65 protein-coding genes and 1 tRNA gene (1 of these 66 only partly in view) are annotated in these 53,739 nt (G+C 62.7%); 15 read left to right on the forward strand and 51 right to left on the reverse strand.

Going from position 1 to position 53,739, the window contains the following annotated elements:
• Positions 1–239 precede the first annotated feature (239 nt).
• From CMO10_RS07720 to CMO10_RS07760, 9 genes are all read right to left on the reverse strand, one after another.
• Positions 240–470: a DUF6127 family protein gene (locus CMO10_RS07720; protein WP_297020426.1), complete on the reverse strand. Its 231-nt coding sequence runs from the start codon at positions 468–470 to the stop codon at positions 240–242.
• A gap of 83 nt (positions 471–553) precedes the next feature.
• On the reverse strand, positions 554–2,923 hold the full coding sequence (locus tag CMO10_RS07725; RefSeq protein ID WP_008889360.1) for a host specificity factor TipJ family phage tail protein: 2,370 nt from the start codon (positions 2,921–2,923) through the stop codon (positions 554–556).
• Positions 2,923–3,324 (reverse strand): NlpC/P60 family protein, encoded by a 402-nt coding sequence (locus CMO10_RS07730; RefSeq protein ID WP_008889361.1) that lies wholly within the window; start codon positions 3,322–3,324, stop codon positions 2,923–2,925. Before CMO10_RS07730 ends, CMO10_RS07725 begins: the two co-directional genes overlap by 1 nt.
• Positions 3,324–3,866: a DUF1833 family protein gene (locus tag CMO10_RS07735; protein ID WP_008889362.1), complete on the reverse strand. Its 543-nt coding sequence runs from the start codon at positions 3,864–3,866 to the stop codon at positions 3,324–3,326. Before CMO10_RS07735 ends, CMO10_RS07730 begins: the two co-directional genes overlap by 1 nt.
• The gene (locus CMO10_RS07740; protein ID WP_114112938.1) at positions 3,859–4,278 is read right to left on the reverse strand and encodes a hypothetical protein; all 420 of its coding nucleotides are present in this window, start codon (positions 4,276–4,278) and stop codon (positions 3,859–3,861) included. The genes CMO10_RS07735 and CMO10_RS07740 overlap by 8 nt, the downstream gene beginning before the upstream one ends.
• Entirely contained in the window at positions 4,278–5,837 is a 1,560-nt protein-coding gene (locus tag CMO10_RS07745) for an RCC1 domain-containing protein (protein WP_008889365.1), read from the reverse strand. Before CMO10_RS07745 ends, CMO10_RS07740 begins: the two co-directional genes overlap by 1 nt.
• Positions 5,837–6,511 carry a hypothetical protein gene (locus CMO10_RS07750; RefSeq protein WP_008889366.1) on the reverse strand — a complete coding sequence of 225 codons (675 nt, stop codon included), beginning with the start codon at positions 6,509–6,511 and terminating at the stop codon, positions 5,837–5,839. The genes CMO10_RS07745 and CMO10_RS07750 overlap by 1 nt, the downstream gene beginning before the upstream one ends.
• 16 nt (positions 6,512–6,527) lie before the next feature.
• The gene (locus tag CMO10_RS07755; protein WP_008889367.1) at positions 6,528–6,986 is read right to left on the reverse strand and encodes a hypothetical protein; all 459 of its coding nucleotides are present in this window, start codon (positions 6,984–6,986) and stop codon (positions 6,528–6,530) included.
• 54 nt (positions 6,987–7,040) lie between these two features.
• Positions 7,041–7,526, reverse strand: a complete 486-nt coding sequence (locus CMO10_RS07760; RefSeq protein ID WP_008889368.1) for a hypothetical protein — start codon at positions 7,524–7,526, stop codon at positions 7,041–7,043.
• A gap of 100 nt (positions 7,527–7,626) precedes the next feature.
• Between CMO10_RS07760 and CMO10_RS19810 the strand changes: the two genes are divergently transcribed.
• On the forward strand, positions 7,627–7,992 hold the full coding sequence (locus tag CMO10_RS19810; protein WP_415674386.1) for a 4-fold beta flower protein: 366 nt from the start codon (positions 7,627–7,629) through the stop codon (positions 7,990–7,992).
• A gap of 40 nt (positions 7,993–8,032) precedes the next feature.
• Here CMO10_RS19810 and CMO10_RS07765 read toward each other — a convergent pair whose 3' ends face one another.
• The 8 genes from CMO10_RS07765 to CMO10_RS07800 are packed head-to-tail and all read right to left on the reverse strand — an operon-like array spanning position 8,033 to position 14,036.
• Positions 8,033–10,579, reverse strand: a complete 2,547-nt coding sequence (locus tag CMO10_RS07765) for a phage tail tape measure C-terminal domain-containing protein (RefSeq protein ID WP_008889369.1) — start codon at positions 10,577–10,579, stop codon at positions 8,033–8,035.
• Positions 10,579–10,731 (reverse strand): DUF7697 family protein, encoded by a 153-nt coding sequence (locus tag CMO10_RS07770; protein ID WP_167549066.1) that lies wholly within the window; start codon positions 10,729–10,731, stop codon positions 10,579–10,581. The genes CMO10_RS07765 and CMO10_RS07770 overlap by 1 nt, the downstream gene beginning before the upstream one ends.
• Before the next feature lie 59 nt (positions 10,732–10,790).
• Positions 10,791–11,303: a hypothetical protein gene (locus CMO10_RS07775; RefSeq protein ID WP_008889371.1), complete on the reverse strand. Its 513-nt coding sequence runs from the start codon at positions 11,301–11,303 to the stop codon at positions 10,791–10,793.
• Positions 11,300–12,250 carry a phage tail tube protein gene (locus CMO10_RS07780; protein WP_008889372.1) on the reverse strand — a complete coding sequence of 317 codons (951 nt, stop codon included), beginning with the start codon at positions 12,248–12,250 and terminating at the stop codon, positions 11,300–11,302. The genes CMO10_RS07775 and CMO10_RS07780 overlap by 4 nt, the downstream gene beginning before the upstream one ends.
• Positions 12,251–12,277: 27 nt before the next feature.
• Positions 12,278–12,715, reverse strand: coding sequence for a hypothetical protein (locus CMO10_RS07785; RefSeq protein ID WP_008889373.1), 438 nt, complete (start codon positions 12,713–12,715; stop codon positions 12,278–12,280).
• A gap of 3 nt (positions 12,716–12,718) precedes the next feature.
• Positions 12,719–13,390: a DUF6441 family protein gene (locus CMO10_RS07790; RefSeq protein WP_008889374.1), complete on the reverse strand. Its 672-nt coding sequence runs from the start codon at positions 13,388–13,390 to the stop codon at positions 12,719–12,721.
• Positions 13,387–13,692: a head-tail joining protein gene (locus tag CMO10_RS07795; protein WP_202948992.1), complete on the reverse strand. Its 306-nt coding sequence runs from the start codon at positions 13,690–13,692 to the stop codon at positions 13,387–13,389. Before CMO10_RS07795 ends, CMO10_RS07790 begins: the two co-directional genes overlap by 4 nt.
• Positions 13,693–13,700: 8 nt before the next feature.
• Positions 13,701–14,036 carry a DUF2190 family protein gene (locus CMO10_RS07800; RefSeq protein ID WP_008889376.1) on the reverse strand — a complete coding sequence of 112 codons (336 nt, stop codon included), beginning with the start codon at positions 14,034–14,036 and terminating at the stop codon, positions 13,701–13,703.
• A 70-nt stretch (positions 14,037–14,106) separates the two neighbouring features.
• Here CMO10_RS07800 and CMO10_RS07805 point away from each other — a divergent pair, with 70 nt between their 5' ends.
• Together CMO10_RS07805 and CMO10_RS07810 are read left to right on the forward strand one after the other, a co-directional pair.
• Positions 14,107–14,346, forward strand: coding sequence for a ribbon-helix-helix domain-containing protein (locus CMO10_RS07805; RefSeq protein ID WP_040822905.1), 240 nt, complete (start codon positions 14,107–14,109; stop codon positions 14,344–14,346).
• A gap of 4 nt (positions 14,347–14,350) precedes the next feature.
• Positions 14,351–14,638: a type II toxin-antitoxin system RelE/ParE family toxin gene (locus CMO10_RS07810; protein ID WP_008889378.1), complete on the forward strand. Its 288-nt coding sequence runs from the start codon at positions 14,351–14,353 to the stop codon at positions 14,636–14,638.
• 3 nt (positions 14,639–14,641) lie between these two features.
• On the opposite strand, the gene CMO10_RS07815 is transcribed toward CMO10_RS07810, so the two are convergent.
• The 5 genes from CMO10_RS07815 to CMO10_RS07835 all read right to left on the reverse strand — a co-directional run bounded on the left by CMO10_RS07815 (position 14,642) and on the right by CMO10_RS07835 (position 20,971).
• Positions 14,642–16,675 (reverse strand): prohead protease/major capsid protein fusion protein, encoded by a 2,034-nt coding sequence (locus CMO10_RS07815; protein ID WP_008889379.1) that lies wholly within the window; start codon positions 16,673–16,675, stop codon positions 14,642–14,644.
• 13 nt (positions 16,676–16,688) lie between these two features.
• Positions 16,689–18,191, reverse strand: coding sequence for a phage portal protein (locus tag CMO10_RS07820; RefSeq protein WP_008889380.1), 1,503 nt, complete (start codon positions 18,189–18,191; stop codon positions 16,689–16,691).
• Positions 18,191–18,400, reverse strand: a complete 210-nt coding sequence (locus CMO10_RS07825) for a phage head-tail joining protein (RefSeq protein ID WP_008889381.1) — start codon at positions 18,398–18,400, stop codon at positions 18,191–18,193. Before CMO10_RS07825 ends, CMO10_RS07820 begins: the two co-directional genes overlap by 1 nt.
• Positions 18,401–18,507: 107 nt before the next feature.
• A complete protein-coding gene (locus tag CMO10_RS07830; RefSeq protein WP_008889382.1) occupies positions 18,508–20,448 on the reverse strand; it encodes a phage terminase large subunit family protein in 1,941 nt (646 codons plus the stop codon).
• On the reverse strand, positions 20,438–20,971 hold the full coding sequence (locus tag CMO10_RS07835) for a hypothetical protein (RefSeq protein ID WP_008889383.1): 534 nt from the start codon (positions 20,969–20,971) through the stop codon (positions 20,438–20,440). Before CMO10_RS07835 ends, CMO10_RS07830 begins: the two co-directional genes overlap by 11 nt.
• A 123-nt stretch (positions 20,972–21,094) precedes the next feature.
• Between CMO10_RS07835 and CMO10_RS07840 the strand changes: the two genes are divergently transcribed.
• From CMO10_RS07840 to CMO10_RS07850, 3 genes are all read left to right on the forward strand, one after another.
• The gene (locus tag CMO10_RS07840; protein WP_008889384.1) at positions 21,095–21,463 is read left to right on the forward strand and encodes a hypothetical protein; all 369 of its coding nucleotides are present in this window, start codon (positions 21,095–21,097) and stop codon (positions 21,461–21,463) included.
• A gap of 102 nt (positions 21,464–21,565) precedes the next feature.
• The gene (locus CMO10_RS07845) at positions 21,566–22,039 is read left to right on the forward strand and encodes a DUF3489 domain-containing protein (RefSeq protein WP_008889385.1); all 474 of its coding nucleotides are present in this window, start codon (positions 21,566–21,568) and stop codon (positions 22,037–22,039) included.
• 6 nt (positions 22,040–22,045) lie between these two features.
• Positions 22,046–22,249, forward strand: a complete 204-nt coding sequence (locus tag CMO10_RS07850; protein WP_008889386.1) for a hypothetical protein — start codon at positions 22,046–22,048, stop codon at positions 22,247–22,249.
• Between the two features lie 89 nt (positions 22,250–22,338).
• Here CMO10_RS07850 and CMO10_RS07855 read toward each other — a convergent pair whose 3' ends face one another.
• The 20 genes from CMO10_RS07855 to CMO10_RS07950 form a co-directional block, all read right to left on the reverse strand.
• Positions 22,339–23,001 (reverse strand): hypothetical protein, encoded by a 663-nt coding sequence (locus tag CMO10_RS07855; protein WP_008889387.1) that lies wholly within the window; start codon positions 22,999–23,001, stop codon positions 22,339–22,341.
• Between the two features lie 242 nt (positions 23,002–23,243).
• Positions 23,244–23,492 carry a DUF7220 family protein gene (locus CMO10_RS07860; protein ID WP_040822740.1) on the reverse strand — a complete coding sequence of 83 codons (249 nt, stop codon included), beginning with the start codon at positions 23,490–23,492 and terminating at the stop codon, positions 23,244–23,246.
• Positions 23,489–24,817, reverse strand: a complete 1,329-nt coding sequence (locus CMO10_RS07865; RefSeq protein ID WP_008889389.1) for a site-specific DNA-methyltransferase — start codon at positions 24,815–24,817, stop codon at positions 23,489–23,491. Before CMO10_RS07865 ends, CMO10_RS07860 begins: the two co-directional genes overlap by 4 nt.
• 317 nt (positions 24,818–25,134) lie before the next feature.
• A complete protein-coding gene (locus tag CMO10_RS07870; protein ID WP_008889390.1) occupies positions 25,135–25,572 on the reverse strand; it encodes a DUF6362 family protein in 438 nt (145 codons plus the stop codon).
• Positions 25,565–25,765 (reverse strand): hypothetical protein, encoded by a 201-nt coding sequence (locus CMO10_RS07875; RefSeq protein ID WP_008889391.1) that lies wholly within the window; start codon positions 25,763–25,765, stop codon positions 25,565–25,567. The genes CMO10_RS07870 and CMO10_RS07875 overlap by 8 nt, the downstream gene beginning before the upstream one ends.
• On the reverse strand, positions 25,762–26,277 hold the full coding sequence (locus tag CMO10_RS07880; protein WP_008889392.1) for a crossover junction endodeoxyribonuclease RuvC: 516 nt from the start codon (positions 26,275–26,277) through the stop codon (positions 25,762–25,764). Before CMO10_RS07880 ends, CMO10_RS07875 begins: the two co-directional genes overlap by 4 nt.
• Positions 26,278–26,618: 341 nt before the next feature.
• A complete protein-coding gene (locus CMO10_RS07885) occupies positions 26,619–28,814 on the reverse strand; it encodes an AAA family ATPase (RefSeq protein WP_008889393.1) in 2,196 nt (731 codons plus the stop codon).
• The gene (locus CMO10_RS07890; RefSeq protein WP_008889394.1) at positions 28,807–29,571 is read right to left on the reverse strand and encodes an isoleucyl-tRNA synthetase; all 765 of its coding nucleotides are present in this window, start codon (positions 29,569–29,571) and stop codon (positions 28,807–28,809) included. The genes CMO10_RS07885 and CMO10_RS07890 overlap by 8 nt, the downstream gene beginning before the upstream one ends.
• Positions 29,571–29,777: a DUF6511 domain-containing protein gene (locus CMO10_RS07895; protein ID WP_008889395.1), complete on the reverse strand. Its 207-nt coding sequence runs from the start codon at positions 29,775–29,777 to the stop codon at positions 29,571–29,573. Before CMO10_RS07895 ends, CMO10_RS07890 begins: the two co-directional genes overlap by 1 nt.
• Complete coding sequence (locus tag CMO10_RS07900; RefSeq protein WP_147250607.1) at positions 29,770–29,985, reverse strand: hypothetical protein; 216 nt, start codon at positions 29,983–29,985, stop codon at positions 29,770–29,772. The genes CMO10_RS07895 and CMO10_RS07900 overlap by 8 nt, the downstream gene beginning before the upstream one ends.
• Positions 29,982–31,661 (reverse strand): DEAD/DEAH box helicase, encoded by a 1,680-nt coding sequence (locus CMO10_RS07905; RefSeq protein WP_008889396.1) that lies wholly within the window; start codon positions 31,659–31,661, stop codon positions 29,982–29,984. Before CMO10_RS07905 ends, CMO10_RS07900 begins: the two co-directional genes overlap by 4 nt.
• A gap of 12 nt (positions 31,662–31,673) precedes the next feature.
• Positions 31,674–32,294: a hypothetical protein gene (locus CMO10_RS07910; protein ID WP_008889397.1), complete on the reverse strand. Its 621-nt coding sequence runs from the start codon at positions 32,292–32,294 to the stop codon at positions 31,674–31,676.
• 2 nt (positions 32,295–32,296) lie between these two features.
• Positions 32,297–33,178 carry an ATP-binding protein gene (locus CMO10_RS07915; protein WP_008889398.1) on the reverse strand — a complete coding sequence of 294 codons (882 nt, stop codon included), beginning with the start codon at positions 33,176–33,178 and terminating at the stop codon, positions 32,297–32,299.
• The gene (locus CMO10_RS07920) at positions 33,178–33,474 is read right to left on the reverse strand and encodes a hypothetical protein (protein ID WP_008889399.1); all 297 of its coding nucleotides are present in this window, start codon (positions 33,472–33,474) and stop codon (positions 33,178–33,180) included. The genes CMO10_RS07915 and CMO10_RS07920 overlap by 1 nt, the downstream gene beginning before the upstream one ends.
• Positions 33,471–33,962, reverse strand: a complete 492-nt coding sequence (locus CMO10_RS07925; protein WP_008889400.1) for a hypothetical protein — start codon at positions 33,960–33,962, stop codon at positions 33,471–33,473. The genes CMO10_RS07920 and CMO10_RS07925 overlap by 4 nt, the downstream gene beginning before the upstream one ends.
• A complete protein-coding gene (locus tag CMO10_RS07930) occupies positions 33,962–34,300 on the reverse strand; it encodes a hypothetical protein (RefSeq protein WP_040822915.1) in 339 nt (112 codons plus the stop codon). Before CMO10_RS07930 ends, CMO10_RS07925 begins: the two co-directional genes overlap by 1 nt.
• A gap of 146 nt (positions 34,301–34,446) precedes the next feature.
• Positions 34,447–34,644 (reverse strand): helix-turn-helix transcriptional regulator, encoded by a 198-nt coding sequence (locus CMO10_RS07935; protein ID WP_008889402.1) that lies wholly within the window; start codon positions 34,642–34,644, stop codon positions 34,447–34,449.
• A gap of 236 nt (positions 34,645–34,880) precedes the next feature.
• Positions 34,881–35,315 carry a hypothetical protein gene (locus tag CMO10_RS07940; protein WP_008889403.1) on the reverse strand — a complete coding sequence of 145 codons (435 nt, stop codon included), beginning with the start codon at positions 35,313–35,315 and terminating at the stop codon, positions 34,881–34,883.
• Entirely contained in the window at positions 35,315–36,625 is a 1,311-nt protein-coding gene (locus tag CMO10_RS07945) for a recombinase family protein (protein ID WP_008889404.1), read from the reverse strand. Before CMO10_RS07945 ends, CMO10_RS07940 begins: the two co-directional genes overlap by 1 nt.
• Positions 36,622–37,068, reverse strand: coding sequence for a DUF2924 domain-containing protein (locus CMO10_RS07950; RefSeq protein WP_008889405.1), 447 nt, complete (start codon positions 37,066–37,068; stop codon positions 36,622–36,624). The genes CMO10_RS07945 and CMO10_RS07950 overlap by 4 nt, the downstream gene beginning before the upstream one ends.
• Positions 37,069–37,620: 552 nt before the next feature.
• Between CMO10_RS07950 and CMO10_RS07955 the strand changes: the two genes are divergently transcribed.
• Positions 37,621–38,376 carry a hypothetical protein gene (locus tag CMO10_RS07955; RefSeq protein ID WP_008889406.1) on the forward strand — a complete coding sequence of 252 codons (756 nt, stop codon included), beginning with the start codon at positions 37,621–37,623 and terminating at the stop codon, positions 38,374–38,376.
• A gap of 58 nt (positions 38,377–38,434) precedes the next feature.
• Positions 38,435–40,213, forward strand: a complete 1,779-nt coding sequence (locus tag CMO10_RS07960; protein WP_008889407.1) for a 7-cyano-7-deazaguanine synthase — start codon at positions 38,435–38,437, stop codon at positions 40,211–40,213.
• A gap of 311 nt (positions 40,214–40,524) precedes the next feature.
• Here CMO10_RS07960 and CMO10_RS07965 read toward each other — a convergent pair.
• Positions 40,525–40,614, reverse strand: a tRNA-Ser gene (locus CMO10_RS07965).
• Positions 40,615–40,940: 326 nt separating this feature from the next.
• On the opposite strand from CMO10_RS07965, the gene rplU reads away from it, so the two are divergent.
• The 4 genes from rplU to proB all read left to right on the forward strand — a co-directional run bounded on the left by rplU (position 40,941) and on the right by proB (position 44,137).
• Positions 40,941–41,252 carry a 50S ribosomal protein L21 gene (gene rplU / locus CMO10_RS07970; protein WP_008889408.1) on the forward strand — a complete coding sequence of 104 codons (312 nt, stop codon included), beginning with the start codon at positions 40,941–40,943 and terminating at the stop codon, positions 41,250–41,252.
• A 35-nt stretch (positions 41,253–41,287) separates the two neighbouring features.
• Positions 41,288–41,548, forward strand: a complete 261-nt coding sequence (gene rpmA, locus CMO10_RS07975; RefSeq protein ID WP_008889409.1) for a 50S ribosomal protein L27 — start codon at positions 41,288–41,290, stop codon at positions 41,546–41,548.
• A gap of 430 nt (positions 41,549–41,978) precedes the next feature.
• On the forward strand, positions 41,979–43,016 hold the full coding sequence (gene obgE, locus CMO10_RS07980; protein WP_044827761.1) for a GTPase ObgE: 1,038 nt from the start codon (positions 41,979–41,981) through the stop codon (positions 43,014–43,016).
• The gene (gene proB, locus CMO10_RS07985) at positions 43,013–44,137 is read left to right on the forward strand and encodes a glutamate 5-kinase (protein ID WP_297020487.1); all 1,125 of its coding nucleotides are present in this window, start codon (positions 43,013–43,015) and stop codon (positions 44,135–44,137) included. The genes obgE and proB overlap by 4 nt, the downstream gene beginning before the upstream one ends.
• Positions 44,138–44,299: 162 nt before the next feature.
• Here proB and CMO10_RS07990 read toward each other — a convergent pair whose 3' ends face one another.
• The 3 genes from CMO10_RS07990 to phaR all read right to left on the reverse strand — a co-directional run bounded on the left by CMO10_RS07990 (position 44,300) and on the right by phaR (position 46,111).
• Positions 44,300–44,695 (reverse strand): helix-turn-helix domain-containing protein, encoded by a 396-nt coding sequence (locus tag CMO10_RS07990; RefSeq protein WP_044827763.1) that lies wholly within the window; start codon positions 44,693–44,695, stop codon positions 44,300–44,302.
• A gap of 166 nt (positions 44,696–44,861) precedes the next feature.
• Positions 44,862–45,218, reverse strand: a complete 357-nt coding sequence (locus tag CMO10_RS07995; RefSeq protein WP_297020492.1) for a hypothetical protein — start codon at positions 45,216–45,218, stop codon at positions 44,862–44,864.
• 275 nt (positions 45,219–45,493) lie between these two features.
• Positions 45,494–46,111, reverse strand: coding sequence for a polyhydroxyalkanoate synthesis repressor PhaR (phaR, locus tag CMO10_RS08000; RefSeq protein ID WP_297020495.1), 618 nt, complete (start codon positions 46,109–46,111; stop codon positions 45,494–45,496).
• A gap of 316 nt (positions 46,112–46,427) precedes the next feature.
• On the opposite strand from phaR, the gene CMO10_RS08005 reads away from it, so the two are divergent.
• The gene (locus CMO10_RS08005) at positions 46,428–47,213 is read left to right on the forward strand and encodes a hypothetical protein (protein ID WP_297020497.1); all 786 of its coding nucleotides are present in this window, start codon (positions 46,428–46,430) and stop codon (positions 47,211–47,213) included.
• Complete coding sequence (locus tag CMO10_RS08010; protein ID WP_297020500.1) at positions 47,104–48,297, forward strand: alpha/beta fold hydrolase; 1,194 nt, start codon at positions 47,104–47,106, stop codon at positions 48,295–48,297. Before CMO10_RS08005 ends, CMO10_RS08010 begins: the two co-directional genes overlap by 110 nt.
• Here CMO10_RS08010 and CMO10_RS08015 read toward each other — a convergent pair.
• The 5 genes from CMO10_RS08015 to CMO10_RS08035 all read right to left on the reverse strand — a co-directional run bounded on the left by CMO10_RS08015 (position 48,294) and on the right by CMO10_RS08035 (position 52,966).
• The gene (locus CMO10_RS08015) at positions 48,294–48,767 is read right to left on the reverse strand and encodes an arsenate reductase/protein-tyrosine-phosphatase family protein (RefSeq protein WP_297020504.1); all 474 of its coding nucleotides are present in this window, start codon (positions 48,765–48,767) and stop codon (positions 48,294–48,296) included. The two genes, CMO10_RS08010 and CMO10_RS08015, sit on opposite strands and share 4 nt — an antisense overlap.
• 12 nt (positions 48,768–48,779) lie before the next feature.
• Positions 48,780–49,508, reverse strand: a complete 729-nt coding sequence (locus CMO10_RS08020) for an amino acid ABC transporter ATP-binding protein (protein ID WP_363928334.1) — start codon at positions 49,506–49,508, stop codon at positions 48,780–48,782.
• 177 nt (positions 49,509–49,685) lie between these two features.
• A complete protein-coding gene (locus CMO10_RS08025; protein ID WP_297020508.1) occupies positions 49,686–50,726 on the reverse strand; it encodes a type 2 periplasmic-binding domain-containing protein in 1,041 nt (346 codons plus the stop codon).
• Positions 50,727–50,750: 24 nt separating this feature from the next.
• Complete coding sequence (locus tag CMO10_RS08030) at positions 50,751–51,827, reverse strand: amino acid ABC transporter permease (RefSeq protein WP_297020510.1); 1,077 nt, start codon at positions 51,825–51,827, stop codon at positions 50,751–50,753.
• A gap of 2 nt (positions 51,828–51,829) precedes the next feature.
• On the reverse strand, positions 51,830–52,966 hold the full coding sequence (locus CMO10_RS08035) for an ABC transporter permease subunit (RefSeq protein WP_297020513.1): 1,137 nt from the start codon (positions 52,964–52,966) through the stop codon (positions 51,830–51,832).
• A 304-nt stretch (positions 52,967–53,270) separates the two neighbouring features.
• Here CMO10_RS08035 and CMO10_RS08040 point away from each other — a divergent pair, with 304 nt between their 5' ends.
• A protein-coding gene (locus CMO10_RS08040; RefSeq protein WP_297020516.1) for a GntR family transcriptional regulator crosses the window boundary here: on the forward strand, positions 53,271–53,739 show its 5' portion. Its footprint extends 185 nt past the window's final position; 469 of the gene's 654 nt are visible here — the first part of the coding sequence; its start codon is at positions 53,271–53,273; its stop codon lies off the right edge, out of view.

Raw genomic sequence — 53,739 nt, forward strand, 5'->3', positions numbered from 1 at the left:
GATGAGGGGCTTGCCAAGCCGATCGCGCAGCGCCTGGAGCTTGTCGAGCGCATCTTCGTTGATCCGCAGGGAGCCGCTGCCTCGGCAGGCGATCTCGGCAGGCGAGAAGTTCTTCCAGCGCCACGAGTCCTCGGGCACATCGCGCCAGTGGTTGAAATAGCTCGTCGTCATCGGTGGTCTCCGGGCACAAAAAAGCCCGCCGGACGGCGGGCTGGTGGGTTGGGGCTCGTCGGGGCCAATTAGGGCCCATTGCCGAACAGCTTCAGCTTGATGGCGATGCCGGCCATTAGGGCGAGCAGGATTCCGGTGGTAATCAGCCGTACGCTGGTCTGGACGGCCGTGCGCTTGGCGAGCCTGAGGCTGCTCAGCAGGGAGCGCAGGTCGCGGATGTCGCCGGGCGCGTCCTCGTCGACCAAGCCGACATCGGCCAGCGCCCGCTTGGCCCCTCGCTCGGCCGCCAGTTCGAGCAATTGCTCGAACTCGGCCTAGGGCATGGCGACATACCCGTCCTTCGTCGAAGGGCAGTTCATGGTGGTCTCCAATCTGGATCTGATCAGGCGGCCAGGTCGGCCTCGTGAACGCGCGCGTCCTCGCCGACGGCGGTGATTTCCACCTGCTCGCCGCGCGGGCGAACGGCAATGACGCGGGCCTTGGCGCTCCAGGTTTCGCCGGGGCCGAAGGCGAAGTGGCTGCGCTCCTCGGCGGTGCCGGTATAGGGAGCGAAGCCCAGAGGATCGAGAACCCGGAGCGTCCGACCCTCGCCAACGACGGCCTCCACGTGGAACGGCCCGGCGGGACTGCCGTCACGACGGCGCAGCGCGATGTAGTGGTCCTGGCCCTCTACCCACTCCAAGGGCTCCGAGACCGACAGCAGTGCTTCCGTTTCGTCCCAGGCGACCACCTCCCCACCCTGGCCCCAGCGGGGCATGTCGTGGGTGACGGCGACCAGATCGCCGTAGGTGGGGATCAACCCGTCCAGTTCGGTGCGCCAGGAGACCAGTTTGCGCCGATAACGATTGTCGGCGGCCATGTAGAGCCCCTCGCGGGCGGCCTGGGCCTCGTCGGTGCAGCCGAACAGGGTCACCTTGGCGGGCTTTTCGGCGGCGCTGTCGGGCAGGCTTGCCGTGACTTCATCCGGCTTCCAGGCCCGGGCGTTGAAGAACTCGACGGTGACCGCGTCGGCGGTGTCCTCGCCCGGCATGATGTACTGGATCTTGAACGAGCCCTTGACGATGTTGCGCGGCCCGAACATCGCCACCGGCAAGGTCTGCGCCGCATCCCGAAACAGACGCACGATGCCCCCCTGGAGAACCGGCACGGCGCGACCGCAACGGGCGATCCGGGTCAGCGCCTCCCACACGGTCATGGCGCTGTCGAACACGCCGTCGAAGGTATCGCCCCGCCCGGTCCAGATCTGATCGAGGGCATAGAGCGCCAACAGATCGATCCGACCGTCCGCCAGACCGGCGCCGTAGGATGCTCGGCAGGCGTCGGCGAAGGCCCAGGCGATGGAACGGGTCGGCTGTGGTGCGGACCACCCTGTAATCGGCTCCCAAACCGGTAGCCGGCGGGTGACCACGCAGTTGATCATCCGCGAAGAGCGCTGGGACAGGTTGTCGGTGGCCCGCATTTTGACGGCAAGCAGGGTCACTCCTTGTGTCCCTGTCGCGGCTCCGCCGCTCCCCGCCTCTTGGCCGAAGTCGGGCGTGCCTTCCAGATAGGCGCGCAGCGCGCCCCAGCGCAGTTCATGCCCGGCCCTCGACGAGGTGTCGATGGCATCCAGCCGGATCATCCGGACCTCGTAGCGGCCCGGCGTGACGGCGTACTTGTAGCTGAGCCGCAGCGCGGTGTTGGTGGCCGCCGAATGGCTCTCGGTGCCGAGCGTCGTCCAGTCTCCGATGGCCTGACCGTCGTCGTCGACGGCCCTGGCCTGCACCTCCCACTGGGCGCTCCGGGTGTCGAGCCCGCCTGCGTCATTGGCGTAGTAGAGACCTCGAGCGAACACCACGTCGATGCCGATGTGCCCGGCCTGGGTCTCGACGGGATTGGCCGTGAAGGGTCCGACCCAATCGCCGCCATCGCCCGTGCTGCGCAATTCCTGACCCGCGACCTCGGGCGCCGTGACCACATCGGTCTCGAACAAGGTGACCGTGCCGCCAGGGCCGACGATCTCCGTTTCCACCTCCTCGAAGGCGGCGATGGGCGTGTCCTCGATGCGCACCTGTTCCAGGTCGTATTCGCCCTGGCCGATCACATGAAGCTGGAACAGATACTGCTCGTTGCCGGCAAACTCCTGATAGGGCTGGGTGGCAAGGTCGGGATAGATCAGGTGGCGGCCATAGAGCACCGGGATCGGCTGGCCGAGACGGGCCTCGTTGCCCTGGGCCGAGAGGGAATAGGTGGGACTTGGTGCCGGTGGCGCGCCGACCGATCCGAAACTGAGCGACGGCACCGAGGGCTTGGGCGCCGGCACCACGGCATTCATCAACGCCATGCCGGCGAGCGAGATGATCGCCCCACCGATGGCCTGCTGCAGGACACCCGCGCCGATGCCGAGCGCTGCCCCGGCGTTGGCTGAGATGCCCATGGCCGCGCCCAGCGGACCGCCGAGGGCGAACGAAGCCACCATGACGGCGATGGACAGCACGGTGCGCAGCGGATTCTTTCCGCCCCCACCGCCTCCGCCACCGCCTTGGGGCAGGGTCACGAACGCGACCACGTCACCGTCGGCGATGACCGTGGTGGTCCAGTCGGCGCGCAGAACGGCCCTGCCATTGTGCAGGCAGATGGTCGGGCGGTCGAATTCGCCAACACCCCTGTTATCGAGCCAGCCGCGCACCGTGGTCAGGCTCAGCACCGGGCACACTTCGCGGTCCCGATCCGGACAGAACGGGTTACGGACCATGGTCACGGCGGCGAGCATCAGTTTTCCCCGGTGAAACGGTAATAGCCTTCGATGCGCCAGCCGTTGGCCGCCAGCGCGGTCACGCCCTGGAACGCCACCCCGGCCTCCTGGGCGCAGTGCAGAACGCCGCCGCCGTCCACGTCCAGCCAGACGCCGACATGGATTGGATAGCGGGCCTGGCGGATGAGCACGCAGTCCCCCTCGGCGGGAGCATCAACCTGGATCCAGCGTTTCCGTTCCGGGTGGTCACGAAAATCTCGGGCAATACCCAGCAGGTCCTCGGGGTTGGCGATCACGGGCAAGGCTCGCCCGAAATGCCGCTCCTGAACCCAGCACACGAAGGCCCAACAATGAAACGAACCGGGGCCTTCCCCCGTGGCGGACCACGGCAGGCCGATGTAGGTTTCTGCCCAGTGCATTATCGCGTCAGTCCAGGAAAGCGCTTGGCGGTGTAGGTTTCGCCGGGGAAGGTCTTGTTGCCGATGTCGAGCATCCGCGCCCGCCCGGTGACCTGGAGCGCGTTGGCCTCCACCTCGGTCAGAACCAGGGTGATCGGCGGGTCCATCTGCGGCCCTTCCAGATCGGTGGAGAGATAGGGCCGATAGGTGATCTCGATCTTGTCCTGGGAGACGGCCGCTGCATCCAGATGGCGGACGATCTCTCGGCTCACGTTATCCAGCGTCACCGTGATCTCGGGGACCGGCGCGGTGTCGATGGGCGGCAGCGACAGATCGAAGGCGAGCGCCACGAAGGTCACCATCTCCCCGCCGTCGATCGGCGCCGAGGGCTCCAGTCGGGCGGTCAGGTCCCGGTGGTCCCGCACCACGCGGATGGCGGTGGGGTGGCCATCGCCATCCTCGAAGGCCGGATGGCGCAGTTCCAGGGTATGCAGGATCACGACGTCCGACGGCGCGGTGGCATAGGCTTCCTTGATCGCCTGGGACAGGGCCGGATCAGGCATTGGGATCGTCCAGCAGGGTCGGCTTGGGATGCGCGCGTTTGACGGCGAGCCAGCGGCCGATGACCTCGTTCATCTCGGCGGGCAAGGTCGTGCCGTTCATGCGCAGATGATTGAAGGCCTTGAGGATGGCGTCCAACTGCTCGCCGGTCGGCAGCGCCCGTTGGTATTCCGACGCCCGCTCCTCGCGCACGCGTTGGACCGGCACCGACTGGTCCAGGATGTGCTGGATTTCCGCTTCGCCATGATGCTGAAGGTCGATGCCTTCGGCTTGCTCTCCATAATCCAGGGACGTGACATGGGCGTAGTGACGCCCATCGACTTCACAAAGCCACTCGAATTCGCCGTCGATCCACTCCCCCGGTGGGAGAAAGTGCCAACCGTCCGGGCTTTCCACATAGCTGATAAAAGGCATCAGTGAATCTCCACCCGTTCCACGAAGGTCGGATAGCTGTTGGTCGCCTCCGTCCCCAGCTTGTTGCTGCTGTTGCGCCCGGCCGCCCACAGTTCTCCATTGTTCAGGAGCACGAACGCCCCCCATTCGGAGGTGTAGGCATGGGACACCACGTCCACCACCTTCCGACGGAGGGGATCGTCCGCATATTTTGGCCAGGGGCGGTACCAGCACACGGGTTTCTGCCAGTTGCTGCCACCGCTGTTCCCGAAGAAGTACCCAGCGTAATGGCCGCAGGTATATACCTCGCCATCCGTGCCCAGCATGATGGTGGTGTGCCGTTGGGTGGCCCCGTCGTAGGCGCCGCCCGTGGAGACCTTCTTCAACTGCACGCCCGAGGGAAGATTGATCTTGCCCATATACGCGTTGGACGTGGATCCGACACCCAATTGGCCATTGCCGTTGTATCCGCAGGCATAGCAGGCCCCGTCATCCGCGTTGAAATACGCCTGGGCGTATTCACCCGCGATCCACATGTCGGTGAACCCGCCGACGCCGGTGGGAAAGGCCAGTTGATTGAAGCCGCTCCAGTTGGAAGCGGAGGCGTTCAACTGATACTGCCCCCCGTACCCGGTCCCGAAGACACGGCCATCCTTCAGCAGAACATAAGTGCTGGCCCCACGGCTCGACCCGCCGAGTTGGACCTTCTTGATGGGGGAGTCGGCTGGAAGGCCAACGCAAGGCTTCAGGCGGTACTGGTTCCCGGTGGTCCCATCGCCCAGCTTGCCCCAGTTGTTCTGCCCGCAAGACCACAGCGTGCCGTCCGCGCGAAGGACAAAGACGGCTTGATAGTTGCCGTGCCCCGCGAAGATGCCGATGGCGTCGTCAACGGGCGAGCCCGTGTTGTCATGCAGTTGGACGGGCGTGTAGCAATTCGAGGTGTTGTTCTGCCCCAACTGGCCGTAGCCGTTATAGCCCCAGCCCCAAACCGTGCCGTCCTTGCACCGGACGTATAGGGTGTGCCCGGAGTTCGGATACCCCTTGGTGAGGTCGATTTCCACGACCTCGCGCCCCTTGATGCCGGATCGTGGACCAACATTGGTCCCTGTTATGCCTTGGGCATATCCATTTCCGGACGCATGACCTCGTCCCTGCTGTCCGTGGCCATTGTAACCCCAGACCGCCACGTCACCTTGGTCCGTCAGAACCATCGTGCAGTCATAGGCAGCGCGGATCGCCACGGGATCGCCGATCACCCCCCAGGTGGCGTTCTGATCGTGGCGCAGCAAGGCGACCTTTTTCGTGTCATGGACGCTGAAGCCAGTGTTTCCCTGCGCCAAGGTGTAGTTGTTGTGCGCGCCCGACATATGCAGCAGGCCATCCTTGGTGAGGAAGCAGTTGTGGTAATAGGTGATGTCGGAATTGGACCCGATGGTCTCCTGCCCGCCCGACAGGGTGGAATTCTGGAGCGTGACAACGAAATGCTGGTCAGGCTTCCCGTTGTTGAGCCCGACGGCAGCCCCCTGACCGCCCCGCCGTTCCACGCGCGGCAGGTCGGCGGTGATGGTGGAATTGCTCATCAGTAGTCACCGCCGAAGAAGGTGATGTGGACGTTGCCGGTCGCGACCGCGTTGGCATTGGCCGGAATGCGGGCCGCCAGCGGGGCGGTCAGCAACAGCCAGCGATCGCCCGTGAGATCGAGCCAGGGCAGCGTCTCGAGATCGAGACCGGCTGCGGACGGGTTGCCGTCGAACCCGGCGCGCGCGGGCACGGTCACGGCCCACAGGGGCCGCCACCGATAGGCGTCGATGAATACGCCCAGTTCCTGCGCGATGGCGTTGCCGGGGGTGTTCTGGACGTTGAGGACGTCGAAGATCCCGGAGCCCGGAGTCTGCTCGGCCGTTCCAGAAAGACGATAGTCGCCCCGATTGACGGTCGCCGCGTTCCACAGTGTCAGGACCTGGAGGTTTTCCGTGATAGGCCAGGACTGGTCGTCGACGCGGGTAACGGTGAAGGGATCCGTGGCCGGCGTGGCGCCGGGGACGATGTTCACCTCGATCCCGGAGAACACCACGTCATAGGTACCGAACTCCACCGTCACTTCCGTCTCACCGTCATTGCCGAGCGCCAAGGCATGGAGACGGGTGCCAGCGGCGCCTGGCGTGAAAATATCCTGCGCCGCGTTGCCGAGATCGGCGCGCAGAACGGTCGTGTCCTGGCGATAGCCGGACACGAAGATCGGTTGATTGGCCATGGGGTCCTCGTTCAGTTCAGATGAAGCCGCGGGCCAACGCCACCAGGGCGCCGGCGTGAACCTGCGGGGTCACGGAGATGGCGAGCCGCTCGTCGCCACCGGAATTGGCGATCGTGGCCTCCAGCCCCACCCCGGCCTCGATCTTCGAGGCCAAGCTGGCGGGAGCCGCATCTGTTTCCGAAACGGCCACGGTGCCGACGGCACCGAGTGCCGCATCCCGTGCATCGACGGCTTGATCGCGGGCCAGTTCGGCAGCGGCGCGGGACGCATCCGCGTCATCGACGGCCTGAGTGATCGTCGCCGTACTCGCCGCGACACTGGCCTCCACGTCGTCGATCGCCTTGGCGACAGACTTCACCGGGCCGCCTTCGGTCGAGACGGTGGTCTCGGCATCGCCGTGGACGATCTGATGCAGCAACAGGCTGTCGGCCGTCGCCTTGTCGGCGGCGGCCCGCAGGTCGGTCTCGATGGTCATGGGATACTCCAAGAGGCGAGGAGCACCGGAGGTGCGACAGGGACAAAAAAGGTGTTACCAGACGTGCGGTCCGGGCAGGGTCGCGTGGACCAGGGTGTGCAGCGCTTCGATGCTGACGCCGAGTCCCGTCATCTCTTCTTCCAGCAGGAGGTTCATCGCCCCTTCGGACAGCGTCGGACGCTCACGGATTTCCAGTTCGCTGGTCACTTCCCAGAGCACGCCGCCGCGCACACGGGCCTCGAACTGGCGGGTGAACCGGGCCTCGTGGGCGACCAGCCCGAGGCCGCCCAGCAAGTCGATCTCGAACCACGCGCCGCCCTCCTTGGCGTGCCAGCGGTACCAGGCCTCGAAGAGGGCGAACTGCTGGCGGCGAAACAGCCAGCGCACCGAGATCCGGCTCGGCATGCTCGTGAACCGCCGCCGTTGCCGCGCCGGTCCTGCCTCCATCTCGGTGCGCAGGATCGCCTCGCCCGGATGGACGCCGTAGCCCTCGATGGTGGGCAGTGGTAGGGTCGTGGGCCAGGAGATGGACGTACCCATGCGCTAGCGTTCCCAAGTACAATAATTATGGGTGGCAACTATGATTGGTTTTACCTAAACAGGTTTATGTGGACATTTCTTAAGGTAAGGAGGTTTGGTCGTGCACCCCCTGTTTGATAAGGATTGCGACCTTGTCGCTTGGATTGATCCTGGACATCATATTTTCAGTGTAGACATGGATTGGCTGGCATACATCTCGAACGGACATGCTTGGTCGGCCTCCACAGGCGATTGGTTAGGACCGGTGAAGGGACTGCTCTGCTTAGATCAATCGGGACATCCTGTGGCATGGAACCCGAAAGAGGGGGTTTCGGGCACGGCGAGACCTGCAAGACCCGCACGAGCCGCTAGGGCTGCCAAACCAGCGCGACCCGCCCGCCCGGCACGACCTGCAAGACCCGCTCGACCAGCGAGGCCTGCTGGAGGCTGGTCATCTTTGTCTTTCTTCGCATGGGTGGCGCAGTAGACTCATTTTTCTAACAGCCAAGTTTGTTTGCTGGCTTTCCTCACCGATAAGCTCCCGCCGCCGGATTAAGCCCGTAGCGGCGTTCCATGGTCGGAGCCAGGCCTTCGCCGCGACCGATATTGCGGGCGATCTGGCCCTCGATCTGCTCGACCACGATGTCGAGGCTCAAGCCGCCGTTGCCGTCCGAGCGCCACTGGGCGCGGGCCTCCGTGCCAGGGGCGCGATTATCGACATGGACATTCACCTGGACCTCGGGCCGTTGACCGAGTTCCGTGCCGAGCGCCCGCATCTGGCCTGGCGTGAACACGGTTTCGCCGCGCTGGGCGATGATCGGCACTTCGGCTCCGACCACGCCACCGCCGTGGAACCGGGGCGCGTTTTCAAACAGGACCGGTGAGACCGACCGGCTGGGCAAAACGTCTCCGCCGATCACGCCACCACCGTGAGCCACCTGGACCGGGCCGGGGGCCGGGAAATCGCCAATCATCTCCGAACCACCGCCGAACAGGCTGCCGGCGATAGAGCCTCCGATGGACGAGAAGATGCCCTCGAACAGCGACCTGAAGGGCTTGATCACCGCCATGCGATAGGCGGCGCGCAGAGCCTCCTCGGCGATGCTGTTGAACAGGTCGGACGCACTGACCTTGCCGGTGGTCGCCCACTGGACGAAGGCGTCTTCGCCGGCCTTGAGCGCCCGGGTGGTCGCCTGCTCGAACTGGGTCGCCGCGTCCGAGGATTCCCGCGCGTAGTCGCGAAGCGCTCGGACCACGCCCGCCGACCAGTCGTCGCTGGCGCGCAACATCCGGTCATAGGCCTGTTCCGAAGCGCGGGCGAAGGTTTCCTGGTTGATGGCGCCCGCCGCAAGGAGGGCGTTCAACTCTCGCACTTCATCGGCATAGGCCTGCTCGACCGTGCGCAATTGCTCGGTGAGGGACTTTCCCTTCTCACGCAGACGAGCGGCTTCCTCTTCCGCCTTGGTACGCGCCTCGATCGCTTGGCGTTCGTCGAACAAGGCGCCAGCCAAATCACGGACCTGCTGGCGCTGAGAGTCCGTGGCATCCGCTGACAGACGCCGCAGAGCCTGGGAGACGAAGCGTTCCTTGTCGGTCATCGCCAGTTCGTCACGCTCTGCGCGCAGGTTTTCGATGACGCGGGTGTTGGCTGCCTGGCGGCGCCTTGCCGCTTCCTCTTCCTGGGCCGCGAGACGGGCCAGCTTGGCGTCCCGCACGGCCGCCGCCCGGGCCATGATCTCACCCACCTGATCCAGGTTGCCGCCATCGGGCTTGATGAGCGTCTGCATCTCGGCGACAAGCTGTTGGTACTCGGCGCGGATGCGGTCCGCCCCCTCGTGGGTGGCCTCGAACAATTGGCGTTGCAGATCGGTCTCGATCTGGGCGATGCGCTGGGCCCGGTCCTGGGCGGCGCGAATATCGGCCTCGATGGTATCGGGTGTCGAAGCGCCGTCCGGCGCGTCCGGGACATCGGCATTGTCGTCGCGCTGCATCCAGGCGAGCTTGGCCGCCCATTGGCGGTACTGTTCGCCCCGCTCTTGCAAGCGGCGCTCGAGCGCGACCTTGCGCCCCCAGGCGATGGGATCGTCTGCGAACCCGATGTCTCCGATCTCTTTCAGTTCGCGGGCGATCTCCTGCAGTTCCTGGCGGCGCTCATCGACGATGCGCCGGGTGGCGCGTTCCGACAAGCCATCGAAGTTAAAATCGCCGGACAGAGCCAACTTGATCTGCTCGTAGGCGGTGGCGGCATCGGCCGCCAGATCGGCCAGGTTCGACGAGACGTCGGTGATGGCCGGGGCCAGATCCAGCATGGCGCGGGTCAGGTTGGCGGAGACCACCTTGCCCAAGGTATCCAACTGGCTGTGGGCCTCCTCGGCATTGCGGACCAGATCCTCCTCCAGCACGATGCCGAGGTCGCGGGCATGGCGACGGGTGGCTTCCAGCGCGTCCGCGCCGCCGACCAGCATGTTGACCATGGCCACGCCTTCGCTGTCGAACAGCTTGAAGGCGAGCCGCAGCCGTTCCGCCGGATCCTCGGTACGCTTGAAGGCCTCCGCCACGTCGTTCAGCAGATCCTCGGAACGGCGAATGTTGCCATGTTGATCGCGAAGCGCGATACCCATGTCGGTCAGCGCCTGTTTGGCCTCGCCGGTGCCCTTGGCCGCTTCCGCGACGCGCCGGGTGAAGCGCTGCAGGCCCATGTCCAGGGTCTGTTGTTGAACCCCCGCCAGTTGGGCGGCAAAGCGCAGTTCCTGAAGCGCCTCGACGCCCACACCCAGCTTGTCGGCGGTCTTGGCGATGGCATCGGCGGCCGAGATGGACCGGTCGATCAGGGTCGCCAAACCACCGACGGCGGCAGCCCCCGCCATCGCCCCGACCAGACTGCGCATGCCCAGGGTCAACTTGCGGGCACGGTCGGCCAGGCCGGTCAGCCCACGCGAGGCCTTACCGCCGGCACGGTCGATCTTCTTCAGCGACCGCTCGCCGCTGTCACCGACCGAGACCAGCTCGGCCTTGACCTTTCTACCGCCCTCGACGGCAAGACGGACAGCGTAGGTGTGCTTGGCTTTGGCCATCAATCGGCATCCTTGGAGTTCATCGCATCGACCAAGCCCGCCCCCGCCTCCTGGAGCAGTTCGGAGACAATGGCGAGGTCATGGCCTCGGGCTTCGGCGATGTTGAGGGCCACGCCCAGGTCAATGCCGAGCACATGGCCGGATGCAGCCAACCGCAGCTGCCCGAGGCATGCTTGCAGCACATCCCATGCCTGGTGCTCTTCGTCCGTGATCAGGGCGTACTTGCGTCGGGGGCACTGTTGGCCGCAGTCCGTTTCGCAGGCTTCGCAGTATCCCGGCCCTCCGCCCGGCTGGAAGTGCCAGCGGCAGAGAGCCCTGATCCGTTTTTTGCGGCGGTGAGCAGCACCTGTTTGAGCGTGAACTCATGAAAGAACCGCTCGCCGACGGGATAGAGAGCCATGACGGCGGCCACGTTCTCCGGCGTCACCGGCGGGTCGTCTTCGATGCCCGTCCAGGCGCTCACATGGCGGATCGCCAGTTCCTTGATCAGCAGGTCCTGGAACAGACCATCGCGTTCGGCATCGCTCGCCAGATCGGGGAGCCCGTCGGCGGACAGCCCCGCCTCGATCCGTTCCTTGAACTGCGCTTCCAGCCCCTCGACCCGACGCCGTGCGGCCGCCTGGGCCGCCGCCATGCCGGCGGTGGTGAGCGGCTTCACGGTGACCGTGATGCCGTAGGGAAGCTCGATGTCAAAGGGCTCGCTGGTTTGCTTCAGGGAGATCATGCGTATTCCGTCCCGTCCAGATCGTTGGTGAGGGTGACGTCGAGCATCCGCCCGGCGGTCTCATTGCGCGCGCCCTGGAAGTCGAAACTGGCCTGCACCCCGCCCGGCCCCTCGACGGCCAGCTTGGGCTTGGGCAGATAGACCTCGTGGGCAGCGAACGCGACCTTGGCGGTACCGACCGTGTACCCGAAGGTCAGGTCCACCGGCGTGCCGCCCGAGGCGAGGTCGATCAGGGTGGTATCGGCGAAGCGAACGTCGATGCGTCCGGTCAAGGCCGCCACCGTGGGATCGGCCCCGTCGATCTTGCCGTCAGAACGGATGGTCTCGATTTTCTCCAGGTTGTTGGAATAGGTGAGCGAGCCGCCGGTCAGATTGCCGATCGGATTACCGGCCCGGGTGATCGACCCCTGGAACTGACTGATCCTGGTAAACGCCAAGCTCGTCGGTACACCTCCTTGCGTGGCCGCCTTGCGGCTCTCGCCCTGGGCGATGACGCCAAGGGTCGCGGCGGCCGCGCCGGATCGCTGGAACTCCAGCGCGATGGAACCCAACACCACGCCGGTGTGCAGGAAAAACGCGGGCACCTGGGACATGCCGACCTCGACCGTGTAGCTCGGCAGGGCATCGTTTCCGGAGACGAACAGATGATCGAATGTGCCGTCCAGATTGTCCGTGGTGACCGGATCACCGAACAGGCCGGTGAGCCAGATCCCGAGGTAACGCGGGTCCATGGGCACGACGATCTCGCCCTCGTCGTTGATGACGTCCTGCAAGGGTGCCAGCGGATCGCGGCCTTGGCCGAGGACCGGATCGTCGATCAGGCCCTGCTCGGAACCCAGGGTGCAGCGATTGAAGGGCATGCGGATGTAGTCGCCACTGGCCGCCTGCCCGTAGGCGGTTTCCCGCTTGAGCAGCAGCGTGGCGCTCGAACCATAGGCTCGGGCCATGATGGGTTCTCCTGGTTTTCTGTAGATTCAGCCGAGGGCCGTGTCGGCCTCGAACTCAATGGCGACGATCAAAGTGCCGGCCTTGATGGCAGGCGCGCCGACAACAGCTTCGGTGTCGATCTCGGGCCGACCGTAGGTCATGCCGAAGGCCAGGCCGCCGAGGGTGGGGTCGGCATCGAGGATCGAACCGACCATCTGCAACAAGGCGTCGAAGGCCGCATCGCGGGATGTGGCGTCGCCGTCCTCGATGGTGATATCGATCTCGGCCTCCTGTCGGCAGTAGACGCCACCGAACCCGCCCAAGGCTTGCTCGGGCTCGCCCGGCGTGCCGTCACGCAGGATCAGCAATCCGCCGGTCGAGATCTTCTCGGGCACCACAGAATTGCGCTCGACGGTGGCGTCCGGGATGGTCTCGAGCCGGGTCTTGAGGGCATCGAGGATCTGCTCGGTCTTGGTCGCGGGCATGGGTCAGTCCTTACGGGTATGGCGGCCGATCAGACCCGGCACCCGCCCTGTCCAGGTTTCCGCCGCACGGCGAACGTCGAGCCGCTTCGGCATGCGGACCTGGGGCACCATCACGAACATCACCACCGTGGTGATGCCGGACTTCATGCGCCCGGTCTTGGTGAAAGCGCCGCCCTTGGCCCGGCGGCCGACCCGTCCGGTCTTGGCACTGATCCGCACCCCGTCCACCACCAGCAGCGACGGCGCGCCCCGCCGGTAGACGAACCGTAAGGGGCCGAAGCGATGCTCCGGGAACGTGGCCGGCGTGATCCGCTTGCCGCCCCCCGCCTCCGCGGGGACAGGCTTACCCCGCTTGGGCGCCGCTGCTGTCGGAATGGCGAGCCAGAACCCGCTCTTGCCACGGATCACCGCGCCCCGATCGAAGCTGCGCACGATATCGGGCGCCTTGGACCAGACGAGGCTCGCCGCGTCATGCCCCTTGTTGGGATAGGCGCGGGAACGCCAGGTCCGGGCCAGACGGGGGCCGAGCCCCGCCGTGATCACCTGGCGGCGCAGGCTGCCCTTGAGACCGTCGCCAGCGTCCTTGACCCCTTCAGCGACCGCCTTTTCGATCTGGCGCATCTCCGCCTTGAGATCGGCCTTCAGGGAACCGGCAATGGAAGCGGAAAATTTCACGAAGGTCTCACGTCCAGAGTCCAGATCAGCCGATCCGGATCGCGCCGCTCGGGCTCGCCCTGGATCACGTAGTCGACACCGTCCAGGGTCAGCCGATCGCCCGGACGGGGACCGGCGACCTCGGACGCCCGAACATCAAACACCGTGGTCTCGGTGTGGATGCGGGTCTCGCCGAAGCCGATGATCTCGTCCGGACGACGAGCAACAAGCCGAACGGACACCGCCTCGCCACCTGCCGGAACGTAGAGAGCGTCCCGCGCGATGGTGGGATCCCCGAACAGGGCATCGATGGCGGCATCCATTACGGACATCAGACGCTGCCGTTGAGCCGCACACGGCCGATGGTGTCGGTCGCGGTGCCTCCCACCGCTTCGATCGCCACGCCGATCAGGGTGTTTCCGGTCGCCGTCTTGGTGGCGACCTTGTTGGTGTCGTCCCAGTAGACCTTGTCGCCGACACTCCAGGCCTGCGAGGCCGCCTTGGTCAGGTCGAAGACACCGACAAGGCTGGTTTCCACCGCCTCACCGGCCAGCGCATCGCCACCGGCGACGCCGAACAGCGCGCCGACCAGCAGACCGCCGCCAGAAGTGACATCGTAGGGGGCCGCAAGGGTGATCGTGTTGCCGGGCTGAATGTAGTTTCGCATGGAATGGTCCTTTCGTGTGCTTGCGCTTGGTGCGAATATTTCCTACTTTTGGAGACAGGAGGATCCGGATATGACCGAGAAGATCAGCGTTTCCCTGACCGACGAGCACGCGCACCTGTTGCAGGAAGCGGTCAAAAGCGGCGACTACGCCTCCTCCAGCGAGGTGATCCGGGAAGCCTTGCGGGAATGGAAGACCCGCCGCCTTCTGGGCCAGATGTGGGACGAAGGCGTCGCCAGCGGCCCCGCCGAGCCCGGGTTGAGCATGAACGACATCAAGGCCGAGGCCCGCCGACGCAAAGGCCTCGCCTGACCCCATGGCGCGTGTCGTCTTCACGAACAAGGCCCGCGAGGACCTGATCGACATCTGGCTGCATGTCGCGGAGGACGACCCGGCGGCCGCCGACCGTGTTCTCGACCGACTGGACGAGGCCGCCAGCCATCTGGCCGATCACCCGGAGATGGGCGCGGCGCGCGACGACATTCGCCCGGGTCTGCGCTATCTGGTCAGCGGCTCCTACCTCCTGCTCTATCGGATCACCGATGCCGGGGTCGAGATCGTGAGAGCCGTGCATGGCCGCCGGGATCTGATCAGTCTGGTTTAGCGGTTACGCCCCAGGATTTTTATAGAGGCCGCGCCAGTCGATGGCCTTGGCGCCGAAGTCGAGGCGGCACTTGATCTCCACCCCGTCCACATCGAAGCCGTTGCGGGTTTCGATGTAGGCGCCCTGCTGGCCTTCCAGATAGGCATACTCGATGGTATCGATCTGGTTCGGGCTGGCCGCCAGGTACCAGGCGGTTTCGCTGACGGCGTCCAGACGCGGCTCGGAGATGGGCGAGAGCGTGCGGATCGACTGCGGCACCACCTTGGCGGTGTCGGCCGGCACCAGGTTCTGGGCCACCATCTGCTCGGCCTTCAACTCGAGAGAGGCCGGCACGATCAGGAAAGACGGGCGGATGTTGAGCACCGTCTTCTTGTCGAGGCCGGTCTGCTTGGCCATGGCCGCCCGGGCTGCGCCGACCGCATCGACACCGAGCGCCTTGCCGGTGCCGGCCAGGTTCTTGTGGTCGGCATGGAACAGGTTCTTGTTGTCGGCCATGGCCGGATTGGCGGTGATGATGTCCCAGACCACGTCGCTTTCAAGCTGAGCGATGGCGTTGCCGTACATGGCGGGGATCCGGGTAAAGGCGTCCAGATCGTCGTTGATGAGCACCTGACGGGTGATGGCGACCACCCGGCCATAGGTCTCGATGCGGTAGCTCTCCTTGGACTCGCCCAGCGTGCCCCGCTTGAACTCGCCGCTCTCGTCCACTTTCAGAAGCTGCGGCGCCTCGCCCAACTGCACCCGGTGCATGGCCTTGAAGTCGGTGGCCAGGACCTGGCGGCAGAACAGCGTGAAGGTGCGAGGATAGGCGTCGTAGGCCTGACGCAGGGTCTTGTTGGTGACCGCCGCCAGGATCTCCGGGAAGTCGGAGGTGGAATGGAGCGCCCGGGTCGCCACTTCGTCGCGCGAGAGGCCGCGCGTGTTGACGCCGGCGTCCGACAGGCTCTCGCGGGCCAGTTCCATCAGGGTCATGCCGCGATACTGGCGCGCGGCATCCTCCAGCGGGAACAGGGTCGGGCTGTAGCGATGCAGCAGCGCACTGGTCACCGCGTCCCGGCGGGTGACCCGTTCGTCGCGCCCGCCCAGCGGCACGGAGACCTGGGAGAAGGTCCGCGTCTCCTCGGACTTGGACGCCACTTGATCGAGGATCACCGTGCGGGCCTCGTCCAACGAGGTTCCCCGTTTCACGAGGTCGTCGGCAAAGCCGCGCTCCAGGTCCAGCTTGGACGCTAGGTCGTAGATGGTCGAGACCCGTTCGCGCTCGGCCTCGCGCGCCCGGCTGACCAGGGCTTCCGCGTCCGCCGTCCGGGACTGGGGCACGGCTTGGGGCTGGGCTTGGGTCTCGGCGGCATCGTCCGGGGTCTTCGGGGCTTCCTCGGAAATCGTTGCCTCGGTCACCTCGGCGGCATCGTTCTCACGGTTGTCTTCGTCATGCATTGTCTGGGTCCTCTTGCTGTAAGGGGGTTCGGCGCCGTCTCGATGCACGACGCATTCGTGGGTGCGGGGAGCATGGGGGTCGTGGATGGCGCGAAAGCCGGCGTCCGCGTCGGCGCCCACCGGCACGGCGGAAATCTCGAACGGCGTCCAGTCGACGGCCCGCCAGACTTCGCGCGCCCCTTCCGGCTTGTTCACCTCATAGCGGTGAACCTGATAGCCGATGGAGACCGCCCGGATGTGCCCGGCCTGGATGTCGCGCCAGATGGGCTCCACGTCATCGCGATCGGAGAAGCGAATGGTGGCGACACCCCGGCCCTGTTCGATGCGCGCGCTGCCCGGCACCACCGAGCCGATCACCGCGCTCAACTCTCCGGTCTCGTGAACCTTTAGAAACGGTGCGCCGGCGTTGAGGCGGTCGAGACGGACATGGTCCGCCTCCAGGCTCAGATCCTCGTCATAAGGCTCGCCGAAGAACGGCACGCGGCGCACCCGAGCGCCAGTGGACCAGACCACGTCGATGGTCCGGGCCTCGGCATCGGCGGAGTTCGGCGCAAGCTCCGCCGCCCGGCGCAAGGCCGGCAGTTCGATGGTGGTATCCATGAAATCCTCGAAATCAGTCGGAAGTGTCGATGTCGGTGGCGGCAAACGCGTCGGCCGCTTGCGCGCTGCCCGTCTTGGTCACCCGGCGCGGATCGGAATCGAGCACGATCCCGGCTTCATCCAACTTGGCGTTGGTGGCCGCGATCTCCGCCAGCACGGCGTCCGGGTTGCGACCCTGGCGGGCGATCGCCTCGGCCAGGGTCATGGTCCCGGAACGCACCGACAGCAGATCCGCCATGGCGTCCTTCAACGGATCCACGGCGTCGAACTTGGGCGGCGCCCATTCGACGGGCACGACCGGCTCGGGAATGCGCCCGGCCGCCCAGGCGGCCTGCGTGAACCAGTCCCACACCGGCTGGCACAGCATGGGAATGAACAACTGCCACTGCACGGCGTCGATCATGCGCCGAAACTCGACCAGCCCGGCGCGGATCGAGGAATAGTTCACCTGGGAAAGGTCCCCGGTGAGCAGTTCGTAAGGCACCCGGAAGCCGGCCGCGATGGTGTGCAGGCTGGCCCGCTTGTACTCGGCATAACCGCCGACGGCCGCCGGCTGGTTGAAGCGAATGTCCTTACCGCCTCGGGCATAGGCGATGAGACCCGGCTCGAACTGCTCGATCCGCTTGCCGTCGGCATCGACCACGGCGGGCGCGACGCCCTGCTGGGTTTCCTCGTCGCCGAACACGATGGCCGTGACACAGGCCTCGGTCTTCTTGCGCACGATCTCGGCGACCTCGTAGTCGTCGAGGTCGCGCAAACTGCGGATCACCGGCGCGCCCCAGGGGACGCCGCGCACCTGGACCCGCTGCTTCTCGTAGACATGGACGATGTCGCGGGCCGGGATGGGGTGGCTTTGCAGTCCCCCCTGCCAGGCGCCGAAGACATCGCCGGGGTGGCTTTCGTGAAGCCAATAGGCGGTGCGGCGACCGATGCCGTCGAACTCGACACCTTGCACCAAGCGTCCCTTGCCGCTGCCTTGGCCACTCTTGGTAGCATCCAAGAAGTCAGCCTCCAGGATCTGCACTTGCAGGGGAACGTCGAGACCGTCGCTCGGGCGGCGCAGACGTCGGCGCACCAGCACCTCACCGGCCTCGACCATCTCGCGACAGATCAGCGTCTGCAGGCCGTAGAAGTCCAACTGGCCGTCGGCATCGCATCGGCGGGACCACTGTTCCCACAGCGCGTTGACGGTCCGGTCGAGTTTTTCATCGCCGGACGTGGCGCGCGGCATGATCCCGGCGCCGATGATGTTGTTGACCAGCACCGACACCGCCTTGGCGGCATGCGGGTTGTTGCGCACCAGATCCCGCATGCGATCGCGCAGTAACGCCGACGCCATGGCCACCTCGGTATCCGCTGAGGTGCCCGGAGTCCGCCAGCCGTCGGTGCGGCGTCCCTTGGCAGCGCCATCGTAGCCGCGCGCCAGCCCATCGAAAGCCTGCCGCGCCAGCGCCCTGCGAGTGGCCGCCCTCGGCGCGACCGCCGCCAGGGCTCGATCGAACCAGCCCAGAGCCATCAGGAATTACCTCGCCGAAACCCGGCGAAGCCGGCCACCGGAAGCGGCTTGGTGGCAGCCGCCAGTTCCCGTTCGATGGTCCGGATGCGGCCCAGCAGGTCCTCGGCAGAGCCGTACTCGACGGTCTTGCCGTCGTAGCTGACACGCAGCGTGCCGCTGGCATAGGCGCGTTTCAGCGCCGCCAGTTCGGTTTCAGTGAATGACGACATTTATGAACTCACGGAGTTGTCTTGAGACGACCCAGGTCTGGCGTTATGCTGCGCTCAACACGCCCCTCACGCCTCTCAACGATGCGCACCAGAGGGGCCTTCTTTTTTCAAAACCAACCATCCCGCCGACCGAGCCAATCGGAGCGGCGTTTTTCCGACGACACGGGGGCCGGGCGGTTGATCATGCCGGCGGCTTCGACGCCACCATCGACCGCACCGAGTTGCTCCTCCAGATCGGTCCACTGACGATCAGACCAGCGATCGGCGCCGGCGATCCAGGCCGCCGCCCGGGCATAGACCCGGCAGTCCAGCGCTTCGTTGCGTTCGCGCAGCTTCTGCCATTCGAGACGGGCAAAGCCGCGTTTGGTCTTCACCGTCACCAATTGCTCGGCGACCAGCTGCTTGAGCCATTCGCTTTCGACCCAACTCGGCAGATGCACCGTGCCCGGCAGGCACGCGGCACCCTCCGCCTTTTCCTCGTCGGTCGGGCGTTGAAGCCTCAGGAAGCGATAGGTCTCGGACTTGAAGGTCGAGACCGCAATGGTCCAGAGCCTTGCACCACGGCGCAGTTTCTTGCCGCCATCGGTGGCGTCCACGAAGGTCGGCCCGGACACCGGGCTCGCCCGATTGAAGCCTTCGACGCCCTTCACCGGCGCCACCTGCCCGAACCCGACCCGGCGCGCCCAGGCGTATATGGCCGGGGCTTCGTAGCCGGTATCGATGGCCAGCTTGGCGATCCGCAAATGGGCGCCGCGCGCATGCGGCCAGGTCCGGTCCAGAAGCGCGTCGAGATCAGTCCAGGCATCAGGACGGTGCGGCCCGCCTTCGATCACGGTGTGCTCGATGAGCCAGCTTTCGAGTCCACGCCCCCAGGCCCAGACGTCCACTTCCAGGCGGTCCTTCTGGACATCGACCCCCGCGGTCAAGAACAGGCCCCCGGCGGGAACACTCCCCGCCGACCAGGTCTCGCGTTGGTCATAGAGCCGTTGCCAATCGGGCGCTTCACCGGTTTCGACCCAGGTCTCGCCGAGGTCCGTGTTCTTCACCGACTTGAGCGCCGCGTCATTGCCTTGGGCGGCCTCCCAATCGGCGGCGATGTCCGCCCAGCTTCGCCAGCCGATGGGGCTGTAGAGACTGGAGATGTGAAAGCCCGCCGTTTTCTCGCTGCCTTGTTCCGACGCGGCGGTTGCCCGCCACGTGCCTGCCTCCAGCATCCGCGTCTTGTGATGCTCCTGGATATGCCCCTCGCATTCGCCGCAAAGGTAGTGCGCCGTCTCGGGGCGTCCCTTGTCCCAGCGCAGGCGCTCGAACTCGAGCCACTGGAAATGCCCACAATGGGGACAGGGCACGAAATAACGCCGCTGGTCCGAGGCTTCGAACTCGCGCTCGATGCGCGACACGCCCTTGACCGTCGGCGTCGAGACGATGAACACCTTGCGCCGCGCGAAGGTCCGGGTCCGGGCTTCGGCCAGCGCCACCGGATCGCCTTCGCCGTCGATGTCGCCGGGGTACCCGTCGACCTCGTCCAGGAACAGATAACGCACCGGCATGGAGCGCAGGCCCACCGCCGAGTTGGCCCCGGTCATGGCCAGCACCCCGCCCTGGAACGCCTTGGTGAGCACCGTGTTGCCGGAATCCCGCGCGCGTGCCGGCTTGACCAGACTGGACAGCACCTCGCTGTCCTCGATCAGCGGATCGATGCGCTGGCGTGAATTGCGCTTGGCCATCTCCACCGTCGGCAGGACCGCCAGCATGGGACCGGGCGCATGATGGATGACGTAGCCGATCCAGTTGTTCCCCGTTTCCGTCGCGCCCACCTGCGCGCCCTTCATGAACACCACCCGCTCGTAGGGCGAGGACGGCGACAGGCAGTCCATGATCTCGCGCAGATACGGCGTGCGGGCCGTGCGCCAGGGACCGGGCTCCGCCGCGCCCTTGCCCGAGAGACGCCGGTGCTGGTCGGCCCATTCGGAAACCTTCAACAGCGGATCGGGACGCAGGCCCCGGTCGAACGCGGCGTCATGGATGGCGGCGGCGTCAGGAAGCACCGGTCAGGTCCTCGAGTGCTGCGCGGATCTCATTGGTCAGCATGGCATGCACCCGCGCGGCATCGGTCTCGGCCGCCAGCACGGCGGACAGACGTTCAGGGATATTCATCAGGGCATCGCGCACGACGCGGGCCTTGTTGAAAGCGGCGACCTTCACCTCGTCGGCATCGACGTACTTACCGGCCTCGACCCGCGCCTTGATCTCCAGGAGCTTGGCCTTCTCGACCTCGCTTTTGATCCGGGTCTTCAAGAGCAGGGTCGGCAGATCGCCACCGCCCGCACCACCTTGGGGCAGCGCGGGAAGATCGGTCGCCGGAACGGCCGGGTTCGGGGCCGGGTCGGACTTCGGCTTGGTGCTGCGCTCGGGCCGCGCCGGTTCACGGACCGCCGCCAGGGCGGCATCGGCCTGATCCGTGTCCACCTTGCGGTCCTTCAGCGCGATCACGCCCTTGGCCACCATCTGGCCGATGTACTGGCGCGAAACCCCACGCCGGCGCGCGTATTCGGCCTGACTGACAAGCATGTGCGTTCAACGTTCCCATGTCCGGGCCGCCCTCGAAAACTTGATCAATTACAATCTATTAGACTTGATGTTCTTCGCCCGTGGAGCCTGTATGGGATTACCAACGGACACGGAGACGACGCCATGAAAACCGAAACCATCCTGCCCACGCGAAACACCGACTGGGGCTTCTTCGGCACCATCACCCACCACGGCGACCCGCTTGAGGCCTGGCCGCTGGCCATGGCGCGGATCGGCCGCGCCACGGGCTGCCCGCACGACGCGGTGCGCGACTTCCTCGACAGCCGATATGGGCGGCATTTTGCGGACGACGTTGCCAACGGACTGGCGCGCAAGCTCACCATCGAGAGCGCCATCGACGCGGCGGTCGAGCGCTGGATGGGCTGGACCATCACCCGGCGCACGAGCCGCGAGACCGGCATCCCATCGGGGCTTCCCTATCTCACCGGGTTCGTCACCCACTGCGAGATCGAAGCCGAAGCCTTCGGCTGATGGACGGCTCCTCCCCGCCATCGCCCCGCGCGATCAGCGTCGGGGCTCGGGGTGGTAGAAGCCCCGCGATGGTCGCGGCGGCATCACTCGGAGGATAACCCCATGACCACCACCAGCGTCGCCATCGAGAAATTCACCGTCGCTCAGCTCGCGACCGCGATTTCCAGCATCACCGGAGAAACGGTCACCACCAAATCGTTCAACTACAAAAGCAAGGCGGTCGATCGCCTGAAGGCCTTGATCACCGAGCACCACCTTTCCAACCAGGACGTACTCCAGGCGGCTGGCATCGAGGCGATCACGCCGACCGGCGAAGCCATGTCCGGCATCGGGATCGGCGCAGGCGCCAAACCGCCAAAGACGAAGCGCAAGCCCCGCGACAGCAAACGGGCCAAGGTAATCGAAATGCTCAAGCGCGACGGCGGCGCGACCATCACTCAGATCACCGAGGTCACCGGCTGGCAGCCGCACACGGTGCGCGGTGCAATCAGCGGGGCGCTCAAGAAAAAGCTCGGGTACAACATCGTCTCGCGCAAGCTCGACACCGGCGAGCGGATCTATCGGATCGAGGCGTAACCAGCTATGCCAACCTTCCAAGTGATCATCACCCGCGACGTCACCGAGAGCACGGTCATCGAGGTCGATGCCGACACCATGGTGCAGGCTGAAGAGGCGGCATTCGAGAAGCTGGTGGCCAGCGACGATACCGAATGGCGTCTCGACGACGGTTCTTGGAACAAGGGCGACGCCTACGTCACCGCCGTCGACCCGATCGACGAAGCCTGACCATCTCTCCCGCCGGGGTCATCGCCAGATCCCGGCGGGAAAAGCGGACCTGGAATTCTTGAGCCCGCTATGTAGAGCCATAGGGGGCATCAGTCCATTTTCAACGGGCCAAACATGCCGCTTTCGACCATTGCCAGGTAGGCTCTTTTCATTGCAAGAGCCGTTTCTTGATCGACAAAAAGAGAAGATCTGCTGCCGTGCGGTTCACCTAAAAGATATGGGCGCATTACCTCCCATCTTTCAGCGCGGCTTGACCACCTCCAACACGGCAATTCCTGTTCGAGCATTAGGGGAACAGCGATTTTCTTCGGGATCAGCTTGCCGAGCGAAAGCGGTTCTGACCATTCACATTTTACGACGATTGGTTTGGCTCCATCTGCGTAGAACCGTACGTTCAACTCTTCGGCCGTGATGGTCGCGCAATGGTGGTTAATTCGCGATGCGGATTCAATTACATCTGCCACGCCCCCATACGGACAGGTGATAAACCCGTGCGCAAAATAACGAGTATGGTCCAGCCCCTTATACCCGGTTTGTGCATTCGGGATAGTCTCGGGATTACGTCCATCATGTTTGGATACAAGCGGGTGCCATGTTGGATAACTTTCAACGGCAGGCCCCAGTTCATCAACAAGGTCCAGCAGCGCTTCCTCGCTCTCGGACCTCACCTCTGGAGAAAACGTTACCGGAATGAGGTAATTCTTTGCTCTCTCAAATCCGCTAGACGCGGCCTCGTCTGCTCTGAATGCCATCGGCGCACACTCCAAATTTCACCACCATCACGAATATATGGAATTGCGCACAAAAAGTCAATATCGTGCGTCATAATTATATATTACGCACGAACACAAGGTAACATGAAACTCAGTGCTCCCTCCGATTAGCAAAGGACTCGCTCTCCTGGAGGCCGTCGGTGTTGGTCGGCTTTAGCGGCGGAGCGACCATTTCGGCCCGATCCTAAATTTACCTCTGGAGATATTTTCCACAGACGAGCTCATCGCCAGATCCCGGCGGCACTCGTCAGAGATCCACGCATCTGGATCGCCTCGAACAGGCGGCGGACCGCATACGAGCGAATGATGCTGATGCAGGTGAAGACAGCGCCGATGGCCAGATTGTCCGAGAGCGACACCGTGAGCCCGAACAGCGGGAACACCGCGATCTGTGTCGCCACGGCAACGCCGTAACCGATGCCCACGTTGGCCAGCGCTTCCACCAGCGACATGCGTCTCGACTGCCTCATCCGCGCGTCCTTTCCTCCTTGATCTCATCGAACGTCCGATCGTCCCCGTCGAGGACGGCGGTCTTGCCGGTCGCCTTCTGCCAACGCTCGACGGCCACGTCCACGTAGACGGGACTAATCTCCATGGCAAAGACCCGTCGGCCAACGGACTCGCCCGCCATGATCTGTGATCCCGACCCCGAGAACGGCTCATAGCACAGACCGCCCGGCTCCACATGCTGGCGCATCGGCGTCGCGAAACAGTCCAGCGGTTTCGGCGTCGGATGGTCGGGGCGTTCCTCGCCCGAGAGACCATGGATGTCCCAGACCGACGGCAGGAACTCGGCACCATCCGCCTTGGGCGGCATGTTGCCCTTGATCCAGCCCATCAGGCAGGGCTCGTGTTTCCAGAGATAGCGCGACCGGGTGAGGACGCCCTTCTCCTTGTTCCAGATGATCTGCTGATGCTGAAAGGCGCCCATCTCGGTCCAGACCTCTTCGAGCATGGCCTGGCGGCGGGAGGCATGCCAGCAGTACCAGGCGGCGTTGGGCTCGATCGCTTCCGCAATCGCCGCCTTGATGAAGCCGCGATAGAGGTCGGGGCCTTGCGAGGAATCGTCCCAGGTCACACCATAGGTGGCGGACCAGTCCTTGTTGCCGTCGGTTCCGCTGGTGTCACCCTTGGCGACCTTGGCCTTGCGCGCGCTGTTCTGCGGATGGTTGGTGCCATCGTAGTCGACCAGGTACGGCGGATCGGTGGCGAACAGGATGGCGCGCTCGCCGTTCATCAGGCGCTTCACGTCATCCGCGTTCGTGCTGTCGCCGCAGAGCAGACGATGATCGCCCAGCAGCCACAGGTCACCCGGACGACTGACCGGCTCGACCGGCGGCTCCGGGATGGTGTCCTCAGCAACGAAACCACCGGCTTGCTGTTCCCCATCCTCGCTCTCCAACAACCGGTCGATCTCCGACAGGTCGAAGCCGGTCAGGTCGAGGTCGAAGTCCTGGGCCTTGAGGTCCGCCAGTTCGAGACGCAGCAGTTCCTCGTCCCATCCGGCGTTCTCCGCGATCTTGTTGTCGGCGATGATCAGCGCCCGGCGTTGGGTCTCGGAGAGATGGCCGAGGCGGATCACCGGCACGTCGTCGAGACCGAGCTTGCGCGCCGCCATGAGACGGCCATGTCCGGCGATGACGCCACCGTCCTCGCCGATCAGGATCGGATTGACGAAACCGAACTCGGCGATGGACCCGGCGATCTGCGCGACCTGCCCCTCGTCGTGGGTGCGGGCGTTGCGCGCATAGGGGATCAATCGATCCACCGGAACGGTTTCGATCGTCAAGTCCATCTGTCAATCTGCCATGTGTCGGGAACGCTTGACGGACCGGCGGCGCAAACCCGCAGAAACCCTGGGGTTGGCGTCAATCCGTCAAGTCGGTGTCAAGTAAGTTGGCGGGCCTGTCGGTGGCGAAATCCCGCGCTGGCGCCTCCCGCATACGATATCCGCCAGGAAGGAACCAAGATATCAAATACTTAGCGGGCGACGACTACCGGGACCACGTGTCCCGCGCGCGCCTCTCGCGAGCATGGTTTGAATATAGCCCATCGAAGCCGAGCCTGTCTCACCGTCCGATGTCTCACGGAAAAATGTCTCACGAGGCGGTTTCATCTTGACAGCCGTGCCGCCCGGTCGACCACGAAGGACTGCGAGCGCTTCGCCGGGACGCGGCGACCGTCGAGCCGCAGGGCGATGACGCTGAGTCCGTACTGCCAGCGGCGATGGGCGGTGGCGCGACTGACGCCGAAGCGCCAGCAGATGGCCTTCCACGGCGCGCCCTCGGCTCGAGCCCAGAGGAGCTTGCCGTCCTCGGGTGCCAGGAAGCGGATCCAGGTCAGGGTTTCCTCCATGCGCGAGATGGCCGCCGCCGAGGGTGGGGGGCGCCGCATGGGCTGAGGGATCGCTCCGACCATGTCGGCGAAGTCGCGCGCCACCTCGGGCCAGACGTTAAAGAAGCCCTGGACCTTCTCCTCGGGCAACCGCTTGAGCACGTCGGCGGCCTCGACGAGACGGTCCTCGACCCGTTCCGGCGTCCAGTCAGCCATGGTGCACCTCCCGGCCGCCGTCGCGCCGGCCATAGAGCTTCTCGCCCAGTTGGCGGATCAGTTCGCGCTCGGGCCAGGTCAGGCGGTCATCCTCCACCGACACCGCGAGCAGACCCTGCTCGTGCCATCCATCGCGCTTGACCTGTTCGGGGTCGCGGCGTTCGCCGCCGTAGCCTTTCGGGAAACGCTTCATCGCGCACCTCCCCGGGTCTCCATGGCCCAGAGCAGCAGCGCGATGGCGTCGGCCTCGTTGTCGTCGGCGGGGGCATACCCCCGCGCCGTCACCGCCGCGATGACCGCGTCCTTGTTGGCGTTGCCCTTGCCAGTGACATGGCGCTTGATGGTGCCCACCGGCACGGCCTCATAGGGGATCGCATGGTGTTCGCACCAGGCGGTGACGTGAGCGAGGAAGCCGCCGTAGGCATGGGCGGCGTCGACCCCGGCATGGCGACGGACTTCCTCGACGAAAACGGCGTCCAGGTAGCCTGCCGCCTGCTTGATCTCTGTGAGCCAGCGCTTGAAGCGCAGGAAGCGCATGCCGCCACCCTGCCAGCGGTCGTTCTTGAACTCGGCGGTGCCACTGATGATCCGACCGTCCGGCCCATGCAGCGCCCATCCGGTCTTGGTGCCGAGATCGAGGGCAAGAATGACGGGGTGGTCCGGCGCCTGTTCGGCGAGAAATTCGATCAATGCGGGCTGGCTCATCATCGGGCTCCTTGGCAATCGGTTTTGGGAATGGGCTGGGAAGCAGCAACCCGACCATTGGTGGGAGGAGTGTGCGTTCCCGGGAACACTCCTCCCCCTATAGGGGGAGGTGGGAACGTGGAAATCGTTGAAATCATTACGTTTTTCCTTGGTTGGGAACGGATGGGAACGAGATTTTTGGGAAGCTGATTTATTCAATGGGTTCAATGACTTGATGCGGATTTGAGGGCACAAAATCTTGGGAATTCCCGTTGGGAAGCTGGGAACCGGGAACGGAAACCGCCCCCCATCCGCTTGGGCAGGAAGCTCTGGGAACGCTGGGAACGGAGCACGCATGGTCCTCACTCCCCGGTCTCGTGGGCGCCATGGACGAACCGCCCGACACCCCGCGCAAACGGCCCGGCCGGAACGTCCAGCCACTTGAGTTCCTTCGAGCCTTCGGCCATGCCCTTGACCAGGATGGGCGGCCGGCCGTTGAGCATCTCCTGGACCAGCCCCTCGATCTTGTTGCGCGCCATGTCGTGGAATACGACGGGCAAGCGGTGGCGCTGCTTGAACAGCCCCGTGCCGCCGGTATGGGTGTAGGGGTGACCGTCCTCGGCCGCACGGGCGATGGCTTCGACCAGGGCATCCATCAGGTCCTGCTCGGGCCGGCGGACGGCCCGCAGGCGTTCGGTCGCATCGACCAGCAGCCCGGTCGGCGCGCGCAGGAAGGTACGGATGGCCCGATCGGCCGGGCCGTTGGCCTTGACCACCGCGCCCTGGAAAACGGCGTTGCGGGCAAAGGGCTCTTCGAGCGCCTTAAAGATGTACCCCTGATGCTCCTCGGGCGCGGGCCAGAGCGCATAGACCATGCGCACCCCATCGACGATGGCGCTGGTGCCGCGCACGGCGTCACGGGCTTGCTCGACCGAGGCGATGGGCCGATTGCCCTGGGGCTTGCGCATGTGGTGGGCGACGATTACCGCCGCGCCGGTTTCGGTGGCGAGGCTCGCCAACAGGCCCGTCGCAAAACTGCCGGCAGCCGGATCGGAGGTGACGTCGGCATGGATGAAGGACGCCAGCGGGTCGAACACCACCAGCTTGAGATCGCGCAGCCTCATGATCTGATCGCGCACCATGCGGAACTGGGGCGTGATTTCGGGGCCGTCCTTGCCGGACACCACCAGCGGGATCGGCCCGCCCGCATTGGGCAGCGGCACGACGATCAGCCGTTCGGGTGCCTTGAGACGAAGCTCGTCCGGGTCCAGGCGCTGCAAGCGACGATGGACTTCCCCCTGGTCATCCTCGGCGGTGAAGATGACGGCGGTGCCGAACGCGCGCACCGGGCCACCGAAAGCCATCGGCTCAGGGCTGACCGAGACGGAACGCGCCTTGCCGGTCGCCACTGACAGCGCCAGGTCGAGGGTCATCATGCCCTTGCCGGTGTCGCCCATGGCGGCCAGGATCGAGACCATGCCCATGGGGAACGAGCCTTCGACCAGAAAACGCTGCTCGGGCGCATCGCCGGAATAGCGAGTGGCATGCCAGTCCGAAAGGTCGAGAGTGGCATTCTCCGAACGGAGGGTCTGGCGTTCGGTGGTGGCGATGAACTCGGCCACGTCCATGCCGTCGTCGACCGCGTCCGCCGCATCCCATTTCTCAAGCTTTTCGTCGGGCGGTAGCAGAACGGACACCGACCGGGCGCCAGCGGCCAACACGGCCTGTCCCGCCGCCATGGCGTACTGCCAACCGGGGCCGTCCTTGTCGGGCCAGATCAGCACCCGTTTGCCGTCGAGCGGCGACCAGTCGGTCTTCTCGATCGGCGCCTTGGCCCCGTTCATGGCCGTGGTGGCCGAGATGCCGGCATCGATGAGCGCCTGGGCGGCCTTCTCGCCTTCCACCAGAACCACCGGATCGGCGGCCTTGATGCCGGGTCGATTGTAGAGGGGGCGCGGCTCCGGGGCTTTGAGACGCCGGTTGACCACATCCCAGGGCCGGAACTGTTTGCCGCCGGGAGGGTCGTAACGATAGACGCAGGCGATCAGCCGACCGTCCTCGTCGTGATAGTCCCACTTGGCGGTGACCGGCCCGAGATCATCCGTCGGCGGCGCTTTGGCCTGTGCCGCGCGATCGTCGTGGAGTGTCCGGCTGCGGCCATCGAGCCATTCGCGGATGTCGTCCATGATGGCGGGGAAATCCGTGCGCGTATCCCGGCCGGAAACCGCAGCCCACAAGCCGATGATGTCGCCGCCCTCGCCGGTCGCGAAGTCGTGCCACATGCCGGCCTTGGGTCCGGCCAGTTCCACCGACAGGCTGTCGCCGCGATTGCCTTGGACGTCGCCGACCAGGAACTTGCCCCCCTGGAACGCACCGCCCGGCAGCAGGTAGGAAAGCACGCCCCGCAGGTTGACCAGCATCCGGGTCTTGATCTCCTCGGTGGTCTCCGCCCCATCCCAGGGTCGGCTATCGTCGAGGCGCTGGGGCTCGGCGTCGTTGAAGTCACGCCAACGCTCGAAGTCGATGACGTTGTCCTCGGTCGGCGGCGTATCAACCATGGTCCGACCTCCAGCAGCGATCCGACCAGGCGCAGAACCGGCATTCGTGGAAGTCGGCGGATTGGGCGATGCGGGGCAGCAACTCGCCCGCCTCGGTGGCGCGGATGATGCGCACCGCCTTGTCGCTCGCCGTCTGGGCCAGGCCGCCGTCGAACGGCACCAGTTCGTGATGCAGCTCGGCGGTGTCCTTGTTGATCGCCGTGAACAGCGCCGGGTTTTGGGAGATGCCCGGCACGCTTGCTTCCATGTAGGCCTGATAGGTGGCGATCTGGGCCGCATAGATCGGTTTCGAGACCGCCACACCCCGTTTGGCCGTATCCTTCCAGGACCTGTCGTTGAGCGACTTGCATTCCCAAAGCGCCGGGAACCCGGTCAGCACGGGACCGGCATTGATGATGCCGTCCACATGGCCGCGGATGCGCCCGTCGGCGACGGAGAAACCGAACTGCTCGCCGTCCGGGCGGTTGCCCTTGGTGGTGTAGAGATCGAACCCAGCCTTGCGCAGCCAGCCGATGGCCAGGTCCTCGAACACATGACCGGCGGCAAAGATGCGCAACGTCCGACCGTCGAAGTCGCTGCCATCGTCCTTCGGCGCGTCGGCATACTCGAACTGCAAGGCACGCTCGCAGGCCACGCCCAAACGGGATCCGCCGAGATAGTCCCGCGACGGCCTCGCGGCGTTCTCCGCCTCCAGGGCCTCGTCGATGAGCGCGTTGATCCGCTCGGCGACGGTTGCCGAGTGGTTGTAATCGAGCATCAGAAAGGGATCTCCGTGTCCTCGGCCTTGGCCGTCGCCAACATGGCGTCCTGAAAGCCACCGACGGCGACCTCGATCAGGGTGAGGACCTGCGCTTCGGTGAGGTCGACCAGCCGGATCTGCCAGCCGATCTCCTCCATGATTTCGGCGAGCGGCTTCATGGCGGCGCGGATCGCGGCCTGTTCCTGTTCGGTCAGATCAACCATGCCCCAGCGCTCCTTCGCCAAACGCGACCAGAAGCCTTGGCAACTCATGGAGCAGAACCAGACCGAGGGCCGGGGCCGTTTCGATGGCACCGGGTCGAACCAGCCAAAGCCACGGGCTGGACGTCGACAGACGGCACAGAACGCACCACGCGGATGCCAGAGGCGCAGACGGGTGGCGGCAGTGTCGGATGAAGAAGCCATGGATCATGCCGCCCTCCCAATGTCGGCCGCCGAAGCCACCAGATTGGTGATGGCGCCCTTGTTGAACTGGAAGGTGAGCAGCGCCGAAGCCTGATAGCGGGTCAGGCCGAAGTCCTGGCGGAACTGAGGTGGCAGATACTGAAGCTGGCGTTCCGTCGCCGGCTGGTTGAGCCAGGAGCGGGTCTTGTGCGCGCTCTCGTCGGTCTCGTTCTCGTTGAGCCAGTCATCGGCCGCCGCCAGGCAAACGGTGCGCTCGCCCACGGCCAGCAACCGCGCGCGCTGTCCTTTCGCCCCGCCGACGGCATGCCAGCGGCCATGAAGGAAGAAGATGCCGCCCCAGGCACTGAACCCATTGGCCACCAATGCCGCGTCGTCGCCGAAGAGATCGCACCAGCGGAAGCTGGAGCGCTTCAGGAGATCGATCTCCGACATCACGAAATCGGCAAGCGGCGTCGCCTCGCCGTCGCCCAAGCCGGCGGACTCCCACAGGTAGCCGCAGAGGGGGCATTCGCGGAGTGCCAACGGCACCTGAGCGGCGCACTCCGGGCAGTCCTTGGTCGGGGCCTCGCCGTCACCGGTCTTGCCGTCGAGATTGACGTCCTGCTCAAGGCAGCCGTGCAGCAGGGTCGAGGTGCCGAAGTCGAGAACGATGCAATCGGTCTTGACCACACCCGGAAACTCGCCTGGATCGACGGTGCGCAAGCCCCTCCCGACCATCTGGATCATGGTGGACTTGTAGGAACTGGGGCGCAGCAGCACGACGCAGCTGGTCGGCTGATGATCCCAGCCCTCGGTCAGCACCGCCACGTTGACGATGACCTGGGTGTCTCCCTTCTCAAAGGCACGCAGCACCGAGCGGCGTTCCGCCTCGCCCATGTCACCATGGACCATGCCGGCGGCCACGCCATCATCGCGGAAGGCCTCGGTGACGTTGCGGGCGTGATCGACCGTGGAACAGAACACCACGGTCTGCCGATCGCCCGCCTTCTCGCGCCAGTGGCGGATCACCGCTTCGGTGATCGGCGCCGTGTTCATGATCGCGTCGACCGCCTTCATGTCGAAGTCGTCGACGGTCTTGCGAACACTCTTCAGCGCCTCCTGCGCGCCGACATCGATGACGAAGGTGCGCGGCGGCACGAGATGGCCCGAGGCGATCAGTTCGCCGATGCTGATCTGGTCGGCGACGTTGGAGAAGACGGGCCGCAGCCCTCGTCTGTCACCCCGGTTGGGCGTCGCTGTGACGCCGAACACCCGGACATCCGGATTGCGGTCCCGCGCCTTGTCGATGATCCTGCGGTAGCTGTCGGCGGCCACATGGTGCGCCTCGTCGATCACCAGCAGATCGAGCGCCGGCAGGAGATCGAGGTTGGCGGACCGGGCCAGGGTCGGCACCATGGCGAAGGTCGTCCGCCCCCGCCAGGACTTGGTGCGGGAGTCGACAATCGACGTGCTGATCTTCGGATTGACCTTGGCGAACTTGAGCACGTTCTGCGCCGTCAGTTCATCGCGATGGGCGAGCACGGCCGCCTTGGCGTCGGTGCCCTCCAGCATCCGGCCGACCACGCCCGAAAGCATGATCGTCTTGCCGGCCCCGGTCGGCGCGACGCCCAGGGTGTTGCCGTGCTCATCGAGCGCATCCACGGCGCGCTCGACGAACACCTTCTGGCGGGGACGGAGAAGCATCGGCCCACCCTCCTACTGCGCCCAGGCCGGACGGCCAGGATTGGCGGCAGGCTGTGATGCGGGAGCAGCGGCTGCCGAGGCCGACGAAGCGGTCGGGGCGCCACCGGCCGGACGCCAGATTCCTCCGTTCTCCTGAAACGCCTTCCAGTCCTTGGTGTCCGGCGTGACGGCGAAGCGGATTTCGTTCTTGGCGTCGCCGTTGGCATCCTTGCCGACGTCGATCTTGGCCAGGAACTCGATGCCGTCCAGATCGGCGAAGCCATTGATCCGCCGCGCCGCCTGGGCCTGGGGGGAGTTGTCCTTGTCCGACAGTCCGCGCGCCGAGTTGAGGATGCCGCGCACGAAGGACCGGCCCATGTTGCCCCATTCGGGACCCTTCAGGCTCAACAGCCCGATCAGCGACCAGACCTTGCGCCGCGCATGGGCGCCTTCGAGGATGACGAACTCGGCATTCAGGTAGACCGAGCCGGTGGTCTCGTTGCGGGTCGCGTAGCCGCCCGTCCAACCCTGGGACGGATCGTCATAGCCGCCGGGCTTGAGGGTCATCCGCACGGGCACGATGGTGCCCTTGGGGATCAGATCAAAGGAGTTCTGGGACTCCGCATCGTTGTAGTCGTTCCACGCACCGGTCATGGTCAGGACGCTCCTTCATTGTCTTGGGGGTCGGGGGTGTCGGGGGTGTCGGCGGGGCGGTCGAAGACCAACCGCTCGCTCGCCGGTTTGACGGGACCGCCGATCTTTTCCATCAGGCGGCCGAGATGGGGTTCCTCGATCTGGTCGAGACGCCCGCTGCGATCCTTGGCGGGGAAGCCGAAGGGGTTCAGTGTCTGGCAAACGAAGGCCCGAAACGGCTCGCCGTCGCCCTGGCTGACTTCGGCCATGGTGATGACCTCATCGACGATGCCGGGCAGTTCGTTGCCGGTCTTGGAGCCGTCGATCTGGGGGGTGAAGACGCGCCGATTGAAGTCGTCGAGCTTCTCGTCGAGGATCCCGACGAACCAGACGTTCTTGCCTCGCGTGTGCTGCAGGTGGGTGAGCCAGGCGATCATCTCCTGGCCGTGCAGGCCGTAGGCGCCGCGCATGTCGGGCTTGCCGGTACGCTCGGAGACCGCCTGCGGCTGGCCCTTGCACCACTGGAAGCACAGCCGTCCGGCAACCGTGATGCTGTCGATGAAGACGGTCTGGTACTTATCCAGCGCCGCCGGGTCGCCGAAGCGATCACAGACCGCCTCGAAATGCGCCTGGCTGTAGACCTGGTCTTCGCGAAGCGCCGGGTTCGGCCCACCGATGAAGACGGCGAAGTCGCGGCATTCCTGCCAAGTCCGAGGGCGGATGGTGTCGCCCGGCCAGCCCTCGATGGCGAGATCGCCGGCCTCTAGATCGAAGAACAAGGTCGATGGCGCATCCAGCGTCCACAGCAGCGAGGTTTTGCCGATCCCGGACTTGCCGAAAATCGTGCCCTTGATGCCACGCCGTTCGGCCAGACGTTCGTCGGCGGAGATGATGGGGAGCACCATTATTTGCGCTCCTTCTTCTCGGCCACGGCGTCGAGGGCGTTGTCGGCCCCGACCGCGCCGTTCTTGCGCGCCAGGTCGTAGAGCCGACGCAGGGAGTCCATCTCGGCGTAGAGGGCCGAGGACCTGCTCTGCAGCGCCAACTGGGCGAAGGCGATGTCGTCGAGCGACGCCGTCTCCATGGGCTTGGTTACTTCCTCGCGCCGCTCGCCCAGAGGCGGAATGCGGATCGCATCGGGGAGTTCGGTGAGGAAGCAGTTGTCCTCGCGCAGGCGGTCGAGCTTGGTCTTGGCGGTCATTTGGACACCTCATCGTTCAGGGAAAGACGGAAGGAGGGCTTGCCGACCCGAACCGTGCGAGCAGCCTCGAAAGCGGCGCGAATGGCATTCGGCCAGGCGGCGTACTTGCGTTCGGGAACCTTGAAGGCGATGTCGACATACTCGGCCGGGTCGTCGCCCTCGGCGCGGATGCGCTCGACCAGGGCGGCCAGTTGGGCCTGATCCCAATCGACCTTCTTTGGAAGGTCGGCGACCACGGTTACGGCGCCGTCTTCGACCCGGACCGTGCCGGTGTCCTTTCCCTGGTGCGCCCGTAGCGCGGCAGCCCGGGCGGCGTATTTGAGGGCGAGCGCCTCGTCGAGCCGGGCCTTGCCCGTCTTCGCCGCCTTCAGGGCGCCGTCCGCTTCCTGCTGCAGGTCGACCAGGACGTCGGCCGGAAGGGCCGCGATGTCACGGACCTCCAGCCGGGTGAGATCGGCAATGGTCGGATGGTTGTCGGGAAAGGGCATTACGCGGCCTCCTCGATCATCAAGGTTGAGAATTCCAAAGGAGTGTTCCGGGGGTGCGGCCGGGCGATGGCGAGGTAGGCGAAAGCGCCGGGGCCGATCCGTCGCTGGACCAGATGAACGAAGTCCCGTTCCGCAAGATCGAAGGCGCGGTCGGAGACGCGGGCCAGCTCGGCCCGAGCTTCGCCGTCCATGGGAGAGCCGAACGGCGTGATATCCAGCACCAGAAAGCCACGGTGGTATTCGAACTCGTCACCCGGCGCGGCCTGGGTGAGCCAGGCGCAAAAGTCGACCTCGCGGATCATCGGCACGGGATCGGCCTGTCGAAGGGAAATGATCATCGGGACGTCGCTCCGGTCTTTCGTGTCGAATGGGGTGTCACTGCGTGGTTGTTCCGTGCTACCCCCATTCGAATTCTTGTTCATTACGAATGACTTCGCGGGATTTCGCTGGCGAAACGGAGCGAAAAAGAAGGAAGGTGCGGGTATCATTTTTTCTGGCCTTCTTCGGTTCCGGCCAGATGCTCTGCCTCGTAGGCCTCGATGTCTTCGAGCCGATAGACCACCCGTCCGCCGATCTTCAGGTAACGGGGGCCCTGGCCGAGCCAGCGCCAGCGCTCCAGGGTGCGCGGGCTGAGGCTCCATCGCTTGGCGAGTTCGACCTGATGCAGGTGCTTGATCGTCATGTGACACTCCTCGAAAATCTTTCTGCCGCTCCCCGGCTCGTTGACGCCCGAGGAATTGCGTTTATTTTCAATGGAGTGCGGGGTTCGTTATATAGTCAGGGTCGGTTTTTCTTGTGACATCTGGCCACGAAAAAGCCCCGGTTTTCGGGGCGACGGTGGGTCGGGTTGTGACATGGAGGGGCCGGGCCTGTGACGTGCGCCCGCGCAGCCGTCTTCGGATGGACGGATTGAAGCGGCTATCGGCTGTCGTTTTTTTCGAGGAACAGACGCCGCTGCTCCTCCCATTCGAGAGGGAACGGCTGCATCAACTTGGCCATGGTGAGGTCCGCCGGTTGGCGGCCGTCGAGGATCATCTCGACGATGTCCGGGGCCAGCAGGGTCAAACGCAGGATGCGGCTGACGTAGGAGGTATTGATCTTCTCCGCCCGGGCGAGGTCCTCGACGGTGGCGTGAGCGCCGTTTTCCAGCAGCCTGCGCCAGCGGAAGGCCCGGGCCAGGGCCTTGACCATGGTGTTGTCGACGCGGGTCCGGGGCTTTGCCCAGGAGGGCACCCCGTCCGGCGACACCACCAGCTTGCGCCCGCCGCGTGTGGCGAAGGTCATGGGCACATGGATGGTCAGGGTCTTACCGCCATCGTCGATCTTCGGCGGCCTGATCGTCGGCTCGCGCATCACGCGGCCCTCGGCTCGGAGGCGGCCCGGATGTCGGCGACCAGGGTCCGCAGGCCATCGACCCGGAAGCGGATGTCGAGGCCATGCTTGTGGACCTCTATCCGCTCGACCAAAAGCTGAAGCACCCGGGCCTGTTCGGCGGGGAAAAGCTCGTCCCACAGGGGATCGAGATCGTGCAGGGCGCCCCGGACCTCGGTTTCGGTGATCCCGTCGTCCTGTCGGCGCGCCGCGCGCCAGGTGGCGACGATCACTTCCGGCGCCCGCAACAGCCCGCGGACATGGTCGATGACGGCCGCCTCGATCTCGGCGGCTGGCACCCGGCGAACGATGTCGGGGTTCTCCTCCCCCTTCATCAGAGCGGCGGCAATGTAATAGCGGTAAAGCTTGTCCCCTCGGCGGGTGTGGGTCGGCGTCATCGCACGGCCATCGGCACCGAAGATCAGGCCCTTGAGCGGCGCCGGGGTCTTGGCGCGGGTGTGATTGGCGCGGGTCCGGGGGCTCTCCTTTATGATGGCGCGGACTTTGTCCCATAGGTCGCGGTCGATGATAGCCTCGTGTTCGCCGGGATAGGCCGTGCCCTTGTGGACAGCCATGCCGATGTAAACTTGGTTGTTCAGCATCTTGTAGAGGTAACCCGTGTTAAAGGGCTTGCCGCGCTTGGTGATCACGCCTTCGGCGGCCAGGGCGCGAGCGAGGATGGTGGTGGAGCCGACATCAAGGAAGCGCTGGAAGATTGCCCGCACGGTGGCGGCCTCCTCGGCGTTGACCACCAGCTTGCGCTCCTTGACGTCGTAGCCGAGCGGCGGATTGCCCCCCATCCACATGCCTTTCTTGCGGCTGGCGGCGATCTTGTCGCGGATGCGCTCGCCGGCGACCTCGCGCTCGAATTGGGCGAAGGAAAGCAGGATGTTGAGCGTGAGGCGCCCCATGGAGGTGGTGGTGTTGAAGGACTGGGTGACCGAAACGAATGTCACCGCATGGCGGTCGAAGACGTCGACCAACTTGGCGAAGTCCATCAGGGAGCGTGACAGGCGATCGATCTTGTAGACCACCACCAAGTCGATGCGGCCGGCCTCGATGTCGGCGAGCAGGCGCTGCAGGGCGGGCCGCTCCAGGGTGCCGCCCGAGATGCCGCCGTCGTCATAGGCATTGGGAACCAACACCCAGCCCTCCGCCTTCTGGCTGGCGATATAGGCCTCGCAGGATTCGCGTTGGGCATGGAGGCTGTTGAACTCCATGTCCAGGCCTTCTTCCGAGGACTTGCGGGTGTAGATGGCGCAGCGCTGCTTGCGGATGGGAGTCTTGCTCATTGGCCCGCTCCCGACTTGCGCAGCCCGAAGAACACCCAGCCGTTCCAACGGGTGCCCGTGATGGACCGGGCGATGGCCGACAGCGACTTGTAGGGGCGGCCCTGGTATTCGAAGCCGTCGGCCAGCACGGTGACGCAGTGCTCGACGCCCTGGAACTCGCGGATTAGCCGCGTGCCGGCGATCGGCCGGTCGTCAGTGCGCTTGCGGCGGACCTCCATCTTGCCGCCGTCCAGATCCTCGCCCAGCGCTTCCAGGCGTTCGATGGTAGCGGGCCGGAGTTCCCCATATTCCAGTTCCTGGATGCGGTAGGCAAGCCGGCTCTCCAGGAATCGTCGGTTCTGGCGCGGCGGTTCGGTCTCGAACAGATCCCGCCACATGCCCCTCAAGTCTGGCGTCGAGGTGTTCTTCAGCGTGGCGATTCGGGCAATGATAGATTCCGTCATGGCATGGATTCCTCCGCGTTGGTTTCGGTGGATCCATGACGGCATTGGTCGGGCGAGAAGTGTAGGCAACTCTCTCCGTGGTCCGCGGATAGTCGCCTTGACTTCCGGGTCCGCAGGCGAACCACCCCGGCAGCCAGGATCGACGCCAGTTCTTCCAGGCGCTCAGCGGCGGACATGCGGTCGGGGGAGAGGGCGTTGTGCATCGGCGTATCGGTCTTTAGTTGCGGCCGATAGTCAAATTAAGCGGCTGATTTTGTTGAAGCAAAACAAAAACCTGCCCCAGCGAAGAGGTTCGAAAACAAAGGAGCCCACGCGGTGGATGACGAAAAGACCCTCAATGGGAAGTCACGCCTACACGCTACAGGCGGTAAAGGCTCAGAGAATACTTCTTGAGCATTGCCACCATTCGGAGAGCCTCATATGATCGTAACAGCGCGAATCGGAACGTGGTGCGAGCGAAAACGTCGCCCTATCATGGCAAGGACAAGAAAGAAAATGTGAGGTACGCCATTGGGCCATCAACGTCTCGGTTCGCCACCAGCGTCGAGAAAATTGCCTGAGATCATTAATCTCCTGGTGGCCGGGACGGCTTCAGCGACGGAACTGGTCGAAGCGATTACGAAGGCAACGGAAGCGGCGCTGACTCGGGCCCTCAAGGACCAGGCCTTCGTTGAGGCGCTGTGGCTTCTGGTAAAAATCCCCCAAGCGGCCAAGGCCGAGAGTTTCTCGGAAGCGTTGCGGGCCGTAGGGGTCGCGGCCCCGGACAATCCGAGCGCGACCGACCTCGTTGCTGGTTACGATGCGGCGATCGAGGCGGTCCAACGCAGGTCCGACGGTGATGTAACCGACCTTGGCGAGATGGCTCGACAGGCCGGAATCTCGGCGCTTTACAGCTTGATCGAAGAGCGCTTGCCGTCTCTTTGGGAACCGACCCGGGAAGATGTGCGAACGACCCTCGCCACCTTCGTCGGGCCCGAAAAATTCGGCGAACTTTCTCAGCGGTTCCTGACCAACTTCTCGGAACGGACCATCCAGTACTACCTAGACCGGGAAATACCCAGACATCTTGGTCCGGGAAACGTCGTTCAATCGGTCGGCGACATGGCCGTGTTCGATGACGCGGTGCGGCGGCACTGTGCGGAGTCCACTATGATCATGCGCCCCTTCGCCAAGGATTGGCTCGGCAAAAGCGTCTACAGCGAGGGGAAGGACATCTCTCAGAAGAAACTCGTAGGCTTCACCGCCGTTGCGCTGAAGAAAGTCAGAAAAGAGTTCGAGATCAGGAGCAAGGCCGGTGAGAACGTTTAACATATCATGCGGGGGCGCTTCCTCGACATTTGGAAGTGGGGAGCATCGCTCGATCCAGATGGATGTTCAGGGTAGCAACCAGGACGTCACGTTGAAGATCGAGGACATCAGCCGAGCGATGGTCAGCAATATTCCGGATGTCCTGTTGGACCTGCTGGAGGTGGCGGCTTACATCTACTGCGCCGACCGGCGGTGCTCACGCGGTGGCGACACGTTGGACGACTACGGCCACGATTGGCGGCGCGATCTGCGTTTTACCATTCCCCTTCGCGAACCCGACCGATGGGAATCGCCGGCGGTCAAGGAGGCGCTGCGTGACGCCCTTGGCTTTCTATCCGATGACGCCTACTCATTCTCTTTCGTGAGGGCAGAGAACCCCGTAGCGCCGAAAGAGCTGTACTTCACCGGATTGACCGAGGGAACTTTCGAGCCCGACGAGGTCGCCTTGTTCTCTGGCGGTGTCGACTCGTTTGCCGGTGCCGTCCACGATCTGGTCGCCAACGACATGAATCTGGCTCTGATCGGACACTTCTCGGCCACCAAGGTCGTCAACGTGCAAAAGGAACTGATCAGCGGTTTGCAACAGAACGGCCTTGATGGCCGGTTTTTCTACACATCGGTCGAGGTCAAGAACAAGGGCGTCCGTTCAGTAGACGAAAGCCAAAGGACGCGCTCCTTCCTGTTCGCCTGTCTGGGACTGGTCGTCGCCCGCCTGTTCGGAAAGGACCGGCTCACCTTTTACGAAAATGGCGTGGTCAGCCTGAACCTTCCGATCGCCAAGGACATTATGGGCGCCCGGGCGACCCGCACGACTCATCCCCAGGTTCTGGACGGATTCACGACGTTCTTCTCGGAACTGCTCGATCATGAGATCGGGATCAGAACCCCCTTGCAATGGATGACCAAGCGGGAAGTCGTCGAAACCCTCAGCGGAAGCGGTTTTGAAGGCATGTTGGGAGATACGGTCAGTTGTACACGGACTTTCGTTCGCACTGTCGATCATCCGCATTGCGGTGTGTGCTCTCAGTGCATCGACCGGCGGTTCGCTGTCCTGGCAGCGGGGATGGAAGAATCCGATCCGGAGCAGGGGTATACGGTAGACCTGTTGACCGGGGATCGGAGCGCAAAAGAGCAAGACGTTCGAATGGCGGTCGATTACGTCAAGTGTTTCCAGAAGCTGACGGCCTGTCCCAAAAATCGCTTCTTGGTCGAGTACCCTGAAATCACGTCAGCCTTGCGTTATTTTTCGGGCCTCTCGACCGCCGAGGCCTGCGATCGCATCTACGACCTGCTTCAACGGCATGCTCGGGACGTCCTGGACGTCCTTGATGCCGCAACCACGAGGCACAAGGGAGAATTGGTGCGGGGCGAATTGCCGGCGGGCTCCTTGCTGTCCATGTGCTTCAGCCGAAGTAAGATCGAGGTGTCTCCGCCTTCCGGCTACGACAGTCAGGTGAAGGATTTCATGGACAGGCTGCAGCGACCGGTTTGCGAGTTCGCTGTTGACGAAACCGCCAAGCGCGTCCTGTTCAAGGGCGACTTTTCCCTGGAAGGCACCAACTACGATCTGGTCGCCGCGCTGCTGGACAACCATCGCACTGGCAAACGGAACGGCTCCGATATTGCCTATATCCCGGCTCCCAACTTGGCGCAGGTGCTTGGCATAGCCGATGCCTCGCTGCGGCAACAGGTAGGCCGATTGCGGAAGCTGGTGACAGAGCGGCTTGGGGTCGATTTAGGCGTCCCACTGGGTACCGACGACTTCATTGAGAACAAAGAGCGGGCGGGCTATCGCCTCAGCCCGGCACTGCGGGAGGTTTCGCCCGGTGACCTTTGATTCGGTCTCCGTACTTTCCGTCATGAATTCTTGTTTGGTTTCAGGGGGGAAGTTGGGCAGGTGACTTTTGCGAGGCAGACAGGCCTTCCAATAGCCCTAGATTCCGATCAGAAAAGCGCATGGAAATTCAATGCCCCACCAACCCGTACCGAACGGCCGTGGTCAACAGCTTCGGAGAGAATGAGCCGAGAGAGAGGGTGTGTGGGGAGCAGAGCCGTCGGGGCGGTCAACAGCTTGGCCGTGGGAGGCGCGCGGAAGCTGGGAATTCTGACGGCAACCGTCTCGCCGAGAGACAGTTGCCGATAGAAAAATGGCGGAGAGGGTGGGATTCGAACCCACGGTACTATTGCTAGTACAACGGTTTTCGAGACCGCCCCGTTCGACCACTCCGGCACCTCTCCGCATGTGTGGTCTTGGCGTTCGAGGCGGTGTTTACCGGGATGAGCGCGAGATTGCAAGAGGGAAATCTCAAATTTCGCGGACTCTTTTTTTGTGCTTTTGCATGCGCTTTTCGGGTTCGGCGTTTGGCCGGTTTCGAAACCGGGCCGGGCATAGGGAAATCTGCGGCTTTGGCATGCACCCTCGGGCGGCGGGAATGCTCACTCTGTAGTTGACTCTCGCGGTCAAAAGCGGTAATTCACCCGTTCTTCGCAGCGGTTCGGTATCTGTTAGCAGCGGCACCGAGCTGCGCGTTTGTGTTTCCAGAATGTTTTTCAGGAACTTTTAGATGTACGCAATCATCAAAACTGGCGGCAAACAGTATAAAGTTGCTGCCAACGACGTTATCAAAGTCGAAAAGATCGCTGCCCAGGCCGGTGACACCGTGAAACTTGAAGAAGTTCTCATGGTTGCTGGCGACGGTGCGCCGAAGGTTGGTGCTCCGTTGGTCAAAGGTGCTTCTGTTACCGCAGAAGTTCTCGAGCAGGCCAAGGGCGACAAGGTGATCGTTTTCAAGAAAAAGCGCCGGCATAACTACCGTCGCAAAAATGGTCATCGCCAGAACCTGACTGTTCTGCGCATCAAGGACATCAAAGCCTGATTTATCAGGTCAAGATGCAGTTTTAGGAGAGTTTCATGGCTCATAAGAAAGCTGGTGGTAGTTCGCGCAACGGTCGTGACTCCGAAGGTCGCCGTCTCGGCGTTAAAAAATTCGGTGGTCAGGCAGTTGTTGCAGGCAACATCCTCGTTCGTCAGCGTGGCACCAAATTCCATGCCGGTGACAATGTTGGCCTCGCCAAAGACCACACCCTGTTTGCGACTGTGAACGGTTCTGTCCAGTTCAAGTCGGGCTTCAAGGGTCGTACCTACGTAACCGTCGTTCCGGCCGAGGCGTAAGCCTCCCGTCGGCTACGCGATACGTAGCGAGACAGGGTCAGTTCCCATCAATTTCATCCATTCTGCGCAGTCATAAAGACCTCTGAGAAGAAGTCGGCTGCGCAGAACGCTTTTCAGCATTCAAGCAGGCGTGACGTACTCAGAGGTCTTTATGACCGCGCCCGCAGGGTTTCAGGCAAAGCGCACAATCGAAATAGTCGACCGCTTGAAAAGGTTCCAACCTGTTCGTCGCAATCGCCCACTTCGCTTGCACACTTTGACTGAAACAGAATTGCATGAAATTGATGGGAACTGACCCTTGAGGGAGGAATGAGCAATCATTCCTCCCTTGTTTTATGTGATATAGAATTTCGGGCCTCGTTGATGCGCGGTGATCGCGCGCCGGGGTGCCAATACAAAATGATAAACGGGTGCGCCCGAAGGACCGGTTATGAAGTTTCTCGATGAAGCCAAGATTTATGTGCGCAGTGGCCGCGGCGGTGCCGGTTCGGTCAGCTTCCGCCGTGAAAAATATATCGAGTATGGCGGACCGGACGGCGGCGACGGCGGCCGGGGGGGCGACATCATTCTTGAGGCGGTCGAAAACCTCAACACCCTGATCGATTTCCGCTATCAGCAGCACTTCAAGGCCGAAGTCGGCATGCATGGCATGGGCCGGCAGCGCACCGGCCGTTCGGGCAAATCCATCACGATCAAGGTCCCGGTCGGAACGCAGGTCCTCGCCGAAGACCGTGAAACCCTGATTGTCGATATGATCGAACCCGGCCAGACCTATATGCTCTGCCGTGGTGGCGATGGCGGGCGCGGTAACACGCATTTCAAATCCTCCACCAACCAGGCACCGCGTCGCGCCGAAGAAGGCTGGCCTGCAGAAGAAATGTGGGTCTGGCTGCGCCTGAAGCTGATCGCGGATGCCGGTCTTGTGGGGCTGCCGAATGCTGGCAAGTCGACCTTCCTTGCCGCATCGTCGCACGCGCGTCCGAAAATTGCCGATTATCCCTTCACCACCCTGCATCCGCAGCTTGGTGTTGTGAATGTCGATGATCATGAATTCGTTCTGGCCGATATTCCCGGCCTGATCGAAGGCGCATCCGAGGGCAAGGGCATCGGCACCCGTTTCCTTGGCCATATCGAGCGCTGCGAAGTGCTGGTGCATCTGATCGATTGCGCCGAAGAGGATCCGGTCGCGACCTATAAGACGGTGCGCGAGGAGCTTGAAGGTTATGCCGAGGAACTCGTCGAAAAGCCCGAGATCGTCGCCCTGTCCAAGGCCGATCAGCTTCTGCCGGAAATGGTCGAGGAACAGCGCGAGATCCTTGAAAAAGGCATAGGCAAAAAGGTCTATACCGTCTCGGGCGCCACCCACGAGGGGCTTAAGGAAATCCATCGCGAAATCCGCGCCTATATTGATGGGGAGCGTGAACGCCGCGCCATGGAAGGCCGCGAAGAAGAGGGCTTCCAGCCGTGACAAACCACGCCCTGGCGGATGCAAAGCGCCTGATCATCAAGGTGGGCTCGGCCCTGCTGGTTGATGAACATACCGGCAAGCTGCGTCGTGCCTGGCTGGAAGCACTTGCCGATGACATCGCCCTTCTGCGTGAACGCGGGGTCGAGGTGATCGTGGTTTCAAGTGGCGCGATCGCCCTTGGCCGTCGTTTGCTGGGGCTTGATCATCGCACGATCAGTCTGGCCGACAAACAGGCCGCTGCCGCCACCGGTCAGATCAGCCTGTCGCAGGTCTGGCAAGAGGCGCTTGGGCGTAATGGCCTGACCATGGCGCAGGTGCTGGTGACCCTAGAAGACATGGAAGGCCGCCGACGCTATCTCAATGCCCGCGGGACGCTGAATGCGCTGCTTGCGCGCGGCGCCATTCCGCTGATCAATGAAAACGATACCGTCGCGACCGAGGAAATCCGCTTTGGCGATAATGATCGCTTGGGTGCCAAAGTCGCGCACATGATTTCGGCCGATACGCTGGTGCTGCTCTCTGACATCGATGGGCTTTATACCGCCGATCCGCGCAAGAACCCGGATGCCGATCTGATCCCGGAAGTGCGTGAGCTGACAGCTGAAATTTTCGATATGGCCGGTGTTGCACCGACCATGTACAGCTCCGGCGGCATGGTAACCAAGCTGCAGGCGGCCGAAATCGCCATGAAGGCCGGCTGCCGCATGATCATTGCGCGCGGCACCATCTATCATCCGCTCAAAGCCCAGCTTGAAGGCGCACCCAACACGGTCTTCCTGCCAAGCGAAAGCCCGCTTGCGGCACGCCGTCACTGGATTGCGACCTCGCTCAAGGCGTCAGGAGCAATCGTTGTCGATGCCGGGGCGGCCAAGGCCATGGCTGCGGGCAAGAACCTCCTGGCGGCCGGAATAACCGGCGTGGATGGCCGTTTCAAGCATGGGGATGCGGTGCGGGTGCTCGGACCCGACGGGGCGCAGATCGCGCGCGGCATTACGGCCTATGGCGCGGAAGAAACCCGACTTCTGATGGGCCATGTCTCGGGCGATATCGAAGCCACCCTTGGCTTTACCCGCGGCAATGCCATCATTCATTCCGATGATCTGGTGCTGACCGAAGGCTGATCGTTTTGCGCAGCGCAGCATCACACGACTTTCAAGGGGGCGTTTGCGTCCCCTTTTTTGCACCTGCACGGTCGTGGCTAGGCGCTGCGATTAAAAAAGGCCGCCCTTCATGTCGAAGGGCAGCCTTTTTTTAATGGTGGCACTATGGTCCGTTAAGCGGACTTAGGCAGCCTGGTCGGCCAGGGCGCGGGCCATCTGGCTCAGTGCTTCCTGGTGTTTTTCGTGCTTGATGCTTGCGAAGTTACGGGCAAGCTCAAGGCACATGCGCTGGCGCGCATTGAGTTCGGTTTCCTGATTGCCTTCAAGGCCTTCATAGAAATAGCTTACCGGAACGCCCAGCACCTGAGAGATCTCGTAAAGACGACCAGCAGAGATGCGGTTAATGCCGCGCTCGTATTTGTGAGCCTGCTGATAGGTAACGCCAATCAGGTCTGCCATCTGCTGCTGGGAAAGGCCCAGCATGATGCGACGTTCACGGATACGCTGACCAACATAACGGTCAGTGTCTGTCGCGCGGTTTGCGCGTTTCGGTTCTTCGTTTTGAGAGTTCTCAGTCATTTTATAATCCGTTATCAACCGCCAGTTATTAATCCCCACTTCGGATGCTGTCGGGCTTGTTTGTTTTGCCCTCACGTCGACCTTTCAAAGCGCTTCTTTGGCGCCCAGAATTGCTGACGCGTATCTGAACTTTGGTCAGATAATCATTGCAGCTTTCCGCCAGAAGCTAGCTATATAGGTCAATCGAGCTGTCTTTGTCTAGTGCAGAAGGCGAAAAAAAGACGTTCGTTTCTACGCTGTCTGGTTTGTGATGATGTGCATAGCAGGCATGCGCTGCTTGAATGACCGGCGGTTGCAAAAGGTTTTCCTGAGGTAAGACCTGCCCCAAAAGCTGGGTCCAGAATGCTGCACTGCCCACAAGATCATGGGGTTGCAGCCACGCGCCACCATTCTGCGCAATTTTCTCCACTGGCGAAATTCGCGCAAGTTGCTCGATCCCGATCCCGGCAGGACCATCGGTTCCACTGCTCGCAGTCTCGGTCCTGCGGGCCGGGAGCATGGAAATCGGTGTGATCGCGGTCATATGTTTTTCGGTCTATTGGGTCATTGTTGCCTGTGTATTTCGGGACTCCGTGGTTTTGGGCATGGTTCATGGCATTCACCCGGCAAAAATTGCCGCCTTTCGGCGGTGCCGGGCGTTCGAAAAGAGTTAACGAAAAGTTTATGCAGGATTAATGCCGAACGGGCAGGGCATCATTTGCCCGGATCCCCGCGTCTGTCATCGGCCACGAAAAAAGGCGAAGCGCATAAAGCAGCTTCGCCTTTTGTCAGTACAGCCCGGGATATGGCCGGGATGTCTTATTTGTCGGACTTGCCACCGGCAAGATTGTTAAGCTGAGCCTGCATGGCTTCAAGCTGGCTTTTGAGCTCATCTAACGAGGCATCCGATTTTGCGCCTGCTGGTGCGGTCGGCTTTTTCGGACCGTCGCCGGTCGGCTCGCCATTTTCGTCCTGCATGAAGGGCGAGAACATTTTCATCGTCTGTTCAAACAGCGCGATGTTCTGTTTGTTCATTTCCTCGAACTGGCCGAACGGGAACATGCCCTGCATCGTGCCCTGCATATATTCGCGCATCTGTTCCTGATTATGGCCAAAGGCGCGCATTGCCTGTTCAAGATAGCTCGGCACCAGCCCCTGAAGGCTGTCGCCATAGAAGCCGATCAATTGGCGAAGGAAGCTGATCGGCAGAAGGTTCTGCCCCTTGTTTTCTTCCTCGACGATAATCTGGGTAAGGACCGGACGGGTGATGTCTTCGCCCGATTTCGCGTCATAGACAACAAAGTCGGTATTGTCTTTGACCATCTGCGAAAGGTGATCAAGCGTCACATAGGAACTGGTCGCCGTGTTATAGAGGCGGCGGTTCGCATATTTCTTGATAACGATGCGGTCCTGATCATCTGATTTCTTGGTGGTCATGGCGTCTTTCCTGCTTCCCTGTTTCCCGGACGTATGTCTGGCGAACCTTCGGTGGTGTCTTTCCACCTGCTTTGCGCCCCGTAAATTTTTACGATGTTGCGCAGCATTTTCCATTTTGCATTCGCACAGAAGACCAAGAGAGTGCCGCGAATTTTCCAATGTGTCCAGTATTCAACGCGAAGTGCAGTGCGAAAAACAACTTTGGATAAGGTTTGCTGCAACACGGCAAGGGAATTCGTTTTCCTGCGCGCGCCAACATTCTATAGTGATCATCAAGATAAATGCTTTGCATCAGGGAACGATAAAGGTGTCGCCGATGGCCCAAGGTAAGAACGGCGAAAAGAGCGGTGCGACGAAAGCACCCGACCCATCACAAACGTCTGAGGCCGCATCATCCGACCCGGATGACGAACGGCTCGACCAGCTTGCGCAGAAGTTTCTCGAACTCTGGCGTGAACAGGTCGCGGCAACCGCAGACGGCGCGCATGCCGCCAGTGCCATCGGGCGTCTCTATGCGTCCCTTGGTGCTGATACCACCCGCATGGGCGAGGGGTTTGAAGCCTGGGGCAAGCTGATCGGTCAGATGGCAATGGGCCAACACCCGGCTGCCGGGATGTCAAACCCGATGGGCGATGCGATGGCAGCAGTCAACCCGCTGCAGGCGATGATGGATCAGATGGCAAAGGCCGCGCGCGAATTGCCAGCATCTCCCTTTGCCGGCATGCCGTTCGCGCCTGATATGTCGGCAATGGCGGGCATGGCCGGGATGAAACCAAAGCCCGATACCTCAGAAACATCTGATAAAGACGGCGCGGAAACACCCGCCGCCAGTGAAGCCAACAAGACTTCCAAAACCAAACGTGCTGCAAAAAATGCTGCAAAGGGGCAGGGGAAGAATGATCAGTCCGCCAAAACAAAAGCCGCTTCCGCCAAAACGCGAAAATCAGAAGCGGGCGGGGCCAAGGCCGCTTCCGATGCACATGGCAGTCGAGATGACGAGCTGGCTCAGCTCGCGCGCCGCATTACCGATCTTTCTGAAACAATTGCTGCCCTGGAAGCCGGAACTGAAGGATCAGGCGGAAAGTCTTCTGACGGAACTTGAAGCCTATCATCCGGACGACGTCGCCCAGGCGCTGGACCGTGTCGCCTTTGATCGCCATGCAGGCTTCCATGATGGCGTGCGTGCCTATCAACGCCATCCCTATCGCCGCCCGCGCGATCAGGACCGTGAAGACTTGCCGATCTTCTGGGAAGAAGGATCAACCCGGGTTTATGACTATGGCCCGACCGCTGGCGACAAGGCCGCCGAGGATGGCGAGGTTGTCCTTCTGGTGCCCTCACTGGTCAATCGCGGCTATATCCTTGATCTTAATGAAAAGCGCAGCTTCGCACGCTATCTCGCGAAATCTGGCTATCGCCCGCTTCTGGTCGAGTGGGGCTATCCCGGCATGGACGAGGCCAATTTTGGCCTTGATGATTATGTTGCCGGTCGCTTGGTGACGATCCTTCAGGACGTGGCCGATATCAATGGCGGGCCGGTGCCGGTGGTCGGCTATTGCATGGGCGGGGGTCTGGCCCTTGCGGCAAGCCTTCTGGATCCCGCACAGGTGTCAAAGCTTGTGCTGCTGGCAACGCCCTGGGACTTCATGGCCGCCGGTCCGACCCAGTCGCGCATTGCTGCTGCCTTCGCGCCGTCCCTGCCACAGATGCTGGCGATCCATGACACACTGCCCGTGGACGTGTTGCAAAGCCTGTTTGCCAGCCTCGATCCCTTCATGATCGGCGAGAAATTTCGTCGTTTTCAGGCGATGGCCATGGATTCCGCCAAGGCCCATGATTTCGTGGCCCTTGAAGACTGGCTAAATGACGGTGTGCCTTTGCCGCGTCGGGTCGCGGTCGATTGTCTAATTGGCTGGTATGTCGAAAACCGTCCGGCCAAGGGGCAGTGGCAGATTGATGGCATTGATATCAATCCGGCCGATTTGTCCTGCCCGGTTTTGACCGTGATCCCGGAAAATGATCGCATCGTCCCGCCAGAAAGCGCGCAGGCACTGTTTGATGCCTGCCCGGAAGACATGCGTGAGGAACTCCATCCCTCTGCCGGGCATATCGGCATGATGGTCGGATCACGCGCGGAAAAATCCACCTGGAAACCGGTCGCTGACTGGCTGGCGAAAAAGGATTAACCGCGCGACTGTGCTTCTGGTTCAAACTGCTCGCTGATCGCGCCAAGGCGGTTGGGGATCAGGCCCAGCATCTTGTGGGTCAGTTCGTTATAAACCTGTTGTCCGTTGCCCAGCGGGTCGACAATGTTGCCTTCGGGATCAAGCATCATGACATCGGGCGGGGTCTCAAGCGACCATTGCAGGATCTTCTCGGCAATGGCTTCGCCCTGCCAGGTTTCCATGACAAACACCAGATCGCAGCTTTCCAGAAGCTCGCGGGTTAATCCCTGACTGGCATGGCTGTCGGTGATGCCGATTTGCGCCAGCGCGACTTCGGCTTCCGGGGTAATCGCATCCCCATCGCGGGCATGAATGCCAGCTGACAGAACACGCACCGGCAGGCCATGCAGGCGGACATAATGGCGCGCGACGGCTGCGGCAATCGGGGATCGGCATGTGTTGCCCGTACAGGCAAAAAGAACGGTAAACATCAATCGGCCTTTCTAGTGACTGAACACTTTGGCCAGAAAGGCCTTGCTGCGCGGGGATTGCGGATCATCGAAAAAGGCATCGGGGGCGGCCGCCTCGACGATCTCGCCGCGATCCATGAACACCACCCGATCAGCGACGCGCCGGGCAAAGCCCATCTCATGGGTCACACAGATCATGGTGATCTGCTCGGCTGCCAGATCGACCATGACATCAAGCACCTCCTTGATCATTTCCGGATCAAGGGCGGATGTCGGTTCATCAAACAGCATGATCTTGGGCCCGATACAGAGCGTGCGGGCGATGGCCGCACGCTGCTGCTGGCCGCCTGATAGCTGGTGGGGATATTTGTTGGCCTGGGCTGCGATATTGACCCGCTCGAGATATTCAAGGGCGGTCGCCTCGGCCTGCTTGCGGGCGATCTTGTGCACCCACATCGGTGCGAGAACGCAATTCTCCAGAATGCTGAGATGCGGATACAGATTGAATTGCTGAAACACCATGCCGGTCGATTTGCGGATTTTGGCCAGCCCCTTGCCATCTTCGCTGATCGGGGTTCCGGCGATTTCGATCTGGCCTGCCTGATGGCGTTCAAGCCCGTTCATGCAACGGATCAGGGTCGATTTGCCCGATCCCGACGGGCCGCAAATCACCAGACGTTCTCCTTCCGGGATGGAAAGCGTGATGTCTTTAAGAACCTGAAACTCGCCAAACCATTTGCTCATGTCGCGGATGGCGATCATGTCGGAAGGATTGGGCGTTTGGGTGTGTGCTATCGCATTCACGGTCGTTTTCATCCCTGTTGGCGCATGCCCAAGGCAGGCGGGCTTTTGGTCTTTTCTTGGGAGTGATGTGGAACCGACACGCACACAGCACACAGTTCGGGGAGGCAACTGTCGTCGTGCCGGTTCCACAAGCGCTTAGCGGATCGGATCGGGGTACAGCAGACCGCCATCCTTGCTCAGCGCGTTGACCGTGCCGCTGCGATCCATACCAAAGGTGGTTTCCGTACCCAGATGGCGCTCATAGACCTCGGCATAGTTGCCGACCTGCTTGATCACCTGATAGCTCCAGTCCGCCGGAAGACCGATCTGCTGGGCCATTTCACCAGCTGCCGATTCAGCGGAAAGAAGGCGCACAATACCCTTCGGCTGGTTTTCAAGATCGGCCATGATGGCATCGACATTTTCCGAAGTAATGCCCATCGCCTCGGCATTGAGCATCACCTGGAACGCCCAATAAATGGCAGTCTCAAGCGACGCATCCGGACGCGACAGGATCGTCAGCGGCTCATTGGAAATGACTTCCGGAAGGATGGTGTAATCACCCGGATTTTCCGCAAGCAACCGGTCGGAACTCAGTGCCGTACGGTCGCTTGCCATCACGTCACACTTGCCCGAGAAAAAGGCCTGCAGGCGCGCAGACTTGTCCGCGATGTTTTCAACGCGGTATTCGATGCCGCGATCACCAAACCAGTCGGCAATGTTCAAAAGCGTGGTCGAGCCTTCCTCGGCGCAAACGGTCGCACCGTTAAGATCGGCCGCGCTGGCAACACCAAGCTTCTTCGGGATCATGAAGCCCTGACCATCATAGAAGGTCGTGGCAACAAAACGCATGCCCGGGTTGGCGTCACGTGTGCCGGTGCGGGTGATGCTGCGCGATGCGATATGCGCCCCTTCGGCGACGATGGTTTTCATGCTGTCGGAAAAACCGATGCCACGAATGTCGGCCTTGTTGGCATCGCCCAGAATGGCGGCAGCCGCCATGCGGCAGAAATCGGTATTAAAGCCCTGATAGACACCCTGGCTGTCGGGTACTGAGAAACCCGGCGAGTTGGTGTTGACCAGACAAACAAGACTGTCATCGGTTTTGATCTGATCCATGACCGGACCAGCCTGGACCTGGGTCGAAAGACCCGCGAGAACTGCAAACGCAGCCGGCAAGACGAAACGCACTTTCATTGTTAGGCTCCCTGTTAAAATGCCCTATGAAGTTCTTCTCTCTAACCATCTGCTATAGGCAGACAGGCACCAGCAGGTCGCCAGGAACCAAGCCCCTACAAACAGATATGCTTCCAGGCCGTAGCGCTGCCAGACAGGGTCGCTGAATGACATTTTCGCAGTGGCCATGATGTCGTGAATGCCGATGATGACGACGAGTGAGGTGTCCTTGTATGCGCCAAGAACCGTGTTCAGGATGCCGGGCATGGCGACCTTGATCGCCTGCGGCAAAATGATCAGGCGCGTCTTCTGAAGCCAGTTAAGCCCCTGACTGTCGGCCGCCTCATACTGACCCATTGGCACGGTTTGCAGACCGCCGCGAATGGACTCGGCAAAATAGGCAGAATGGAAAATCACCAGCGCGATCATGGTGGTGATCAGCGGATTAAGCGTGATGTCATCAGGCATCATCAGGGGCAAAACAAACAGCCCCAGAAACAGCACCATGATCATCGGTACACCGCGCACCAGCTCGATCCACATGACGGCAATCGCGCGCACAGCGGGCAACTGATCCTGATGGCGTGCCAGCGCAAGCACGATGCCAAGCGGAAAGGCAAAGACCAGCCCGAAGATCGACAGCATCAACAAGACCGGAAGACCGTTCCAGCGTTCCGGCTGCACATAGTCAAGCCCCGGCACGCCGCCACGCATCAACACAGTGAACGCAATCGAAAGCCCCACCCAAAGCCAGATCAGACGCGCATCCTGCCAGCGCGGCACCATGGATGCGCCAACCCCACCGAGTAGCAAAAGGCTGGCAACAAGCGGCCGCCACTGCTCGTCCCACGGATAGGTACCAAACAGGATCAGGCGATGTTTCTCAACCAGAAACGGCCAGCAGGCCCCGGCAGCCGCTGCACAGGCATCACGATCCCCCCAAGGGCCAACCGCGCCGATCAACAGCCAGTCAATCGCGATCCAGCCAAACGTGGCAATGATCAATAGAAGGATGACCGAAAGAACGCTGTCGCGTGCCGAACCAAACAGGCGGTTGCGCAGCAAGGTTAACCGGCTGATTTTCGGCGGTGATTTTTGCGGGGTCAGGACGGTCTGTTCCATGCTCACGCCCTCACTGCCATGACGCGGGCGTTATAGACATTGACCAGCCATGAAACGATCAGACAGATGCCGAGATAGACACACATCGAAACCGTCATCAGTTCGATCGGACGGAAGGTCTGATTGATTGATGTCGTCATCACCGACACCAGATCGGAATAGCCGACCGCAAGCCCGATCGAGGTGTTCTTGGTAATGTTGAGATACTGGTTGCCCATCGATGGCACGGCCGCCCGGATCGCTTGTGGCAGGATCACCAACCGGGTCATTTGCCCAAAGCTCAGGCCCGATGCCTTTGCGGCTTCAAACTGCCCAACCGGCACCGACTGGATCGCACCGCGCACCAGCTCGGCGACCTGTCCGCCGTGATAAATCGAAAGGGCCAGCACCAGCACACAGAACTGCACCGAAATCCGCCCGCCACCGGCAAAATCAAATCCCTTCAGTTCCGGCCATGACAATGTGTAGGGCGCCAGACCAAGCAGGGCTGGGGCAGCAATCAGCAGAAGTGCACCTGCCGTCACGGGCCAGAAGACGGGAAAACGTTTGCCGGTCTTGTCCTGCGCGCGCGCTGCCACCCGGCCAAGCAGAACAAGCGCGACCGGCCAAAGCGCGACCATCAGAAACAGCCAGTAAAGCCCGGCACCCTGCGCAATGATCGGGAAGTAAACTGCGCGGTTTGAAATATGGATCACATCAAACAGCGACCAGCTTTCACGCACTACCGGCAGGGCCGTGACCATCGCCAGATAAAGGGCAAGCAAGATCAGAAGTTTGGGCAGGTTGCGTGTGATCTCGATGTAAAAGGCCGCGACCCGCTCACCAAGGTAATGGCCGCTGGATCGCAAAATCCCCATCAGCACCCCGATCACCGTCGCACCGATAATGCAGCAGATCGCAAGTGTTACCGTATTGATCACCCCGGCAAGGATCACGCTGGCATAGCTGCTTTCCGATGACACGGAGAGCAGGCTTTCGCTGATATCAAATCCGGCCTGACCCGACAGGAAATCAAACGACAGTTTGATATTCGACTTCGCCAGGTTCGCCTCGATATTGCTGGCCAGAACATAGCCCAGCCAGACAAGGGTGCCGACGACGACGGCCTGCCAGAAAAACTGTGATCTCAGAACACGCATGCGTGTATCCATTCCCTGATGCAATTGTTTTGTGCATTGCAACCAGTATGCTTGTATACAGCTATACAGTAAATGACTTTTCTATGACATTCCGCAGGAGCAGGGATCTGTGGCGGGATGTTGTGGGACGGAAAATCGCAGTTACCGGCGGCTCTGGCGGGAAATAAAAACTCTTGTCATTGCCTTTATGGATGCATACATGTACACCTCTTTCGGACATTCTGCGTCCGTGCGGGTGCCAAATTCCGGCACTTTTGGCCATCGACTCCGGTTCTTGCCGGTTTCAACAACAAGAACAGAACGTATGAGCACCTCTCAGAAATCCGGCGTTGATATTATTTACGAAGCCATCCGCGAACGCATTTGCCTTGGCGTGTATGCCAGCGGTGATGTTCTCTATGAAGGGGAACTGGGCAAGGAGTTCGAGGTCAGCCGCACGCCGATCCGTCAGGTGCTTCAACGTTTGGCTTATGAAAAGCTCGCGGTGGTCAAGGTCGGTGTCGGCACCACGGTGCAGGACCAACCGCTTGCAGCCCAATTGCAGGGTCTTAAAATCCGCGCGGGCATCTATCGTATTGTCGATGATCTTGCGATTACCGAAACGCCTGCGGATATCGAGGCCTCCGTCGCCCCGCTTTATTACCGGGTGTCGCGCTTGGCAGCCGGCGCGGAACGCGAAAAATTCTGGAGCATCCTGCGCGATGTCCATCTGCTGACCGCAAGCCTGATCGCTGATGATGTTCTTCAGCGCACCGATGATATGCTGTTTTATC

Source organism: Thalassospira sp. (assembly GCF_002709775.1).
Lineage (GTDB): Bacteria > Pseudomonadota > Alphaproteobacteria > Rhodospirillales > Thalassospiraceae > Thalassospira.

Coding starts and splice junctions, on each gene's coding strand:
- CMO10_RS07785 (WP_008889373.1), bottom strand. CDS start 12,715: ATGCCCGCGACCAAGACCGAGCAGATCCTCGATGCCCTCAAGACCCGG.
- CMO10_RS08035 (WP_297020513.1), bottom strand. CDS start 52,966: ATGCGTGTTCTGAGATCACAGTTTTTCTGGCAGGCCGTCGTCGTCGGC.
- CMO10_RS07925 (WP_008889400.1), bottom strand. CDS start 33,962: ATGCCCTTTCCCGACAACCATCCGACCATTGCCGATCTCACCCGGCTG.
- CMO10_RS07810 (WP_008889378.1), top strand. CDS start 14,351: ATGGCGCGTGTCGTCTTCACGAACAAGGCCCGCGAGGACCTGATCGAC.
- CMO10_RS08005 (WP_297020497.1), top strand. CDS start 46,428: ATGGCCCAAGGTAAGAACGGCGAAAAGAGCGGTGCGACGAAAGCACCC.
- CMO10_RS08015 (WP_297020504.1), bottom strand. CDS start 48,767: ATGTTTACCGTTCTTTTTGCCTGTACGGGCAACACATGCCGATCCCCG.
- CMO10_RS07775 (WP_008889371.1), bottom strand. CDS start 11,303: ATGATCTCCCTGAAGCAAACCAGCGAGCCCTTTGACATCGAGCTTCCC.
- CMO10_RS07960 (WP_008889407.1), top strand. CDS start 38,435: ATGGATGTTCAGGGTAGCAACCAGGACGTCACGTTGAAGATCGAGGAC.
- CMO10_RS07840 (WP_008889384.1), top strand. CDS start 21,095: ATGAAAACCGAAACCATCCTGCCCACGCGAAACACCGACTGGGGCTTC.
- CMO10_RS07765 (WP_008889369.1), bottom strand. CDS start 10,579: ATGGCCAAAGCCAAGCACACCTACGCTGTCCGTCTTGCCGTCGAGGGC.
- phaR (WP_297020495.1), bottom strand. CDS start 46,111: ATGACCACCAAGAAATCAGATGATCAGGACCGCATCGTTATCAAGAAA.
- CMO10_RS07825 (WP_008889381.1), bottom strand. CDS start 18,400: ATGTCGTCATTCACTGAAACCGAACTGGCGGCGCTGAAACGCGCCTAT.
- rpmA (WP_008889409.1), top strand. CDS start 41,288: ATGGCTCATAAGAAAGCTGGTGGTAGTTCGCGCAACGGTCGTGACTCC.
- CMO10_RS07995 (WP_297020492.1), bottom strand. CDS start 45,218: ATGACCGCGATCACACCGATTTCCATGCTCCCGGCCCGCAGGACCGAG.
- rplU (WP_008889408.1), top strand. CDS start 40,941: ATGTACGCAATCATCAAAACTGGCGGCAAACAGTATAAAGTTGCTGCC.
- CMO10_RS07730 (WP_008889361.1), bottom strand. CDS start 3,324: ATGCACTGGGCAGAAACCTACATCGGCCTGCCGTGGTCCGCCACGGGG.
- CMO10_RS07860 (WP_040822740.1), bottom strand. CDS start 23,492: ATGAGGCAGTCGAGACGCATGTCGCTGGTGGAAGCGCTGGCCAACGTG.
- CMO10_RS07930 (WP_040822915.1), bottom strand. CDS start 34,300: ATGATCATTTCCCTTCGACAGGCCGATCCCGTGCCGATGATCCGCGAG.
- CMO10_RS07805 (WP_040822905.1), top strand. CDS start 14,107: ATGACCGAGAAGATCAGCGTTTCCCTGACCGACGAGCACGCGCACCTG.
- CMO10_RS07735 (WP_008889362.1), bottom strand. CDS start 3,866: ATGCCTGATCCGGCCCTGTCCCAGGCGATCAAGGAAGCCTATGCCACC.
- CMO10_RS07760 (WP_008889368.1), bottom strand. CDS start 7,526: ATGGGTACGTCCATCTCCTGGCCCACGACCCTACCACTGCCCACCATC.
- CMO10_RS08020 (WP_363928334.1), bottom strand. CDS start 49,508: ATGATCGCCATCCGCGACATGAGCAAATGGTTTGGCGAGTTTCAGGTT.
- CMO10_RS07905 (WP_008889396.1), bottom strand. CDS start 31,661: ATGCTTCTCCGTCCCCGCCAGAAGGTGTTCGTCGAGCGCGCCGTGGAT.
- CMO10_RS07800 (WP_008889376.1), bottom strand. CDS start 14,036: ATGCGAAACTACATTCAGCCCGGCAACACGATCACCCTTGCGGCCCCC.
- CMO10_RS08010 (WP_297020500.1), top strand. CDS start 47,104: ATGACGAGCTGGCTCAGCTCGCGCGCCGCATTACCGATCTTTCTGAAA.
- obgE (WP_044827761.1), top strand. CDS start 41,979: ATGAAGTTTCTCGATGAAGCCAAGATTTATGTGCGCAGTGGCCGCGGC.
- CMO10_RS07750 (WP_008889366.1), bottom strand. CDS start 6,511: ATGGCCAATCAACCGATCTTCGTGTCCGGCTATCGCCAGGACACGACC.
- CMO10_RS07725 (WP_008889360.1), bottom strand. CDS start 2,923: ATGCTCGCCGCCGTGACCATGGTCCGTAACCCGTTCTGTCCGGATCGG.
- CMO10_RS07850 (WP_008889386.1), top strand. CDS start 22,046: ATGCCAACCTTCCAAGTGATCATCACCCGCGACGTCACCGAGAGCACG.
- CMO10_RS07915 (WP_008889398.1), bottom strand. CDS start 33,178: ATGGTGCTCCCCATCATCTCCGCCGACGAACGTCTGGCCGAACGGCGT.
- CMO10_RS07865 (WP_008889389.1), bottom strand. CDS start 24,817: ATGGACTTGACGATCGAAACCGTTCCGGTGGATCGATTGATCCCCTAT.
- CMO10_RS07945 (WP_008889404.1), bottom strand. CDS start 36,625: ATGAGCAAGACTCCCATCCGCAAGCAGCGCTGCGCCATCTACACCCGC.
- CMO10_RS07745 (WP_008889365.1), bottom strand. CDS start 5,837: ATGAGCAATTCCACCATCACCGCCGACCTGCCGCGCGTGGAACGGCGG.
- CMO10_RS08025 (WP_297020508.1), bottom strand. CDS start 50,726: ATGAAAGTGCGTTTCGTCTTGCCGGCTGCGTTTGCAGTTCTCGCGGGT.
- CMO10_RS07890 (WP_008889394.1), bottom strand. CDS start 29,571: ATGCTCGATTACAACCACTCGGCAACCGTCGCCGAGCGGATCAACGCG.
- CMO10_RS07795 (WP_202948992.1), bottom strand. CDS start 13,692: ATGGATGCCGCCATCGATGCCCTGTTCGGGGATCCCACCATCGCGCGG.
- CMO10_RS07740 (WP_114112938.1), bottom strand. CDS start 4,278: ATGCCTTTTATCAGCTATGTGGAAAGCCCGGACGGTTGGCACTTTCTC.
- CMO10_RS07875 (WP_008889391.1), bottom strand. CDS start 25,765: ATGAAGCGTTTCCCGAAAGGCTACGGCGGCGAACGCCGCGACCCCGAA.
- CMO10_RS07820 (WP_008889380.1), bottom strand. CDS start 18,191: ATGGCTCTGGGCTGGTTCGATCGAGCCCTGGCGGCGGTCGCGCCGAGG.
- CMO10_RS07885 (WP_008889393.1), bottom strand. CDS start 28,814: ATGGTTGATACGCCGCCGACCGAGGACAACGTCATCGACTTCGAGCGT.
- CMO10_RS07835 (WP_008889383.1), bottom strand. CDS start 20,971: ATGCTTGTCAGTCAGGCCGAATACGCGCGCCGGCGTGGGGTTTCGCGC.
- CMO10_RS07940 (WP_008889403.1), bottom strand. CDS start 35,315: ATGCGCGAGCCGACGATCAGGCCGCCGAAGATCGACGATGGCGGTAAG.
- CMO10_RS07855 (WP_008889387.1), bottom strand. CDS start 23,001: ATGGCATTCAGAGCAGACGAGGCCGCGTCTAGCGGATTTGAGAGAGCA.
- CMO10_RS07990 (WP_044827763.1), bottom strand. CDS start 44,695: ATGACTGAGAACTCTCAAAACGAAGAACCGAAACGCGCAAACCGCGCG.
- CMO10_RS08030 (WP_297020510.1), bottom strand. CDS start 51,827: ATGGAACAGACCGTCCTGACCCCGCAAAAATCACCGCCGAAAATCAGC.
- CMO10_RS07815 (WP_008889379.1), bottom strand. CDS start 16,675: ATGGATACCACCATCGAACTGCCGGCCTTGCGCCGGGCGGCGGAGCTT.
- CMO10_RS07920 (WP_008889399.1), bottom strand. CDS start 33,474: ATGACCGCCAAGACCAAGCTCGACCGCCTGCGCGAGGACAACTGCTTC.
- CMO10_RS07910 (WP_008889397.1), bottom strand. CDS start 32,294: ATGACCGGTGCGTGGAACGACTACAACGATGCGGAGTCCCAGAACTCC.
- CMO10_RS07870 (WP_008889390.1), bottom strand. CDS start 25,572: ATGGCTGACTGGACGCCGGAACGGGTCGAGGACCGTCTCGTCGAGGCC.
- CMO10_RS07935 (WP_008889402.1), bottom strand. CDS start 34,644: ATGACGATCAAGCACCTGCATCAGGTCGAACTCGCCAAGCGATGGAGC.
- CMO10_RS07780 (WP_008889372.1), bottom strand. CDS start 12,250: ATGGCCCGAGCCTATGGTTCGAGCGCCACGCTGCTGCTCAAGCGGGAA.
- CMO10_RS07900 (WP_147250607.1), bottom strand. CDS start 29,985: ATGATCCATGGCTTCTTCATCCGACACTGCCGCCACCCGTCTGCGCCT.
- CMO10_RS07880 (WP_008889392.1), bottom strand. CDS start 26,277: ATGAGCCAGCCCGCATTGATCGAATTTCTCGCCGAACAGGCGCCGGAC.
- CMO10_RS07950 (WP_008889405.1), bottom strand. CDS start 37,068: ATGACGGAATCTATCATTGCCCGAATCGCCACGCTGAAGAACACCTCG.
- CMO10_RS07755 (WP_008889367.1), bottom strand. CDS start 6,986: ATGACCATCGAGACCGACCTGCGGGCCGCCGCCGACAAGGCGACGGCC.
- CMO10_RS07845 (WP_008889385.1), top strand. CDS start 21,566: ATGACCACCACCAGCGTCGCCATCGAGAAATTCACCGTCGCTCAGCTC.
- CMO10_RS07895 (WP_008889395.1), bottom strand. CDS start 29,777: ATGGTTGATCTGACCGAACAGGAACAGGCCGCGATCCGCGCCGCCATG.